Here is a 56,316-nt window from a genome sequence, read left to right on the forward strand (position 1 = left end):
TAAAACGTACCAATAACAAAATTAACATTGTACCAAATCGTGATTTATGGGTTGATGATTTGCTAGCAGCCGCATCATCAAACAGCGTGGCCGAAGTTATGGATGCCGAAGATCCATTGTTTATTTTATATACTTCTGGTTCTACCGGAAAGCCAAAAGGCATGTTACATACAACAGCTGGATATATGGTTTATGTAGGCTACACGTTTAAAAATTTATTTAATTATAAAGAAGATGATATTTTTTGGTGTACTGCCGATATTGGCTGGATTACCGGACATTCGTACAATTTATACGGCCCGTTATTAAACGGAGCAACAACGGTTATTTTTGAAGGCGTACCATCGTACCCAGATTTTGGTAGGTTTTGGCAAGTTATTGAAAAACATAAAATTACCCAATTTTATACCGCACCAACAGCCATTCGTGCCTTAGCAAAAGAAAATTTAAGTTTTGTAGATAATCACGACTTAAGTTCTTTACGCGTTTTAGGTTCGGTTGGAGAACCAATTAATGAAGAAGCTTGGCACTGGTACAACAACCACGTAGGACAAAAAAAATGTCCAATTATTGATACATGGTGGCAAACCGAAACCGGTGGTGTTTTAATTTCTGCTTTACCATTTATTACGCCAACCAAACCAACCTATGCAAGTTTACCTTTACCAGGGGTTTTACCGGTTTTAATGGATGATAAAAGAAATGAGATTGATGACAACCAAGTTGTAGGTAATTTATGTATTAAACAACCATGGCCGGGCATGGCTAGAACCATTTGGGGCGATCACCAACGTTTTATTGATACGTATTTTACTGCTTTTCCAGGTAAATATTTTACTGGAGATGGTGCTTTACGTGATGAAGTTGGTTATTATAGAATTACAGGCCGTGTAGATGATGTTGTAATTGTTTCTGGTCATAATTTAGGAACAGCTCCGATAGAAGATGCAATTAACGAGCATCCGGCGGTTGCAGAATCTGCTATTGTTGGTTATCCGCACGATGTAAAAGGAAATGGATTGTACGGTTTTGTTACTTTAAAAGAAATTGGAGAATACCGCGATCGTAACAACTTAATTAAAGAAATTAACGAACAAATTGCAACCAGCATCGGACCAATTGCAAAATTAGATAAAATTCAGTTTGTTGAAGGTTTACCTAAAACCAGATCGGGTAAAATTATGCGACGCATTTTACGTAAAATTGCCGAAGGAGATTTTTCTAATTTTGGAGATACATCAACCTTATTAGATCCAGAAATTGTTGATAAAATTAAAGACGGTAAAATCTAAATAAAAAAAATCCCAAACATTGTTTGGGATTTTTTTTATTTTTTAAACGCTGTACCAAGTAATTAAATAAATAGCTAATAGCGCTAAAACAATTCCAACTGCGTTTATTTTATTTATTTTTTCTTTAAAAATAAAATAACCTACAATGGTTGATAAAATAATAACTCCCAAATTCATTGTGACAAAAACAATAGTAGGATTATCTTTTAAAACCTGATGTGCTTTTATGTAGGTATAAATATTACCAAAATTTAAAGTTCCTAATAAAAGCCCCCATTTTATAGTATTTAAATTATAAACAACTTTCGGTTTTTTAAGCAAAGCAATTACAGAACTAATTATAAAAGCTAAAGTAAAAATAAATAATAGGGAAGAGGTGTACGAAATGTTTTGAATTAAAGCAATTTGTTTAAACAAAACATCAACCAAACCATAGCCTAATAACACCAAAATAGGCATAAAATAAAACGATGTGTTTTTTGTAATACCTTTTTTGTATAAAATTAAAAATATCGCTAAAAATCCAAGCGCTAACCCAACTATTTTAGATTGATTTAAAACCTGATTCCAAACAAATACCGAAACCAAAATAGGAATAAGTAATGAAAAACGTTGTGCAATATCGGTTTTAATAATACCAACCTGTAAAATTGATTTATTTAATATTAAAAATAAAGTTGGTAATAAAATACCTAATAATGCATAAATAGGTAAATTATCGGCATAGGTTTGTATGGTGTAATAGTTGCTATCAAACAAAAAATAGCAATAAACAATCGCTAATAAATAATTAAAATGAATGATTGAAAAAACAGAAACATTACTATTTTTAGCCCATTTAAACAAAGCTGCAACGCTAACGCTACAAAAAATACTGATAAGTAAATAATACATTTTTAAAAGAGTATTTTAGAAAACGCTTCTGGTGCATTGCTTACATTGGTTGTCCAACTTGATGCAGCATCTTCATCAGCTCCGTCAGAAATAAATTTTAAACATAAAAAATCAATTTCATATTGCTTGGCTACTAATGCTAGGGCGTAAGCTTCCATATCAACAACAGTAAACGGTTTGTTTATTAAATTGGTTTCAAAATTATCGCCTGTGCCACAAATTCCTTGCTCTAAATTAGGTAATTTAATCCCATAATCTAAAATTACAGGTTGATTGGTTAGTGGCGTTTGATACAATTCAAAACCTAATCCGGTAACATCCATATCGCGTTGAATAAATTGCGTACAATTAACAATGGCATATTTTACAAAAGTTGTACTTCCGGCCGTACCTAAATTAATTATAAGTTTAGGTTGATATTTTTGAATGGCTTGAATTACTTTTAAAGTTGCGTTTATTTTACCAATTCCGGTAAATACAAGGTTATAATCATTAAAAAAAGTTCCTGCTTCAGATTCTAAAGCAAAAACAAATAAAATTTCGTTTTTTTCGTATTTTACTGCGTTTATAATCATGGTATAAAATAAAAAAACCGATGAAAAAATCATCGGTTGTTATGCGGAGAAAGAGGGATTCGAACCCCCGGACCTGTTACAGTCAATAGTTTTCAAGACTACCGCAATCGACCACTCTGCCATTTCTCCTTACTTGTAATCGGATGCAAATATAAAACTTTTTTTTAAAATAAAAATTAATTATTCGTAATTACTTTTGGGCTGCTATATTCGCTATTTAAAATTAAAGATAAATCACCGTGTAACTGATTTAAAAAATCGGTAATTAGCTTAATATGACCATTAATTTCTTTAACTACTTCAGCATACGATTTTAGCTCGTAAACATATAAAATTTGAGCTAAATCTTTCTGAATGTTAAGTTTATATTTCTGTGCGAATTCGCTCAAAATATCTTTAATTACCGGTGCATGATCAGAATTGATATAAAAAAATGTTTCGCTTAACTGAATTTTATCTTGTAAATGCGACGGAATATTTTCAGACATTATGTTTACAATACAATCAATAACCGATTTATAGTTTTTAATGGATTTGGATATCAGGCTCTTTTTTTTAAGCCAATCTGTCGATTCTAAGGTTTCAAAATCATCTATTTTTTCTTCAATAAACGAATCTGTTGCGGGAACAATACTCAAAGTTAAGTTGTAATTTTTCATAAGGAATAAAGATTAGATTTTAGGACTCTACAATTTAATTAATTTAATGTTAAAAACAAGAGATTAATTTGAAAAAAACTTATATTTAAGCTCAGCAATTATATTTAATTGAATAATCCCTAAATCTGATGAAAAGAAATTTTATCCTATCTGTTGCAGTATTCGCATTATTTCAGCTTCAAGCCCAAGCTCAAATATTAATTCCACAATCTAGTTCACGCGCTAATAATGAACAAGTTATTGGTTTAACTAAGGTAAAGGTTGATTATGCCCGTCCAAGCATTAAAGGCCGAACCGTTTATGGCGAATTGGTTCCTTACGGAAAAATGTGGAGAACCGGAGCGAATGAAAATACAGTAATTCATTTTTCTACCGATGTACTTTTTGGTGAAGTTCCGGTAAAAAAAGGCAGTTACGCATTATATACATTACCTAAAGCAGATAATTGGGAATTTATTTTATATAAAGATACAAACAATTGGGGGTTACCAGAAAAATGGGATGAAGCCAAAGTTGCAGCCGCGCAACTGCTAAACCAGAAAGCCTTTCTAGAACAGTAGAAAATTTTACAATTGATTTTAATCATATTGATACCAATGGCGCTTCGTTAGAATTAGCTTGGGAAAAAACGATTGTTGCACTAAAAATTTTAGTTCCAACAAATGAAATTGCTATGAAAAGCATAGAAACAACCTTAGCTGGCCCAAATGCAACCGATTATTACGAATCAGCTCAGTACATTTACCAAGCTAATGGCGATTTAAACAAAGCGTTAATATGGGTAAATACAGCTATTGATATGAGCCATAAAGCAAACGAAACTCCGTTTTGGTACTATCGTTTAAAAGCTTTAATACAAGCTAAATTAGGAGATTATCGTGGTGCAGTTGATGCGGCAAACAAATCATTAACAGGTGCAGAAAAAGCAAATAATGCCGAATACATAAAATCTAATACAGATTCTATTAAAGAATGGAGTAAAAAGATATAAAGAAAAAGGAGTTCAAATAGAACTCCTTTTTTATTTAAAATGGTAAATCATTATCATCATTATCCGCATTTGCCTGCGATTCGTTTTGTGGCGCAACCTGATTGTGATTGGTTTCTGTATTTCTTTGTGAATTGGAGTTGGCACTATCTACAAACTCAATTTCACGAACATTACAAATCGGAATTGCAACAGCTTGTCCATCTTTTACATAAGCTTCAGCACCTGCTTTTCCTGTAACCAATAACTTAGTTCCTTTTTTTATATAAGCAGCTAAATTGGGTGATGTGGTATAACGCGTACATCTAAACCATTCGGTGCGCGATTGCTTTACGCCATTAGTATCTTTCCAGCTTTCGGTAACAGCTAAATTAAAACGAATGGCATATCTATTATTTTCAAATTGATGCGTTTCGGCATCGTTTCCTACATTTCCTAACAGAATTAACTGATTCATAAGCTCGAGTATTTTTGGTTTATTTAAAGATACAAAAATTAATACACGGCTTTTAAATTGTTAATAAAATAATTTTCAGGCGAATACGTATATTGCGTTAGTTCAGAAACTAATTCTTTTTTAGGAACATAATCTTTATGCTCGGTTCCGTAATTAATACGAATCATCGCAATAGGCGATTCATACAAATCTTCAAAGTTATTTTTAGCAAATAAAAAATAGTTTGATAAAACGCGCGTATTTAAATGCGTATCCGGATTTACTAACAATTGGCTACAAACATCGTTGGTAGAAATTAACGAAACTATTTTCCCATTTAACAGCTGAATAAAAACTTTAGCATTTTTATCGATGCATTTAGCCGGAATAAAATCGCTATTTGCTTCAATCAATTGCATGTATAAATACAAAACACCACTATCGTTAACCATAGAAAAATTTAGGATTTCTTTGCGGTTGCCAAATATTTTTTCATCCATAATGTATTCTACCGTTTTCTTTACATCAATAGAATCGTTTTTTTCGTGAAAATCAATTTGAGCTTCTTTAAACTTTTCTTGAGCTATGGATTGAAAACCTACAAAAAGTAGAAATAATAAGGCTATTTTTTTCATAATTAAATTTTAGAGCAAATAAGTATTGTTTTTTGTTGATTGCTGGTTGTGGTTGCAAAAGCATAAACCGAACCGCCGTCAGCTATTTTATATTTTTTTCTTAACTCTTCTACCGAAACCGGAAAGTTACGGGTAGTAAGATTCATTTTTTTATTTTTTAAATATTCATTCGCGTTTATCTTCGTAAATTCAAAGCTGTTCTCAACTTTAAAACTTCGTCCCGGAAAATCTGTTACCAAATGATCTGACGTGTACAAATGCGAATGTGCGTGTAATTTAGTTAATTTATATGTATTTGCAATAGCATGAAATAAGCCCGATTTCATTATAGCAGCGTTAGGTTCGTAAACAAATTGTTTAGGTATGCTGTAAACAACTTCAGCATCATCTTGTAAAAGATGCGTAAAAACCTGATTGCCAGATTTACTAATATTTACGGTTTGTACCTCAATAGCGCCATCAAAATTAAGCTCAAGTTCTAATAAAAATTCTTTTACTTCATTTTCTAAAGCAATAATATGTACTTTTTTAACAAACTTTAGTTCAGAAATGGCTAAAGAAATATCTAAAATAGGGGAGTTTTTAATTAAAATAGAATTTGAAAACGTAAAATAATAATCTAAAAGTTCTGGCACGTTTGGCAAGCAATCTTTTAGCATAAAAACTTTACCTTTTATATCGTTTCTGCGCGAAGGATCAACATAAATCCAATCAAAAGTTTCGTTTAAATCTTTTAAAATTTCAGTTGAATCTCCGGTTTTGCAAACCACATGATCTAACCCAAATTCTTTACAATTATGCGCTACAATTTGCGAAAGTTTTTCATTCATTTCACAATGCACCACGCGTTTAAAATATTTTGCAAAATAAAATACATCAACCCCGAAACCGCCCGTTAAATCAATTAACGAATTACCCGAAATAAGTTGTGCTTTATATGCTGCAGTTGCTTCTGACGAAGTTTGCTCGACAGATAATTTACTTGGATAAACAATGGATTGAGCAGCAAACCAAGTAGGTAATTTAGTTTTGCTTTTTTGCTTGGCAACAATCTGATTTAAAACATCGGCCCAAACCAAATCTGGAAACGGATTTTTTGTTAAGGCCAGCTCTGTAATTTGTGCGGTTAGATTTTGGTTTATAAACTTTTGCACCTCGGGGTTTAACAAACGTAAAGGCATTATTTTTTAATTAAATTGGTTAATTGAAACAACATAATGGCTGTTGCCTGAATTACGTTCATGCTGCTGTTTTTACCATACATTTCAATATGTACTTTTTGATTGGCTAAATCTAATAACGATTGCTGAATGCCATTAACTTCGCTACCAATTAATAAATAAATGGGTTGGTTGGTGACTTGTAATTCGGTAAGCAGAATACTATCGTCTGTTATTTCTAAAGCAAGTACCTGTGCCTGATTTTGTTGAATTAATTCGCACACAATCTGTGTGTCTTCAACTAATTCAAAAGGTACAATTCGGTGCGTACTTCTTGATGTTTTATTTATTTTTCGATCAACAAATGGAATGTTTTTTCCGAGTAAAATTATTTTTTCTACGCCATAAGCTTCCGCGATTCGAAACAATGATCCGATATTTTCCTGAAAATACAAATGATCAGAAATAATGGTAATAGGAAAGTTTTGGTGATTAAATTGCGTTTGATTATGTGTTAATTGTTCAGACATATTTAATTGCTAAAAGCGTAATTTATAATATTGGCACCCATTTGCAGCGCAGTTTTACGTACGTTTTCAGGATTGTTATGAATTTCTGGGTTTTCCCAGCCGTCACCCAAATCGGTTTCGTAGGTGTACAAAAGTACAATTCTATTTTTAATTATGATAGCAAATGCTTGGGCAGGTTTGCCATCATGCTCATGAATTTTAGGTAAACCGTTTGGAAACGAAAAGGGCGCTTGAAAAATAGGATGGTTTTTACCCAATTCAACCAACGGTTGATTGGGAAATATTTTGGCAATTTCATTACGAATGTAAACATCCATACCGTAATTATCATCAATATGTAAAAAACCTCCATTTTCTAAATACTTACGTAAATTTTTCATATCTGCATCAGAAAAAGAAACATTTCCATGCCCTGTCATATGCACAAATGGATATGAAAATAGGGCAGTGCTATTTGCCTCAACCGTTGGAATATTTTTTTCAATACGCGTATTAATTTGCGCATTACAAAACTGCACTAAATTAGGTAACGAAGTTGGATTAGCATACCAATCGCCACCGCCATTGTATTTTAACAAAGCAATTTGCTGTGAAAATGCAGTTATAGCTAACATAAAATGCAAGAAAAATAAGGCAAACCTCATAACTATTTTTTTTATAAATATAAAAAAAGGCGAGAAACAACTCGCCTAATTCTTGGTTTATTTTTGATAACTAAATTCTAACGGATTAGAAATGTTTTTTGCTTTATTTTCTGCTTCTTGTGCACGTAATTCTACACGTCTAATTTTTCCGGAAATAGTTTTAGGTAATTCGGTTACAAATTCGATAACGGGGCATTTTATAAGGTGCCAAATGTTCGCGTGAATACGTAAACAATTGATTAGCTAGTTCCTGGTTGGGTTCATACTTTTTATGCGTAGAAAGTACAACAAAAGCTTTAACCTCAAATCCTTTAACCGGATGCGGGGTACCAACAACGGCAGATTCTAGCACGCAATCGTGTTCTAATAAAACCGATTCAACTTCAAACGGACCAATGCGATAATCTGATGCTTTAATTACATCATCATCGCGCCCAATAAACCAAATATATCCATCAGCATCACGATATGCTTTATCTCCGGTATAATATAAGCCGTGTTTAAAAGCTTGTGCTTCACGTTCTTTATCAAACAAATATCCTTTAAAAATGCCGTTAATAGGTTTATCACCATTCATTTTAATACAAATATTTCCTTCTTCGTTATCAGGTAAAATAACACCATTTTCATCAGCAATAACTACATCGTATAAAAACAAAGGTTTACCCATTGATCCGTATTTTAAAGGCGCACCAATTAAATTACCTATAATACAGGTAGATTCGGTTTGTCCAAATCCGTCTCGAATCGTAATTCCGGTTCCTTTTTTCCATTCCTCAATAATTTCAGGATTTAAAGGCTCGCCAGCTGCTACGCATTGTTGCAATGAAAATTGATATTGTTTTAAATCTTCTTGAATAAACAAACGTAAAACGGTTGGTGGCGCACATAAAGTTGTTATTTTATGCTTTTCGATTAATTTTAAGGTAGTTGCTGCATCAAAACGATTTAAGGTATGATATGCAAAAATGGTTGCGCCCATATTCCAAGGAGCAAAAAAACTACTCCAAGCAAATTTAGCCCAACCGGGTTGCGATATGTTATAATGAATATCAGAATTATTTAATCCAATCCACGCTGTGGTGGTTAAATGCCCTAAAGTTAAACTTTGATGTGTATGACAAACAATTTTAGGTAATCCGGTTGTGCCCGAGGTGAAAAATAAAAATAATGTATCATCTGGATTGTTAGCTGCGCCAGATGCATTAGTTGATTCTTTTTCGATATCTGCTAACGAATACCAACCAGGGCAAGTACCTTCGGCAATGATTTTAACAGGAATTTGTTTTCCTAAAATTTGTTCTGCCTCTTCAGTTTTAAATGCGTTTTCCTGATCTGCAAAAACAATCTTTGGAAACGTTTTCTCGAATCGGTAAACCAAGTCTTTTGTTCCTAGAATAGATGCTGCAGGAATCATCTGAAAACCACCTTTAATATTTGCTAAAATAGCAACCCAACTTATGGGCTGTAACATTATTTGGGTTAAAACAACATCACCTTTTTTAATGCCTTTATTGGCTAAAAAGTTAAGTAATTGATTGGTCCAACTGGCTAATTGTAAAAAAGAATATTCTTTTACATCGGTTCCGTCAGTCCATAATAAGGCCGTTTTATTTGGATGATTTTGGGTATGAATTCCTTCAAAAACATCTACAACCCAATTCATTTTATTCGGTTTTGTTAACTTATAATTTTGTAACGCGGAGTATTGTTTGTCTGCTAGCAGTTTGGTAACTTCTGTAAATAACGTTTTCATATTTATTTAATGTTTTCTGAGATTGTTGTTTACACAAGTTAAACAATTTGTATGGGAACTTATTCAATATCAACTATTTTTACGAAAATTTAAGTTGATTAATAAAAAACATATTTTTAAATGCAGTTAAAGCAAATTTTAGTTTATATTTAATATTTAAAATTCAATCATGCGCGTATCAAATATATTTTTAACGGTAGATATTGTTTTATTTAAAAAGCAAAATACAGCTACAAAAGTTTTATTAATTAAACGTAAAAACGAACCTTTTAAAGATTGCTGGGCATTACCTGGTGGATTTGTTGATCAGGATGAAGATTTACATGCAGCAGCTTTACGTGAGTTAGAAGAAGAAACCAGTATAAAACTAACTGCATTAAAGCAATTAGGTGCTTTTGGAACGCCAAAACGAGATCCGCGCAGCCATGTAGTAAGCGTTGCTTATTTTGCGTATGTTGCTACAGATACAACCGCGGTTGCTCAAGATGATGCTAAAGATGTAGCTTGGTTTGATTTAGAAAATTTACCCGAAATTGCTTTTGATCATGCCGATATTTTAAAATTAGCTTGCAGCCGATATTTATAAACAAAAAGGAGAACTTAAAGTTCTCCTTTTCTTGATGTATTGATTTATCGTTAAACATTGTATTTATTGAAAAACATCAATAAATATAGGATGTTAAGTGATTTTTAAACAGTTTGTTTTTGCAATAAATATCACTAAATAACATTAGATATTAATTCACCGTACAATAATCATACAAATTGTTTGTAATTTGTATTTTTGTATAAACAACAATATTTATGGCTACGGTTAACTTCTTATATCGATCTAAGTTAGATTCGGCTAATCTTACTGCACGCTTACTATTCAGGCACGAAGGTAAGGATTATACTTTTGATGCTTTAATTAGAAAAAAAGTCACTTTAGAATTTTGGAAAAAACGAAACAAAAAAATTAGAGATGTAAACTTTAATAATCTTCAAAATGAAATAAACAATGAACTAAGTGAGGTTAGAACTCATGTTTTAAAAGAATTCGATAGTGTTTTTTATTCTAATCAAGAATTGCTGACAAGTATTATTAACAAACAGTGGTTGATAAATGTTGTATCATCATACTATAGTGTAGGCTCAAACCTTAATGATAAGCTAGTGCCAAATAGAGTTGTCGATTTTTTTGATTATTTAAGAGAAACAAGGAAAGATGAATTGGCTCCCAGGTCTCTTATTAAATATACTACTTACAAAAAAATTGTTGAGAGATTTGAAATTGAAACTGACAAAATAATTTTACTTAAAGACCTTGGTAATAACCTCAAGTTTGAGCTAGTTGATTATATGAAGAAAGAGAAATATTCTGTCTCATCTATAAAATCAACAATAAAGTATTTACGAGTTATATGGGGGCTGGCTAATAAATTAGGTATTGAGACAAATAAACTTTTTGATCCGCTAAAAATGGAGAAAGACCCAGAGTTCAAAATATACTTAACTTTAGATGATTTAGCAAAAATAGAGCAAATGGGCAATACTGATCTCATTGATGCTCGGGACTGGCTAATAATAAGTTGTTATACTGGCCAAAGGATATCTGACTTCATGAGATTTGAATCTAGTATGATTAGAGTTGAAAATGATGTAAAGTATATTGAGTTTTCTCAGCAAAAAACATCTAAGAAAATGACACTCCCGTTACATCCAAAAGTTATTGAAATACTAGATAGGAGAAAAGGAGAGTTCCCTAAGAAAATACCAGAAAATAGATACAATGAAGAAATAAAAACGATCTGCAGAATTGCAGGCTTAGAGGATTTGATTATGGGTAAAAAATTCATGCCTTTCGGTGAAAGTCAAAGAAGATATGAAGGTGAATATCCAAAATGGGAATTGGTATCTTCACATATTGGTAGACGGTCATTTGCAACAAACTTTTATGGTAAAATACCAACTACATATTTGATTTACGCAACTGGACATGGAACAGAAGCACAATTCTTAAACTACATTGGGAAAAGTAACAAGGATCTTGCTAAAGAACTATTTAACTATTTTAAATAGAAAAGGAAGCTGTATTAGCTTCCTTTCTTATTTTTTATAAAACATATTATCTTCTATTCCGAAAATGTAATTAGCATTAACTTTATATAAATCGCAAGTTTTCTGAATCTGTACGGTTGTGAAATGATTAATGCCTTTTAAAATTTTGTAATAAGTTTCTGGAGTCATGTCTATACTTAAACAAAACCACCTTTTATTTTTAACTTTTTTTTGAGCAATTAAATACTCAATTACTTCAATCATACGTTTATCGCAATCGTACATTAAGAAAATTATTTATATTGATTCTAAATAATATTTGTATATTTGTTTGTAAACCTAAAATCCTTTGAATTATGTCTATAAGCGAATCAAATCAATCAGCACCAATAGCAAGGCATGATATTATTAGTGAAGATGCTTTAAATTGGAGTGACGAGTATTCTAAAAAAATTAAAAAAGCAATAAAGCTTAACAATCAGTTTTTGAAATCACTAAAACAAATAAGAAAAGAGCTAAGTAAATCAGCTTAGTAAAAAAAACTTTTGTTTTTCTTTAATGTATTTACCTATAAATCCTGAATCAGCAATACTTTTTGCTTGTTCAGGATGTTTAGTGTTTAAAAAATCAATGCATTTATCTAACGATGTCTCAGAAAGCTCTTCTATTTTTTTAGATTTATTTAGTTGATCTTGTAGTTTATTACCAGTAACCTTAATTTTAAAATCAAATACTTCGTCAATAATTTTTGATATTTCTTTTTCTAATTCTCTCATAATTAATATACATCACTTAATAATACTCAAACTCAACAACATTTTCTCCGTATTGTGATTTCTCAACTTGTTTTATTGGGAAGCTTTGTGCATTGTTCGTCAGAAATAAGGTTGTTTTAGTTATTGTTCGATGGTTAAATCTTTATAGTTTATTGTGCCGTCTTTCATAACAATAGTAACTGAGAAGTTCGAGCGAATCATTGCTCCAAAGCTATTTTGACTGTCAACCCATGAATTTACCTTGTACTCTCCATCTCCTATATAGCTAACATGACTGTATTTTTCATTTCTTCCTGGAAATTCAGCTGTTGCAGGGGATTTTAATTTACTTTTTACAGCATCTTCAGCGTATCTATATGCTTGAAATGAATCGGAATAAGAATTTGTAGAAGTATTGGATGTATCTTTGGTAGAAACCTCAATTACATAGCCAATAAATATTAGTACTAATATTGCAAGTCCCCAACCTAAGCAACCGCTATTTTTTTTAATCTTAACTCCACAACTTGGGCAGTTTTTAGCCTTGCTACTTACTTCATTATTACATTCTTTACATTTTATTAATGCCATAATATATAAATTGCTTAATCAGTTAAATATTTACAAATGCTTACGCTGAATTTTTCCTTTAATAACAAATAATCTTAGAATATCTTTTTTATTTATTACGGTATCTCCTTTATAATTTGGATTTGAAGAACGTAAAATAACTTTAGATTCATCTTCGTGCTGAAACAAAAGCTTGGCAGCTCTAATATCGTTAGCGTTAGAATTTGTTACAACAAAATAGGCTTCGCCCCAAAAAATAACATCTAAGTTAAAAACCTGCTTAATGGCTATTATTTCTCCAGAACAAAAAGCTGGGTACATACTATCTCCAAATATAGGCACATAAGCCGTACAGTCATTAAAATGTTCGTAATTAATATAAAAGGTAGGCACTTCTTTAAAATCACTAAAACTCGATGTTATACTTGCTGTAGCTTCAATATCTTCATAATATGGTACGCCTGGAGTTGGGGTGTTTTCTTTTTTTGCAACAACTTCGTTATTCACAATATTGTTATTTATAAATTCACGCAACATATTTTCTTTAGATGCTGGAATAACTTCTCCTTTTTCCCAATTAGATATTGTATTGTGTGAAACACCAAGAATAATAGCTAACTCCTTCTGTGTTAAGCCTAATTCTTTCCTTTTATTTCTTATTTCTGTTCCAATCATAATTTAGAATAATTATAAATTACATAATATTTGTAATATTGTGAATTCAATGTTTGTTTTTCATAATATTGTGAATTACATTTGTATCACAATGTAACAGAATGATACACAAATATTGATTGTAAAATCAAAGTTACATTTTTTAAAAACACGCTCATTGACATATTGGATAATTTAGAAACGGTATAAATAAGCCGAGGGTAGTTATACCTCCTGAGGATCGGCTGAAAGGGGAAAAATAACAGCCTTTGCAAAGAAATGGTAAACGGAGCGATACCGACAAAGGCTCTATAATCACTAATAAATTTGGTTAAGATCATGAATAAAAACAATGAAATCAGGGTAGTAACTATAAAGGGCTTATGTGATATTCTAAAATGCAACAGAGTAGATTATTACAGAAAGTACAAAGATAGATTACAAAGATACCCAACAGGAACTAGGTATGTTTATTTTTTAGAAGAAGATGTATTGAATCTTAAAAAAGAGATTGAATCAGTAAATCTAAAAGTAGTATGCTAATGGATTTCCTTTTACTAGCAAGTTTATTTGGGCTTGTAATTATTGGATTAGCACTTTTTTTTAAATGGCTAATAAAGAAGGTTAATTGGTTGAATCGAAAATTTAACCAATAAAAAAGCCAGTGCTCGAACACTGACTTTAATAAAGTATAACACAATTAAAAAAATAATTATGTCAAAATTCTCTAAGACAAAGGTACTAAACTATTCTTCAAAAAACCTACTGGTTAATATCATTATAAAAGAGATTGATAAAAGAATAGAAAAAGGAGGTTCGGTTATCGAACAAATATTAATCGCTAAACAACTTGATTTGCCGGCTTGTCATCTTATTGCGCAACGAGTTTTAGAAAATCAAAAAAACTAAAGATTATGAAAACATTTATAATTATCGGTAAAGTGCAAGGCGTATTTGTCGAATACACAAAACAAGCAGTAAGTGAACCGGCAGCCAAAATGATTGCTAAACAATTAGGTTTGAAATCAGTAAGAGTAAAGGAGGTAAGTAATGATTAACGCATTTATAGAATACTTAAAAAACAGAAATGTTTTTGAGGGTAGAGTTGGGAATTTTAATTCCTTCTACACCGAAATACTTTTTCAGGATCATTACTTCCAACTGGACTTTGACTTCATAAAAAACAAGGTTAAAGTAGCTGTTTGGGTAGAAATTGACGATGAAGATTTTATACAGGTTGGTTTAGATAAAAAAGAAATGAGTAATCTAATCAATTACTTAGAAAACCTACAGCCTAAAAAAGAAGAAGAACCAATAAAAGATTTATATAGCTATTACGGCGTACAACCTCAAAACTTTATATAATTATGACTAATCAAGTAACTACACAACAACAAAATAAACCTATCACAGTGAAAGGTTTATTCAACGCGGAATCAACTAAAAAGAGATTCGAAGAATTATTAGGTAAAAAAGCACAAGGATTTATTTCGAGTGTTATTCAGATAACAAATAATAACAAGCTACTTGCAAACGCAAATCCAACAACAATATTAAACTCTGCAGTAATGGCTGCTGCTTTAGACTTACCTATAAATCAAAACTTGGGATTTGCTTGGATTATTCCTTTTAAAGGAGAAGCTCAATTCCAAATGGGATGGAAGGGCTATATACAATTAGCTATTAGAACCGGTCAGTATAAATCAATAAATGTAATTGAAGTTTACGAGAATCAATACAAGAAATGGAATGCTTTAACCGAAGAATTGGATGCAGATTTCGATATTGATGGGGCTGGAGAGGTAATTGGTTATGTGGCTTATTTTAAGTTAATAACTGGATTTGAGAAAACAATCTATTGGAGTAAAGATAAAGTGAAAAAACACGCTTCAAAATATTCTCAAACCTACGGCAAAAAAACTTCTCAAGGTAAGTTGATGCATTCTCCATGGAATGATGCAGACCAGTTTGACGAAATGGCAAAGAAAACATTAGTTAAGCAACTTATCTCAAAGTGGGGTATCATGAGTATTGAGCTAAATAAGGCCGTTGAATCCGATCAGGCTGTTATTGAGGATGATGGAAACTACAAATATGTAGATAATGAAACGGTTGATATTCAGGTAAACGAAGAAGTTTCAAGAGCTTTAGAATTTATGAATAATATAAATACAGCTGAAGATTTAAAAAGCTTTAAAGAAAGTATTTCACAAGATTTATTTGTTCAAATTGAGTCAGATATCACTGAAAAAGAAAATCAATTATTGTTTAACCAAGCAACTGCTGAATAATGAATTTCAATAACTACTTATTCAGGTGCTCAAGTTTGGGTAGGATAATGGTGGGGATTAACCCACCACTTACCTCAAACCAAGAAGCTGAACTACAACGGCTTTCTGAAAAGCACCAATCAGGTAAATTGACTGAAAAGCAGATAATCACATTGGGCGATTTACTAAACAAAAAATCAAACCCAAGGGATTTGACTATCGGAGTTAAGAATTATCTGCAAGAACTTCACGTAGAAACTTTGTTTGCACGATCTAAACACATCACAAACAAAAACTGCGAAAAAGGTATTAATGTAGAAGAGCAGTCTTTAACGCTTTATACATTAAGCCAAAACAAATTTCTTCAAAAAAACAAAGAACGTTTTAATAATGATTTTATAACCGGAGAACCAGACAACAAGCAAGGGATTATCCGGGATATAAAATCAAGTTGGGATTTTTCAACTTTTCCTTTTCATGACATTGACCTAAAAAACAAAACTTACTATTGGCAAATGCAAGGTTACATGTGGCTTACTGGGCTAAAGAAAGCGGAAATAGCTTACTGCTTAGTTGATACGCCATTCAAGAATATTGATGATGAATTAAGACGTTTGGATTGGAAGTTTGAATTGTTTGATGGTGACGGAAATATCAATGAAGATCGTATTGAATTGGTTGTTGAAACGGTATCTAACTTAATCTACACTAAAAAAGGTTTAGATGAATACTGCAACCAATCACCAAACATCCGTATTGAATGGTTTACAGATTTTAAAGAGGTTGATTCTAAGTATAGAATTAAAATATTTGAGATTGACTACAACGAAGCTGATGTTGAGCTTATGAAAGTTCAAATTACAAAATGCAGAGAGTACATGAATGAACTGCAAAAATCTATTAATTAACATTTTTACAACCAAAAAACATGAAAAATATCGATTTTACTAAGCTAAAGCATAACGAGAATACTATTGAAAATCAAAAGCATTTTGATGCGAATCAACCCAAGTTTTCAAACCAATGCAAGATCGTCTACGATGCCCTTTTACGAGGAGAAAGATTAACTACTGCATATGCATTAATTCATTACGGAATAGGGGATTTAAGACGTAGAGTTAAAGATTTGAAAGACAACTTTAATATTCCTGTTGAAAGTAGAGAAATTAAAGGCCGGTTTAAAGAATATTACTTACCAATCAACACTAATTAATTATGAATCAAATACAGATCATACAAGTAACTCCTGAGCAGCTTAAACAAGTTGTTCAGGATGCTGTAAAAATCGAACTGGAGCAGTATTTAAAAAATCCGGAACCACAAAAAGAAGATGAATTGCTGACACGAGAAGAAACGGCAGAACTTTTAAAAGTGAGTTTGGCAACACTTGATCGTTGGTCCAAGAATGGTAAGATGCAGCCTTTAAAAATTCAGCATAAAGTGTACTTCAAGAAGTCTGATATAGAAAAGGCGTTGAAGCCTGTTTTAAGGTAGTTTGGAGGTTAGATATGAGCAAGGATAATACATTTTATTTTAGCCATGATTATAACGCAAGAAGCGATATAAAAATACGAAATTTAATACTTAAACATGGCGCATTGGGCTATGGTGTTTACTGGATGCTCATTGAGGATTTGTATAATAATACGAACGTATTACCATTGAATTACGACCTTATTGCGTTCGATTTACGAGTTGATAAAAACGTAATACAATCAATTATTAATGATTTTGATTTATTCATTATCGACGGCGATTATTTTGGCTCTTTAAGCGTGCAAAGAAGACTTGATGAACGTAATGAAAAATCTAGGAAGGCAAGAGAATCAATAGCTAAGCGTTGGGAAAAAACAAAAACAGATACGAACGTATTACGACCTCAAAACAATCGTAATACTATAAAGGAAAGTAAAGTAAAGGAAAGTAAAGTAAAGGAAATAAAAGAATCTACTACTGACGTAGTAGATAATACCGACGACGACTTTTCAAAAATTTCAAATTCAAAATCTTCTATTAAAAAAACAGAACCTGAAAAAAGAAAAAAAAGTTGCGCCAAAAAAAAGAAATGAAGATTTCGCTTTGGATACTAAAACAGATTTGCATTGGAAAGAACAAGTTTGCATGATTTACCAAATCAAGCTTCCAGAAGTTGATTCTCTTCTAGATCAATTTGTTTTGTTTTTAGCTGTTCAGCAAAAAGTTCACTCTTCCAAAAAAGAGTTTGTGAGCCATTTTAACAACTGGTCAAGAAAAGAAATCCAAAACAAAGTGAAAAACGCAACAAGGCCTACAACAACTTTTTCAATGAACAGATAAGCTATGGCAGAAAGCATAAAAGACATCATTCAAAAACCTGTCTCGAGAAAGCGATATGAGTTTTTAAAGCGGTTTAATAATTTAACCGAAGATGAAAAAACAGAAATAAGCCGTTTTGAGCAAGAAAACAAACCCAAACAAGTATTTACTCTAAAAGAAGTTAAAAGTCGCCCAAATGGCAAAATTCTAAACAAAGAAACGCTATGGAAAGCCTTTTTGAAAGAGTACTTTGAACAAAACAAAGTTAATTTCCAAAAAACGCATGATTCTGTTATAAATGTTTCTAGCGTTATGAAGTACTTTTTGCGTGATGAAACTTTTTTTGATTCACTGAATTTGGTAACGAGTTTTGATAAAGGCAAATTAACTCCAAGTTTTGACAAAGGCTTGCTAATCATCGGTAATTATGGCAATGGTAAATCTTCTATGTTAAGAGCATTGTCTGGCGCAATTAATAATATGTATTTACAAGCCTATAATGAGAATTGGCAGACACTTCCACAATGGCAAAGCGTAAGATTTTCTTATCACAATGTGCATGATGTTGTTACTGATTTTGAGTGCATTGATAACAATGAATCAAGAGCGAATTTTTACAAAAAATACTCAGGGTTTAGACATTGTTACGATGACATCAAAAAAGAAAAAATCGCATCGAATTTTGGTAAAACAAATTTGATGAAAGAGATCATTGAGAAACGCTACGATAACAAGGCAAAAACCTTTGCGATATGTAACTATGACGATGCTTTTCCAAACAATTTAGAACATGCAGTTTTAGAATTTGGTGCTAAATATGGGGGCCATGTTTTAGACAGGATATTTGAAATGTTTAACATCCTTGAATTCAAGGGCAAATCATTTAGAAAATGAGTGAAATTTTAGAACAAATTAAGGAGTCGAATTATGCAGTAACTATGGTAGTTGATGCTCCTGAAAAAGTTTTTAATCCTGAAAAACATTATATCAATGACAAAGGCTCTCTGTTTAAAATAAGTCATGAAATATTGGGGCTAAACGAATGGGAATTTGACATTTTCAAACGCTTGGTAAGATGTCGTAAAAAAGGGCAATTCAATCAAGATTTACAAAAAATGCGTAATACACTAGACTTGTATGAGCAGGAATATGAAGGAATTGAAAACACTAAAACTTCCCGATAGTAGCAATCGGTTAAACGAAATGAAAAACGCAGAAATAGAAAAATACGCGATTGAGTTTACAGAGTGGTTAATACTTAATTGCGACTTAAAAAGTCATGGTGTTTTTGCCTATCGAGGTGACGAGATGACACAGAAAGAGCTTGTTAAAATCTTTAATAAAACCAGAAAATAATTGAATCTAATTAACTACAAAAAACCATAAAAAAATGAAAAATTTTAAAAAATACTTGAGACAAACAGCGGTTATTTACGCTAGTGTATTTTTTGTTTGTACGCTTACATTTATTGTAATCGACTACCAAACTCCGAAGCACCCACTTTTATTTTTAAAATTAATTGTTACGGCAATAGTTGGGTGGGAGTGCTTTAAAAAACTTTGTAAAAACTAAAACTTCCCACTTGTAGTAAGTTAAAATCAAATAAATAACCATGTCAAGAGAAAAAAAGCCACTTGAAAACAAACGTACTGATGGCGGTTCTATTGGTACAATACAAGAAAAATACATTGAGCGATTAAACGCACTTTCTAACCTTGCCAAAGCTAAAGAAATTGAAGAAAGAAAAAAGATTAGCAAAGGTTATGTATGGATGCGAAATTCAGCAATAAGAACCACTAAACTTGTTATCCCAGAAAATAAAGATAAGGCAATTAAAGAAGGGTATTATGAATTGTAAAACAAGCAGATTGAGTAAAAAACAACATCAAGCTTTGTATGATAAAGTAATAGACTCATTTTTAACGCTTGAAGAAAACACAGTGCCTGCCTTGGCTAAAAAACACAAACTTCCAGAATCAAGAATTCATAAAATATTAGACCAATATTTTAGAGCAAAACAAAAATCTAACCAATAACCAAAAACTAAAAATGAATAGTGAAATTGTCAATGACCTTGTTGGTTTAAAAACCCAACTAAAAGAAATTTCAAACAAAGTTTCTAAGTCAAGCAAAAGCATTGAAGAAGCCCAAATAAGATTAAAACCTTTTTGCAGTCTTGAAATTGAAATCGAAAAAACTATTAAAAAAATAAAACAATAGTTAGCCTACTAAGGGCAAAATAAAATGTTTGTCAAAAACAACCTTCATAGGCATTGATCCTGATGTAACTAAATCAGGAGTAGCCTTAAAAAATGGTAAAGAGTTCGAGTTGTTTAACAAAACCTTCTTTGAGCTTTTCGAGTTCCTGAAACTTCAAAAACAAGAAGCTGAGATTATCAACAAAAAACTAATAGTTGTAATCGAATGTGGCTTCTTAAACAAATCCAACTGGCATAAAAAAGTAAATGGTTCTGCATCTATGAACTCTAAAATAGGAGAGAGAACAGGCGCCAATTTTGAAACTGCCAAGAAAATCTGTGAAATGTGCGAGTACCTGCAAATAGACTTTAGGCAAATAAGGCCAACAAAGTCTAAGGTAAATGCTGCCTTTTTTTCACAAATAACTGGATATAAAAAACGAAGTAATCAAGAACAACGAGATGCTTATATGCTGATCCACGGATTGTAAAAAATGGATCAGCTTTAAAAAAAAATTTATAAAAACAGCTTAATTATGGAAATATCAGGCAATATCCGACACATCGGACAAACAATAGCAGTGACACAATCATTCAATAAACGTGAATTAGTTGTTACCACGGAAGAACAATACCCGCAATCAATTTTAATTGAATTTCATCAAGACAAATGCAGCCTTTTAGATGGTTTAATTTTAGGAACAGCAGTTAAGGTTGGTATTAATTTACGAGGTCGTGAATGGGCCAATCCACAAGGCGAAACAAAGTATTTTAATACAATTGTTGGCTGGAGAGTTGAAAAGCTGAATAACCAATCAGCAGTTGATAATTATCAAGCTAGACCACAGCAAACAGTCCATGAGCAAGCAGCAATGGATTTGAATGGGGACACTAGTGATGACTTACCCTTTTAATCGATTAAACAAAATTAACAACTCACTTCAGCTCTTAGTTAAAACCTTTGAATTGGAGTGAGTTATTTTAAGCTGTATAGTAATAAAAAGAAAAAATATTACATTTTCTCCTTTCAAACCGCAATCGAAATAATATTATGTTGCAGAAAATATTTTTTCAACAATTTTAGAATTCTCAACAGTGCATAGTAAAAAGTTATAAGAAGAGCTTTTAGAAAGGGTTGTGACTTTGGAAACACCATTTTTTTCATCAATATTATAAAAAACATATCCAAGCTTATTAACCAAAGCCTCTATGCCTTTAGCAATTTCTTCGTTTAATATTTCAACAAGAATAGTTGGCATATTCTGCTCAATAGTTTCCATAGCTCCTTCAAAAACCTGAACTTCAAAAGTTTCAACATCAATTTTTATTAAATCAACTTTTGGGATATTATTGTTCTTAACAAATGTATCTAACCTTATTGTAGGCACAGCGCTTTCTATAATTTTATGATTAGATTTAGCTTTTTTGGGCTGAATTAAACTAGCGGTAGTACTATGAATACTGTCAAAATCATAAAATGTAGCTATTCCGTTCTTATTAGAGATAGCATTATTTGAAGCAACAATATTATAATTATTCCTTTTTATATTATCAGACAATTTTAAATTAATTCTATCAACAGGTTCAAAGGCATATACATTTGCCTTTTCATTGATACATTTTGCCAGAAGCGAATATACACCTGTATTAGCACCAATGTCAATAATATAATTAGAACTCCTAGCAAATTCAGACCAAATCTTCAAAGAGTTTTTTTCCCATTCTCCATAAATGCCAGTCCAAAAAATACATTTTTCAATATATGAGTCATTAAAGTTTCTCAATAAAAAACTTTTGTTAGGCTCAACCTGAACTTTAAACACACCTTCAAAATATAGGTTTCTATAGATACGTTTATTAAAATTAAAAAGGAAATTTAACAAAAAACAAATACTTTTCTTAAATGGTAGTTTTTTGTAAATGTATAATATTGGTTTTTTCATACTTTATATTGTTCTAATCATAGAAATCAAAAGTACTCAATTTTAACATATATCTAATAAAATGTTAAAAAAAATCTATAATCAAGCTTATGTATTAGTTAAATTGAGTAATATAAGATTGCGTATTTAACACACATAGATATCATATAGCTAAGTGAACAAAATATATAAAACGATAAATAAACTCAGAATAAACAAATTTTGCGTTTATTAGAAATTAAAAAATAGTTTCTGAGTTATCTGATATGTGATTGAGTGTTATTTTAAAAAACTAAGTTATATCCCGTTAAAAAAATGGATAATATTTAGGTATATGATTACAATTTTAAAAATTAATGCAATTATGACAAAAGAAGACAAAATAAAAGAGGCTTGGGGGTGTTTAATGCCAGAACACGGAGTAAAAGAAAACGGCTGGACAGCAGAGCAGATATTAAACAAAGATTTAGAAAAATACAGATATGGTAAATTTGACTTAGTGTACTCTAAAACGGGTGCATTTGCTAGACCAAAATCACTACAAGGAATTGAAACTAATAACGGTTGGGTTAAAATAGAAAGTGAAGCGGATTTGCCTAAAGAAAACGGTAAATATTTAACTTATAGAAAAAATGGAATAATTATAGAAGAATATTTTTATTTAAGTCATCCTTATTCATGGCAAAAATTCTATAACGTCACCCACTACCAACCAATAGAAAAACCAAAACCACCAATTTATTAAAATGACATTTCATAATATTTACGATTTAATGAACATTAAGTTGTATCAAAAAAGCCAATTTTAAGTAATTGGCTTTTTGTTTTTATGCTATTTTTTAAAATGTTAAAGTTTAATTTTATTTAAAAATATTCACCTAAAAAGTTTGTGTATCGCAAACTATTTTGTATATTTGAATATCAAAATAAAGCAAGGGTTCTTTGAAATAGTGTTAACATTAAAACAGTTATAAAATGGAAAAGTTAATCAGACGAGTTTGGGATTACTCACAAAACAACCCATACGGTTTTACATTAGATTTAGAAACAATGAAACCAATAAAATTCGGAATTTCAGTTGCTTACTTAGAAACACAAAACAGCTTCGGTAAACAATCACTTGAACAAGTTATAAACCACGCTCTAAAACATAACAAAATAGTGGGTGGGTGGTTAAATGATGAAAACAATCAATATTACTTTGATTCAATAAAAATCTTTAAAAATTCAGACTTAAAAAAAGCAATAGAATTTGCAAAGCAAAACGAACAAATAGCAATATTTGATATTACAAACTTAAAAGAAATAAAAATTAAATAGGGAGGGTAAAACCTCCCGCCCTTGCTTATTTATTATTAATAAATATTAGGTATTATGAAACAGTTAACAAAAGAGCAAAAGCAATCAATTGCCAACTATAAAAAAGCAGGCATTGAAATTACTATATCAGAAAATGGAACAATCGTTATTGAACAAAAAAGATTGATTAATGGGTATATTCTTAATCAAAAAGAATTACACCAAAGGGCAAGAGATATTTTTCCTGAAGGAATAATTAAAACAATTGTATTTTCTTTAAATGTAGATAGTATTACCGTAGAATGGATTAATGCTAAAATGGAAGAATTTGGCATCAAAAGAAATGATCTAATCAAACAATTAGCCTTTGATAAATCTACATTGTCGCTTTTACTTTCTGGTGGTAGAGGTCTAACAAAATCAGTTAAAGCAACTTTCTTTTATTACTTTTTGACGTATGAATTAAATAGGGATTTTAGAGAGCATCTTAATTCTAATTAATGCATAATATGCCGATTTTTATGTATATTTGTCTAAATGATAATTAATAAGCAATATCATTATGGCAAAAGAAACTACAAAGAAAATACCGGCAAAGAAAACTACTACTAAGGCAAAACCTAAAGTGGAAAAAGCTGCTACAAGAAAGATAGGCAAGCCAGTACAATGGACCGTAGATAAAAAAGCTAAAGCTATTGAAATTATACTTCATGAGATTGCTGAAAATGGGAAGAGTACACGTGCTATACTAACAAATGCAGACAGAAATATCTTACCTAGTAATGTTACCTTTTGTGAATGGTTAGCGAATGATGAAGATTTAGCTAAGCAATACGCGCGCGCCTGTGAATTAAGGGCAGAGTTCTTACTTGATGAGGCTTTAGATATAGTTGATGATACATCGAACGATTTTGTCAAAACTGACCTTGGCGATGGTGTTGTAGTTGAAAAGCTTAACCCTGAAAATATCCAAAGAAGTAGATTAAGGTTTGACGCGCGAAAGTGGATGATCGGAAAGCTTAATCCTAAAAAATACGGTGATAAAATTTCTCACACAATTGACTCGAAGTCAGAGGTGCTTATAGAAACTCCGGAAGAAAGGGAAAAACGAATACAGGAACTGCTTGTTAAAATGGGAAAATAAAATGCGGCCAATCTAATTAGCCGCATTTTTTACTTAAAACAATGCTTTATTGTTTTTTTTTACTACATTTATCGGCATAATGTGCTGTTAAAATGAATATCGAAATAAAAAATAAAAGAGTTTACATTGATGGTAAGGTTTGTACCTGTGCTGAGAAGATAGGCTATTACATGCTTGATGCTGCTGAGATAGTGACCTCAAATATTTTGATATCTAACAGTAATGTTTCAGTAACTAAAAATTAAAGATCTTTTCGATTGTTCCTGGCGTGGGTTCCAGTACTTGCAATTGTTTCGTTTTCCGTCTTTCATAATTATTTTGTTTGTTGTTTAGAATTAGTTATTAAACCCACAGAAAGCATCAGATTAAGTTCTGGTGCTTTTTCCAATTGAATTTTTAATTAAACTTCCCACTTGAATTTGTAAGTGGTTAATCAAAATGAAAACAATCTATTACATAGCTTTAGTACTAATTTTTGCAGTCGGAGTTTTTGCAAAATGGAAATGGAATTCCGATAATGGCATGTGGCTATTTGTTACCGCTGCTGCTGCACTTTTGGTTTACATAATTATTAACGCTTTAAATAAAAAGGGGAAATGAAACCTGTATCAATGTGAATTTTTTGTAATTTAATCCCGTAACTAATAAATTTTGGGAAATGAAAAAAAGAGATAAGGGCAAGAAAATTCGAAATGATAAGAATGATATGGAAAGAATTTATTGATATGTATTTTCTAGATAAAGAGTACATTGAAAGTAAAGTTGTAATTAAAGACGGTGAAAACTATTTATATAAAAACTTTATTTTAAATGATGTTTATTTCTCTTTCGAATATGGTTTTATGACACTTCATTTTCCAAACAATGAGATGCTCTTTTTTTTTCTCTGAAATATTTGCAAAAAAATATTTAAGTGAACCTAGTATAAAAAAGGCAAAAAAAATATCAGATTCAGTGAATAATTTTATTCTTTCAGAAGTTAACGTCAGAAGCATAAGACCATTCAGTGCTCGTATGTGTACAGCTAAGAAATCTACGTTTCCAGGTCATTATTTACTTCCTTTTTATTCTGAGCGCGAAATAAAAGACATTGATAAAGTACTTGAGACTAGAAATAGAATTTTTTTCGAGGTTGTTGATGCTCTCAATGAAATGAAAAAACTAGACCAATTTAAAACTAATTAAATTGGTCTAGCTTTGCTAGTCTCCAGGCTTATGTTTGTGAGGTTTTAAACCAGGATGCTTTGGTCTTGTTTCTGGATTGACTCTTCTTCTTTTGTCAGGGGTCCCATCTTCTTTTTTAGGTTTGGGACCTGGTTTAATACATTCGGTGTACAGCATAATTATAATTTTATATTGGTTCATATAAAGATACTATAAACAAAATAGTTTTGTTAAAATATTAAATAGCAAAAAAAGAATAATACATAAATCATTGAAGGACAACGAAGTCCAACAATAATAATTGATAAATAAACAAATAAAATCTTCTTCAGGAACTCACTTACGAGATTCCGAATACAAAGGCGTTAAATGGGACAGTCATAACAACCAGTGGAACGCCATATTAAAACACAAAGGCATTATATATAATTGCGGTTACTTCGATAACAGCCGTGATGCAGCCAAAGCAAGAGACAAAAAAATTATTGAAGTTGGAGCCAATACCCAGCTTCAAGTACTAAAACCTTCTAAATAAATGGCACTAACTGAGCAAGAATACGCTGAGTTAGAAATGCTTTTAATTCAGCAAAGAGCCGACCAACTTCGCGCATCTTTATTTGAATTTATGAAAGAGTTTTGGAACGTTATCTATTCCAACGAATACGAGCACAATTGGCACATGGAATACCTTTGTGACGAATACCAATTGGTAGTAGATAAATACGTTTTAGGATTTGAAACACCACGTTTACCACTTGATAAATGGTACCCAGGCTTTGGTAGAAACATAAAGAAGAACCTTGTTTGTAGCATTTCTCCCGGAACAGGGAAAAGTACCGTTATTAGTCGTGTATCAACTGGGTGGCTTTGGGCAAATGATCCGGGAAAAACAGAAATAAACAACACCATTTCAGATTCAAATAGTAACGGATTTAGTAAGGATTCTAAAGATATTGTAGAATCAAATAAATACAAAATGTACTTTACAAATGTTGCTATTCGTAAAGACGTATCTGCCAAAACATTTTTTGAAACCACCAAGCGCGGCATTCGTTATTCATCTACAACAAACAGTAATCAGAAAACAGGTAAACACGCTGACTTATTAAAGGATGATGACCAAATGGACTACAACACAGCACAAAGCCCAACAGAAGCTAAAAGATGTATTGAAGGTTTTAAAGCAATGCAGTCGCGTAAAAAGGACAAACGCAGAACGCCTTATATTTTATTCATGCAGCGATTATCAACAAATGATACAGTTAAACACGCGCTTAAAGTTTTTGGCGATGATGTAAATTACATTTGTTTGCCAGCTGAAAATAAACACAACAACGTACTGCCAAAAGAATTAAACCAGTACTATGTTGATGGGTTGCTCGATCCTAACAGATTAAGCCTTTCTGTTTTAGAAAAGGAGAAAAAGGGCTTGAGTGATGATTCTAAGCCAATGTCTGAAATGGCGTATGAAATACAATACAATCAATTAGAAGTTTCAGCAGAAGGATTAATGTATGGTAAATTAAAAAAAGTGCCTGCATTACCTGATAATAGAAATGATATTATTCGATTAAGCTTTACTGACGTTGCAGACACCGGAGCAGATTATTTATGTACATGGTTTTTTGAGATTAACCAGGGGAAAATATATGTATTTGATGCCATATATACGCAAGCAGGTTCTAACATTACCATTCCGCTTTTAAAACAGAAAATCGAGTTAAACGATTCTATGATTAACAAAATAGAAGTAAACAATCAAGGCAGCGTGTTTGTTTCGGTATTGCGTAGTCAAGGGGCTAACGTTTCTGGATATTCTAACACCGGTAATAAAGAAGCGAGAATTAATGCGCATTCGTCTTTTATTGAGTTTTTACATTTTGTAGAGAACAACCCAAGCCCAGAGTACCAGGCGGCAGTAAAACATTTAGAAGCTTTCCCAAAAACAGGAAAGGCAGAAGATGGCCATGACGATGCAGAAGATGCTTTAACAGAAGGAATAAGATACATTTATACCAACTTTAGGCAGTTATTTATAAGAAATGATTAAAAATGCTATTTAGAATTATTCTAAATAACAAAATAAATGTTATATTTGTTAAGTTATTTGTATTAAAGCAATTATAAAAATATGGTAGCAGATAAAATATCATTAAGTGTTGAGATTAAATGCCCTAACTGCGGTAGGCACTTAGATAAATTTAATGTTATTGGAGAAATGGCAACATCAAGAAAGTGTAAGAATTGTAAAAACAATATCTTCACTCAAATTGTTGACAATAAAATTGTTATAAATGCAATTGACACAAAAGAAAACGCCAAAGACTTATTAACTCCTTATAGATTCAGTAGCTCACAAAGAGCAAAAACAAGACCATAGCTTTATTCGATTTCTTTAAGCGTGGCAAGTTCTCTATCAAGGATGAGTCTGTAAAGTTTGATGCTTTTGATATTTCCGGAGATAAAGAAGTTTGCTATCCTGACGGCACAAAATATGTTGCTGTACAAGAAGATTCCTTCATTGTAAATACAATCATCAACCAAATTGCTAAACGCGCATCTAACGTGAAATTCACAAGTGAAGATGATAAACAGCAACAATTAGTTGATAAAATAAATAATCCAAACGAACACCAAACAAAAGTAGAATTCTTAAAAGAGTTCTGTATTTACTTGCTTTCAAGTGGTTATACTGTTGTATGGAAAAAATATAAATCATTTGGAGTTTGGGATAGCTTAGAGCTTATTAATATTAACCCAGATACCATTACTGAGGGTAAAACCTCATTAACCTTTGAGTATAACGGAAAAACAGAAACTGTTACTTACGATCAAGTGGTTTACTTCTATGATATTAGACAGCATTCAGAACATAAAGCTGGTGTATCTCGATTAAAGCCTTTAAAATCTCAAGTAGAAAACACTAAAAACGCACAAATAGCAAAAGGTATTCAAATTGCTAATGCTGGAACTACTATTGTAAGTCCAAAATCATATTCAAACAGCAATAACATGGATGAGGGGCTTGATGGATTAGTTCCTGATAAAATAGGTAATCAGAAAACCCAAAAAGAAGCAATGGAGGAAAAATTAACCTCACGTGGTTTAAGAAACCGAATTATTGTTTCTTCTAAAGGCCTTGATGCTGTAAATCTATCTGCGCAATTAAATAATGTAAAATTCCATGAAATTGTTGAGAATGATATTCTTGCTATTTGTGATGCTTATACTTTCCCTCCAGAATTAACACCATACGGTAAAAATGCAAAGTTTGATAATAAAGAGTTAGCAGAAATTTCATTAATGGAGAGCGAGATTATTCCACTTGTAGAAAATCTTATCAATTCTTTAAATAGTGAGTTCCCAGAGCGCGGAGAAATACAAATGAGTTTTAATCACATAAACGCAATGTCATTAATTGAAGAACGCATACAAAAAACAAACGGAACAACTATAGATCAATTAAGTGTTTTGCTGGATAAGGGAATTATAACACAAGACGAGTTCCGAAAAGAATTAATCAATAAAAAGATTTTAAGCGATGAGTAAACTAAATAAAAAACTCCCAAAAGATAATATCGAAGAATTAAAGAAAATAGCAGAAACTACCGATAATTTTCAAATGAAAAGAAGTATTGAAGAAAAGCTAAAGAGAATGTCACACGATGACAAACTAATAACTAAATGATAGTAAAGTACCCAGAATTTAAAAGCGATGCACAAAAGTTTGATTGGTTAATAAAAAACGAATCAATGTTAATTGACCAATTAAAGTCAACTAACAAAACAAGTGATGTGTTTTTCGCTGTGATGCCAGTAGAGCATAAAGACAATGCCAATAAAGCCGAAGGAGATAATCAAGAAACCAATGCTGTTTCAAACAAAATAAAAGTAAAGGTTATAATCAACACAACCGGACTACTTGATTCTCATTCTGACGTACATATTCCTGGTATTTGGAAAAAGTATTTAAAAGAAGCTAAAAAGCATTATTTAGTTAATCAGCACCGATTCAATTTTGAAGGCATTTTATCTGATGAAGTAAAAGCATATACAGAAGAATTTACTTGGAAAGAATTAGGTTATGATTACGAAGGTACTACAGAAGCATTAGTTTATGAAACCGTTTTAGATTTAGACAGCGTATGGATTGATTCTCCTGAAAATAAAAAGCTTTATAATCTATACAAATCTGGCAAAGTAAACAATCATTCAGTAGGTATGCGATACATGAAATTATACATGTGCATCAATTCAACGGATGCGGACTACGCTGAAAAGAAAGATAATTGGGATAAATACTTCCCTTATGTAGCAAACAAAGAAGATGCGTTGCAAAACAAGTTCTTTTGGGCTGTAACAGAAGCTAAAGCAATAGAAGGATCTGCAGTTTTACGAGGTTCAAACTTTGCTACAAACACAATTAGTGTTGAAGAAATTAAAAACGAAGAAGCCGAGGTAATCACTTCTGATACAAATAAAAATGAGCCGTCTCACGACACTCAAACTGATGAACCAAAATTATTTATCAATCCTAATCTTATTTAAAGATGGAATTTAAGTACAAAACACAGTCGGAGTTGGCAAAGATGACTCCAGAAGAATTAGATCAGTATGCTACTGACAAATCTGAATTTGAGCAAAAACAATCAGATGAAAAAATCAAAACTGCATTAGATCAGTTCAAAAAAGATTTAGAAGCTGAAGCTAAAACAGGAAAAGAAGCTGCAGAAAAAGAAATTAACCAATTAAAAGCTGACTTGGAAGCGCAAGGAAAGCAAATTAACAAACTTATGGAAAGAGGACCAGAAGGAAATGTAAACGAAAGCATTGATAAATCTTTCTTAGATGTTTACAAACAACACACTAACGAGGGCGAAGATTTACAATCTAACAAGCAGTTAAAAATCACTGTTAAAGATGTTGCTTCATCAGATGTTATGTCTGTTAACACCGTTTCAAGTTCAGATTTTCCTGCAGATGGAACTACTGGTGTTGTAACATCAGGAATGTATGGTATGTGGGCTAAATTTTTAGGTTTCTTTGGTATTTTGCCAAACAAATCTAAAATCATGGATTTAATCAGCATTGAGCCATTAACAGAAGCAAGTATTTATGCAATTAATACTACTGTTATTGGTACTGCTGAAATTACTACAGAGTGTAAATTAAAGCCTGTAGTTAAATTGGAGTTTGAAGATCAAAAAGCAGATGCAGAGCCAGTAGCTGCAATGTGGTTTACAACTACTAAATTAAGACGTTTCTTTAAAAACTTAGCGTTCAAATTCCGTGAAACATTTGGAATGTTAGTAACCAACAAGATTCCTGAAGCTGCTTTAACAGCTATTAGAAATGGTGCTTCTGCATTTACTCCAAACCCATTATTTAATATTAATGCTAATCCAGATAATTACGAAGCATTAGGAGCTGCAATTGCTTCTATTCAAATGGCTGGAGGTTCTGTTAATGGAATTATCCTAAGCCCTATCGCTTACCGTAATATGAAGCAGTCTAAAAATGCTAACGGAACTTACAACCTTTCAAATGGTGGTTCTATTACTATTGTAGATGGCGGTATTGGATGGAATGGAGTTAATCTTCCAGTTGTTTTAGATGAAACATTAGGAGCAGATGAATTTATTGTTGGTGACTTCTCAATCGTAAAAGGTGGTGTTGATACCGAGCTAATCTATATGGAAACTGATGGTAGAGTTGATGCTGGAACTTCTGCAACAACTGGCTTAGGTAGAAATATTAGAACCCACGTAATTGAGCAATTCTGTGCGTTCTTAGTTCCTAAAGCAGTTAAATCACACTTAGTACGTGATACGTTTGCTAACGTTAAAACTTTAATCACTCCAGGAGAGTAATTAAACGAAAAGAATAAATAAAAAAAAGCCTTGTCTTAATGAGGTAAGGCTTTTTTAAAAAACAAAAACAAAATTCATTTTAATACAAAACAAAAATGGCTGAAAAAAAGAAATTGCAGTAGATGCATCAAAAGTAGATGTAACTGTTAAGGAAGTTTTACAAGACAAAGCGGAGCAATCAAAAAAGAATATTGCTAACGGCGGTAAGGCAGAAGAAATCTCTTTAACCGACACAATAAAAGTTGAATTTATTAAAGATTACGGCCACATGAGAAAAGGCGATGTAGTTACTATCTCTCCTTTGGCTTATGATATTTACGATCGTAACAAAGCAGTTAAAAAATTAAGCTAAATAACTTATTTATTAAATTATGTTTACAAGGCTATCGAATTTTGTTTATGGAAACTATATGATTCCGAATATAACAGAAACCCAAAACTCAAATAAAACAGAAGTTTTAATTCATATTCAAAAGTATGAAAAACAAATCCTTGAATTTATTCTTGGTCCAGTTCTGTATGTTGAGTTACTTGATAACCTTGAAACAGATGATGAAGGTTATTACAAACTTAAAGAAACCGCAGAGGATAAATGGAAGTGGCTTGTTAACGGTCAAATCTATGGCAGCTGTAACAAATTAAGATGGGAGGGGCTTGTGTTTGAAGTAGCGAAAGTAAACAAACAACCATTACTTGAAACAGTTATGGCTCCATACATATTTTATCAGTGGTTATTAAAAGAAAGAAGTATCTCAACAGGTGTTGGTGAAATAAAAGGAGAGCCACAAGGTGGAGTTTCCGTAACATCAAAACACAAACGCACTGATGCCTGGAATACTTTTGTCGGTCATGCTTATTCACTGAATAGATTTATGCAATTCTATTGCGATTTGTTTCCAAATTTCAAATGTGTCGAATTAAACCCACAAAACTACTATGATCTTTAGCCTGAACACTGCCTTAAAGCTTCCGGCTTCGAAAATGAAAGTTGACGAATGTCCAGTGGCTTTTAGTTATGGGAATTATGATGCATTGATGAAATGGTTGGTTGCTAAAAATAAAAACCAGATCGAGCACTTTCTACCTAATCCAAAAGCTAGCGAAAAAAAGTATCCTTTAATTTGGTTAACTGACGAGTGGCAAGGCAATGAGCATGTTCCCGGATACCGATTTAGCAACGTAACCTTTTACCTTGCTTGTAACTCAAAAATTGAATTATTAAACGAAAACAGGGAAGGTAATTTTGAAGGGCTTTACACCTTAGCGAACCAATTTATAAAAGAATTACGCAAATACGGTAGAATAGAAGGAGAGTCTATTTCTTATCAAGAAAGGGCAAATCTAACTGTAGCATCAGGAAAAAAAACAGAAGCGATTGACATTTGGGATGCTTTAATTGTAAAAATGGATTATCTAATATTTACCAACTGTATAAAAAAACTATGTAGCCAATAAATGGCAAAAAAAATTAAATGTCTGTATATGTAGAATGCAAAGGCAACGAAACAGCACTTAAAAACACAGGTGCAAAAGAACAATGCTTAGAGGGGTTATTCATTAAACCATTCTTAGCACATCCGGGCTTTTCTTTTGAAACATTTGAGGATGCAAAAAATAAAGAAAAGTGGGTACAAGCAATTGCTGACAAAAAAATCATTCCGTTATTCGATGTAGAAGAATTAGCATCTGCTAATACGGAAGATACTTTATTTGAAGGCAGAAGAAAACAATATGTAACTGCAAAGGGCAAGAAGGTTTCGACTTTCAGTTCATTCTTATCATTATGTTCATTCAACGCATTAAAGTCTTACAATGGTAAGGATATGCAATTATTTGAATTTACTGAAGATGGAGCAATTAAAGCAGTTCATACTGATTCAAAAGGAGTAAAAGGACAAGGAGTTGTTCTTAATATTGGTAAGCGTTTAGATGCAACTGCAGATAGACCACCAAGTGTACTTGTAACAATTAACTACAAAGACTTCAATGAGTTTGAAGATCATGGAGTTATTTTATATCCTGATTTTGTTGCAGATGATTTGTTCGGAATTTTCGATGTTCATTTATCTCAAGTTTCAGCAAGCGCAACAGAAATTATTGTAAAAGCTTCAACCGGTTGTGGTAATGGTGGTGCAGCAGTTTCTGATTTAAAATCTGCTGACTTTGTTGTGAAAGATGCTTCTGGCCAAGTACAAACGGTTTCTTTTGCAGAAAATAAAGGAGAGTATGTATTAACCGGAACTGACTTCGCAGATGGTTTCACTGTGTCGTTAAACGATGTAATTACCATTGAAGATTTGTCTTATGAAGCTGTTGAACCTTTAGTTGTTAAGCTTACATAATGGCAAGCTATAAAGGAATTGAATTTGCAGAGGGCTTAAACGTGCCCTTTGCAAAATTTAAAGAAATGTTTGCATCGCATCCAGTCTTTAAAAAAATTCCAACCAAAGAGTTAGATGCAGAATTTAAAAAGGCTTATAAAATAGCAAATCCAAAACATGGCAACTTTACAAAGTCAGCTGAAAAAAGCAAAAAAACTGACGTATCAGAATCAATCGAAACTGATATTTCAAATAGTGAAGCAGCTCCAAAAGGACATTCTAACCTTAAATAAAGAGCAATTATTTGAAGGTAAGGATATAAATAACAAACCTATTGGATTTTACTCTTATGCTACAGAAGTAATTACTAAGGGTAGAAAGAAAAAAGGAGAACCTTTTGATGCTAAAGATACCGGAGCCTTTTTTGATGGATTTTATTTAGAGCTTTTTGAAAATGGTTTCAGATTATTTTCTACGGATCCAAAAACACATTTAATTCTTGATAGTCACAACTGGCTTTCTGATGAGTTATTTGGACTTACTGATAAAGACTTAAAGGGTGTAATTGAAGAAAAATTACTCCCTTTTTTTATAAAAAACAATCGCCAATTTTTAGGAATATGATATACGATGAATTAGATGTATTGCCATTAAAACTTTACTATAAGATTTGTAAAACAAAAGACGTGACTTTACTTTCAACCGAGCCAGCTGATGAAGTAAAACTTCTTGAAATTTGGCAACGTTTAACAGCTGAATATGAAGAACTTGAAAGCTCTGAATCTTCAAAGCGTGAGTTTCGTTTAAATAAACAAATCTCCTTGTTAGAATGTGCTTATAACATGGTTCATTTATGTTGTGTAGAACTGGAGGTAAATATTGACAACGAAACAATTCAAATGTTAAATGACTTAGGTTTTATGGTAGATACCACATCTAATGAATTGTATTATGCTTCAATCAGTAAAATCAGAAAACGCATTGAAACCAACCAAATCAAAATAGCTGCTTTAAAAAATCAACTTCCAAAAGAAGAAATCAAAGGCAATGAAAGAAAAGTAAATTTAGATGAAGTGATGGCTTCATTTTGTGCAATTTTAGGCATTGACTTCGATTACAATACTATATCTGTTACCAAGTTTAATGCGATCAAAAAACAAGTTGATAATAAAATGAAATCTTACGAAAAGATGAGCAACAAAATAAATGGCAAATGATGGAATAATCACACGTAAAGACATAATTCAAGATGAAGCTTTAAGATGGGGCGAAGAATATGCAAAGAATGTTGAAAAGGCAATAAAAGCAAACGACCAAATGGTTCTTCTTACTAAAGAACTAAAAAGATTATATGAAGAACTGAAAAAAGTTCAAAACAACTCTGAATTGACAAAAAAGCAAGAGGAGTTTAATAAAGTAATGAGAGAAGCTACTCAAGAAGCCAAAAAGATACATCAAGCTGAAATTGCAAACGAAAAAATAAAGCAAGAGAAAATAAAAACCTTGCGTGAAGAAGCAATTGCAGAGCAAAAACTTGCGCAAGAAAAGCAAAAAACAATAGCAGCAACGGTTAGAGCCGAAGAAGTTGAGAGAAAAGCAAATGTAGCTAAAGAAAAAGGCACTAAACTAACTATAGAAGAGCGCGTTCAGAACGAACAAAACAATCGTATTCTTAAACAGCAAGCTATGGAAAAGCTTGGTTTAATTGGTGCTTACCAAAAACTAAACAAAGAGCGTACTGAAGCTAAGCGCAAGGTTATGGACCTTATAGCTTCGGAAAGTGCTTCTACTGCCGAAATAAAAAAAGCTCAAAAAGAATTTGATGTGCTTGATAAAAAAGTACGTAAAGCAGATAAAGCTGTTGGCGATTTTACTAAAAACGTTGGTAACTATCCGTTTAGAAGTATTGCTTCCAATATTCGTGATTTGGTAGGTGCGTTTGGAGTTACTTTAGGAATTGCAGCCTTCGCGAATGCGGTTAAAAATGCTTGGAAAACCGTAAAAGAATTTGACACTGCAATTACTGAATTATCTGCAGTTACTGAAATACCTAAAAAGCAATTAGGCTCGTTAAAAAATACTATTATCGATGTTTCAAAGACATCTGTAAATTCCGCTACTGACGTGGCTAAATTAGCAGTTGAGCTTTCTAAATTGGGAGCAAGTGTGCCTCAAATTGAAGCTATGATTGAAACCGTTGACCGTTTTTCTGTTGCCATGGAAGCCAGTGGAGAAGATTCTGCAAGATTTCTTTTAGGGGTAATGAATTCTTTTGGTGCAAGCGCAGAAGAATCTGAAAGATACGGAGATGTTATGGCTCAAGCAGCTAACATATCCGCACTTGGATTTGAAGAACTTAAAAACACATTAAAGACATTTGCTCCGGTAGCCAACGCAGCTAATTTATCAATAGAAAGAGCTTCTGCATTAGCTGGGGTATTAGTTGATAATAACATTGAAGCAACAACAGCGGGTACTTCTTTACGTTCAATCTTCATTCGTTTAGCCAGCTCTGGGCTGTCTTATAGTGAAGCAATGGCTAAAATCAATAACTCTACAGATAAACTATCTACAGCTACGCAATTATTTGGTAGAGAATCAGCAACATCGGCACTTATTTTAGCACAAAACAATGAAAAGCTTGCAGAATATGAAGAAAAATTAAATGATTCTACAGGTGCTTTAGAAGCATTGAACGAAACTAAAATGGACTCTTTAGAGAATCAAGTAAAAGCATTAAGCTCTGCTTGGGACGGTCTTATTCTTTCTATAGAAAATGGAGATGGAGCGATTTCGAAGTTTGTGAAAGGAACATTATCATTATTTATTGAAGGAATAAACGGACTGTCAGAGGCTATAAAAAGCAATGAAAAACAATTAGAAGGGCTTAGAGAAAGAAGTTATAAAACAGGGTTTGAAGATCAAACAAAGCAAATAGATGATTTAGTAGAACATAATGTTTTACTAGAAAAAGCTAATGATCTAAGAGGAAAATATGGTATTAGTCAGGATGAAGCATATAAAATGGCTATTGATTATTATAAAAATGAGAAGGATGAAATCAATAATTTAATATTACTCGAAAAGGAAAGGATAAAAAACTCTAGTTTATTTACAAAAGAGCGTAATGATTTAATAGAAAAAATTCAAAAATCAACAAATGAAATAGATAAGCAGAAAAAGAAAGTAGATGATCTAAATAAAAGTGTAGAAGAAGGCGGCCTTATAGGTAATGTTTTTTTAAGAAGATATGAGGTATTAGACAAAGAAACTAAAAAACTTGAGAGAGATATTAGCGTTCTAAATTCATATCAAGCTAAACTAGATGCTTTAAATAAGTATAACACCAACAATGATACGGTAACTACTACTACAGAAACTGATTCAGAGAAAGCCGAAAACGCGCGCAAAGCTCGTGAGGAAGCAGAAAAAAAACGTTTAGCAATGCTTAAAAAAGCATTTGAGGAAGAGCACCAATTAAATATATGGCGTTTAAATCGCACTAAAGAATTAAACCAAGAGGTAGTAGATGATGAAAATACTACCATAGACGAGCGCATTGAAGCCTACTTACGCATTCAGGAATTAGACCAAGCGATTGCAAGGGAAACAGCAGAATATAAATTACGTCAACTTACTGAATTTACTGAAGGAGCAAGAAAGTTAAGTAAATCTGAAATTGATGCACTATTAGATAATGCATCAACAAGAAAAGACTTAACAGATGCAGAGCAATTAATATTAGATGAGTTGCAGGCAAAGCGTGATGATATTAACAAACGCCAGGAGAAAAACATTCAAAAATTAATTGATTTAGAAGCCAAACGAATTACTGATGGTGTTGAAAAGGAACTAGGAGGTTTTAAAAACGAGGAGAACCAAGAGCTAACTTCTGAAAATAATGCTTACCAACAACAATTAGAACTTTACGGATATACAGAACAAGCGGAAGAAGAACACCAAAAAAGGCTTTTAGAAATTAAAAACAGATACCTAAAACAAGGGCTTCAAGCCGAAATTGATGCCTATGATCAGATTGTAGCTAATGCAGACCTGTCTCAAGATGCTAAAGAAAAAGCAGCAGAAAAATCTTTAGAGCTTAAACGCCAATTATCTGAATTAGAGCTTGAGGTTGTAAGAAGTGCTGGAGAAAAAGAATTACAATTAGAGTTACAAAAAGAGGAATTTATTAAGGAACTAAGAGAGAATGCTAAACAAGCCACTATAGAGTTGATAAATACCATTTTTGAAGCTAAAATTCAAAAGATAGACGACGAGATTAGAAAAAATGAAGAATACTATGCACGTCAAATTGAATTAGCAGGAGAAGATAAAGTTCAAAGAGAGTTACTTGAAGCTGAAGCAGAGAAAAAACGGCAGGATTTAGAAAAGAAAAAGCGTCAAGAGCAAACCAAACAAGCGATTTTCAACAAAAGTGTGAAGTTAATAGAGATAGGCTGGGCTACTGCACTTGGTATTATGAATGCTGTTTCTTTGTTCCCACTAACAGGTGGTATGCCATGGAGTGCAATTGTTGCTGGTATAGGTGCCGCTCAAGCAGCATCTGTAATTGCTTCTCCCATTCCTAAATATAAGACTGGGCGTAAAGGTGGACCAAAAGAAAAAGCAATCCTTGGAGATGGAGGTGTTCCTGAAGTTCTTGAGCGTAAGCGAGGTGGATTTGAAATTACACCAGCTTACGATACGCTTTATCAATTAGAGCAAGGAGATATTGTACACAAGTCAGTAGATGATTTCTTTAAATCTAAATTAAACACAATTAATAGAAACCTTTGGGATTCTCAGTCTAAAATGGATAAATACCAAGAGTCGGTTGTATTGAATTTCACAAACGATCCTGAATTATTACAAGAAATGAAAAGAGTTACCGAGGCTGTGAGAAAAAGCAAACCAACTATTGTTCAGTCAGGAAATTTTGACATCAACTACGAATTATGGCGCATGAATCAAACTAAATGGAATAACTAATGGAAAACTACCCACAATATACAGATCGTGTTCAGTATGAACTCTATAATGATTTGACAGGAGCAATTATCATTCAAGAGCCAGAGGGTTGGCAAAATGATGAGAAAGAGTATGCTAGAAATGAAGAATACTTCGGTGTATTCGCGAAGTTTTCCAATTCATTAAAATTTTACGGTGAATCGAAAGATTTAATACAATTCATTTATGATGTTCAAGGTATTGATGCTGAAGTTCGTTTGGTAAAAATGCAAAAGCATCCTAAAACCGATGAATGGAAAGCAATTTATAACGGCTACTTAGACCTTTCTACTTGGGAGAAAACAGAAGATGGTTCGGTATCTGTAAAATTCAATAACGGAGGTTTAGAAAAACTTATAAAGAACAGAGAAAAAACTAATGTAGAAATTGATCGTGCAGATACTCTAGACGGAAAAGATTTACCTCCATTAAAAACCATTGAAGTAATGCTTGATGGTAGAGAAGTGTTTTTGCATTCAAAATGGAAAACTACTGAAACCGAAAACAGGGTTACGGCTGGTGTTCGTTCAGATGATGGTAATACAAGAGATATGACAACCGGGATACCAATTTCGCTTGATGTTAGAAGTCACGAACAATCTCATAGTGTTTTGCATGGAAGCGAAGGAAGTGAATTTAGAGGTAGTGCCGGAATGATGATGCTTGCTGTTTTTGATAGAGATAGAACGATTAATATTCAGTGTCCAGAATTTAAATTCATCCCTAAAGTAACTGATGGATATTATGGTGTAACTGAGTTTAGTTGGGCTGTAATTTATATTTGCTTGTCGGTTTATAAATATGAAAACAGCGAATATGTATTAAAGGAAAGAAGGCCAATTTGGAAAGCAAGAGGTGGTGATTCTTTCCCTGGTGACATTCCTTTTGATTTGGTTTTAAATAAGCAAAATTCAATAAGTTTTAACGAAGCCTTCGATGTTAAGCAGGGTGACTGTATTTCGTTTGAGATGTTTATTAAGGCTGACTTAAGAAATTTTGGAGGAAGAAGAGCTAGATTTAATGTAGAGTTGTCCGAAATAAATGGCTTTATGGAAGTTAAAGAAGAATCTCAATTTCCTCAAACAAAAACAAAGGCAATTTTAGCACATGAGTTATTTGAAAGGCTTTCTTTAATTGCTACAAATCAAAACAATGCTTTTTACTCTGAGTTTTTTGGCCGTCAGAACATAGGTTATTTAAAAAATGGAGCAGGAGCCGAAACAGCTGTTACACATGGATTTTGGATTCGCGGTTTTGATAAAGAACCTATTCCACAAGATGGCCCTCCAAAAATTGAAAACCTTTTTAAGCCATTAACAACAAGTTTTAAAGATGCATTAGATTCTATGTCTGCTATTTGGGGTGTTGGATTAGGAATTGAAACTATCGGAAGAAAAGAGCGTATTCGAATTGAAGATAAAAAGTATTTCTTCAATAATAATGTCACTATAAAATTACCATACCAGGTTAAAAAAGTAAAGCGTTCGGTTGCTACATCATATTATTACTCAAAGCTACAGCATGGATTCCAAAAAGGTGGTGCTTATGAAGAGGCCTATGGGCTTGATGAATACAATACAATCTTGGAGCATCAAACGCCAATCACTAGGCTTGAAAAAACGTTTGTAAATACATCATCTTATCGCGCTGATTCATACGGAATGGAATTTTGCCGCAGAAAACAAAGGGAACAGAACGACACTATTGATACCAATTACGATGATAATATTTGGGTAATGGATTTAAAACGTTACAATGATCAGATTTACTTGCAGCGTAAGTGGCAAGATGATTTTGAAGCAGCACCAACCGGAATTTATAGTCCAAATACAGCTACAAATTTGCGTTTTTCTCCAGCTAATTCCATGCAAAGACATTCGTGGTTCTTTGGCGGTTCATTTTGGAAAAGCAAAGAGAAGTTTGTGAAATACACATCATCAACTGCAAATAGTGGCATGACAACGCAAATGGTTGGTAAGTCCCCAATAAAAGAAAATCAAGACTTTTTATGTAATGACTTTGACCGAAATAGATTTGTACCTGAATGGATTGAATTTGATCATATCTGTGATTTTGAAATCATGGAGCAGATTGAAGGAACAACCGTAATAAATGGAGTTGAGATTCCAAATGTTTACGGATTAGTAGAATTTACGAATGAAGATAACCAACTAGAAAAAGGATATTTATTTTCTTTAAAACCAAACAAGGAGGGCAAATGGAAGCTCCTAAAATCAAGTAGATAATGGCAACGTATAACACTTTAAAAATTCGTTTTTTATCAAGGGCATCATTAAATCAATCGTTTACTTTTAGCTTCCGTGAAGTTGGCGGAGTTAGACGAATACCATATACTATAGTGGGCCAGCGAATAAGATCTAATCAAGTTACAAAAGGTAATGATGTATCCGGACTGTGGGTTTCTAAAGAAACTACATTAAATTTTATATCAGCTTTTAATGCAGATTATGCTGCTTTAGGATTTAAAGCATCGCTTACGCCATTTTACAATCCATTAGATGTTTATGATGTACTAATAAAAGCACCTACTGAATTTGAGAACCCAAATTTTATTTCTTTTATAGATGAATTTGGCTTAAATCCAAATGATGGCGCAATTGAGTTTACTTTGGGATATGAAAAGCCTTTGGAAATTTTAAAAATAAACAACATTGAATTTGTTGCTGATCCAAGTGATAACTGTAATAAAATAAAAGCGTTAGTAACAACAAACTATCAAGCTACCGCTATTACAAGCCCTTATAATGCATCTGTAAATTCAAATCCTTTTGAGGTTAATTTATTTAGAAATAGTAATTATGTTATTACTGCAACAAATGAACAAACAACAGATAGTATAGGAATATCAACTCCGCCATTACTAGATATTGCCGCTATTAACGTAAATATAAACGCAACTCCTTATAGTAATAGTGTGAATATTACCTATAACGGAATGATAGGCTTGCAGCTTGAATTTTCGCTTGATAATCAAGAATGGCAAACCGATACCACATTTCAAGGGCTATTAACTGGTGAATTTAATTTGTATGTACGCGATCAATACGGTTGTAAAAAAAGTAAAACATTTATAATAGAGCCAAGTTTTACAAAAATATACACGCCGTATTTTTATTACAGCAAATCAAATTCAATCCGTTTTGCATATCGTATTAATTTTGGAGATGCAGCAAACTATAAAAATGATGAAAATACATTAAGTTGTGAAGCTGATGTTTTATTGCCTTATATGCAAGAGCAGTTCTTTCAGAGCGCTGATGTTATTACAACTCAAATAAAATCTAATTACTCAAACAATAGAGCTTGGGTTTTAAGTAATGGATTTGAAATTGAAGTTCCGGTTGTTAAAAAAACCAATAACTTAAACAGAACAGATGCGAGAGAAGCTAAAATTATTGGCTTAAACAATCAACAATCTGGAGTATTCTTTTTATCTGGAAATACTTATGATTACACAACCAACCAAGTAAATGGCAGCTATTCTTTAAACGGATTACTACCGGTTTATGGTAGGGTTGGTAATTGGGTTCAATTAGATGGAGTGTACTATGAAATTAAAAATGTGTATTTCGACGAAAATCACAATGCAGATATGCTTGTTTTTGATAAGGTTTATAATGGACCAATGGCATCTATAATTATTAAAAGTGAATTCAATATTGAAGAATTTGAGGTTTATGAATTCACTATTGACATGGTTGATTATATTAATCAAAAAATACAAGTAAAATTTGAAGCCACAGACAGTAATTTTAAAGATATAAAGATGCTGTCAGAAGTTTTAGATATTAAAGTTAGACATATCGATACTCTTGAAATCATTTACTTTAATAATGGTAATAATGACGTATTTTACGAAACTGGTATTCGTCATTTATTAAGGATTCCGTTTATTTCTGTTGGAGGTAAAGACGAACAGAGCAGTGAAAATTACAAAACAGACACAACTGCTGTAGTTATTAGTTCAGAGATATACGAAACCAATGTTTTTAAATTTGAACCGGTTTCTAAAGAAATTTGGAGAAAATTAAAAATAGCTTTATCTAGTGATAATGTTATTATTGACGGAGTAGGCTATATAAAAAACAATGACTTTGAAACAGAGGGACCACTAGGGCAAACGAATCTTTATGTGCTGACTGCTGAAATGCTTAAAACCGGAAATGTTCAATCAAACAGAAAATCTAACTACAATTTTGATTCTAGTAATATTGAAGTCCCAGGATTAGTTCAAGCAACAAGTGATTATTTAAAGTATAATTAAAAACAAAACCACTCAATTATGAGTGGTTTTTTTATAGAAAAGATCTGTAATTTTTTTATTATATTTCCCTTAACCCGCCATTGAGCCAAACGCCTGTTGGTGGCTGGTGTTCTATTGTCTTGATATAATTTTTCCAATCGTCTCACTCGGCATTGTTGGTGAAGAATCATCTTTCAAAAGTCCTGTTTCTGCTCTGCTAAAAAGTGATTGCATTATTAATTGTCTATCCTTTTCGTCAACTTTTGAGTCTTTGAGCAAGGACAAATAAAAATATGTCAAAGTATGTCTTTCTTCACAGTCACGAGATAAATGAAATGAGCTAAACATAAATTTTGTCAAAGCACGAATAGCATAGGCAATAAACGAAATCAAAGTTATATAGATAATTGACCATCTTATTGCTGCACTTCTATCATTACCAAACCAAGATTCATAGATTTGTTCTGGAGCTGTCCAAAGTATTTCTGCCAAAGACCAACAGGTGATACCAACAAGGACAATTATAAGTGTAAGTGCTATCCATCCTTGTGTTTTCAATTTACTTGCTCTGTCGTTCCAATATTTAGCTGGTTCTTCAAGTTTCAGTTTTTCACGATAAGTTTCTTCTAGTTCTTTTACTCTTTGTGTTGTTGGGTCATACCAATTTTGCCATTTCGTTGTTTTAATATCGTCAAACCAAGTGCTGAATTGCGAGTCTTTTTCAGCCTTTAGTTCGTCAATTTTCTTTATAAACTCTTCATATTTATCATTTGCGTTTTTGATATGGTCAACAACGACTTTTTCGGATTCAGATAAATACTTTTGAAAGTCGTTACGGATTTTTGAAATTGATGATTTTTCAGCATTTCTTCTTTCAACAATTTCAGAAGTATCTTTTTGGCTAAATTCATAGGCCAACAATGCTCCAAAAAATGAATCTTTATTATTGATATTAAAATTATTACCAATGAGAAAAATATATGCACCTTGAAAATATCGTGGGCTTTCCTTATGAACCTTTATTAAGAATTCTGTCTCAGGAATATTGTATGGTAATGGGAAATTATTTGTGCTAGTAAAAAGTCTTTGCACATTTCTCCAATAACTTGTCAAATTGCTGCCAGCTTGATTGTGATAATTATTAAGAAATTGAATTATAGAAGTTTTTAATTGGTTGAAATATGTCTTAGAATTTTCCAGTTCTCTTGGTAAAGACGTTTCAATTTTATTCCAGCCGTCAATTTGTTGATTTATATATTCATAAATTGCAGTCAAGCCAACTACTTTTTGATTCACACCAACGTAATTAAAATTGAAAGTCACAGAAATGTTCTTAAACCAATCTGGGTCTGTAGTCTCTGCTATTTTCTTCTTAAATTCTGTATTAGTCATTACGTTATTTTGTATATGTTTCGTTCGTTTTACACTTGCCACCAACGGTCTCGTATAACCGTCAGTTACGGGGTTAAAGATAATGATTTTCGGTTAAGAACTGATGTTAGCAATTCCGAGTGGATTCGGACGTAGTCGAATCCGCCGTAATTGCGGTTATACATTGTTGTAACACGTTTTTTATATGTCTTCATTTATAGCAATCAGCATTAATCCTTCCAATGTGTATCGACGATAGAACTTCATAAATGCCATAAAAAAAGTATAGTTGATAAGACCAATTAAAATCAATGTCCATATGTTAAGTTCCAAATAATCAGTAAAAATCATAATTCCAGATACAAACCAAAAAGCTACAGTTGTTATTAAGCAAAGAACTCTTAAAAAGCCATAAAGTGACACATAATTAACCATTTTGAACTGATGGTTTTTAGAATGTTCAAAGGTGTAATGAGCAAAAATCCTGAAAAAATCATAACCTCTGATTTTCTTTACCTCTTGATTACCAGTTTTGTTTTTAAATAATTTATTTACAAGAGTTATTCCTTTTTCTTTGATTACCTCAATTAAAAATGGGTCAAGCTTTCTCGTATAAAAGTTCTTAAATTTAAATAAGTCTCCAAGTATCAAATCAAAAACTGTAGTCGGTAATAATATAATTGGTAATAGAACTCTCCATAAGTTTGCTATACCTTTTGTCCAATATTTTTTCTTTTCAAATCCGAGTAAGTATTTTGAAGGATAGTCATATTTCCAATTTGCATACTTTTCGACTGTTATTGAGGAAATAAAGTTTATTAGATGTCCAATAGCATAGCTGATTATTACGAAAAAAAGGAATTGTTCAAGTTTTAAGTCAGAAGTGCTCGCTAGGAATTCAGATATTTTAAAAGTCCCACTATTGGTTTTTATATAATCTACAATTAAATAGAGATAAATCATTAGTGCACCTGGAACGAAATATCCGAGGAAATCGTAAAGTGAAAAAGGGTTTTGTTTTATCATCTCAATTTTTTTCCAAATGTGTTACAACGTTTTGCGTATTGGCGATAGTGGCGGATTAGAAGGCCAAAACTTTCAATTTTGCACTAAGCTAAGCAACAGCCTTTTATTATTTTCTAAATTTATGAAAAAAGGAAATATAAAAGGCTGTTGCGACAAAAAAAGGAGAAACTTTCAATTTCTCCCTTAAACCGCCATTTCGCCAATACGGTGTTGAACTAAACCTTCGGTAGCTTTTCCGTTAGAAACCATATATTTAGGGTGTTAAAAAATCAAAATTATGGTAACTAAAAAAAATCTCCGGAGCAGTTAAGAGCAAACAAATACCTGAATCGCGCTTGTAGTGAAATTAATGGTTTCTCTGAACTTTTGCAACGATTCGAACGAAATATTTCTATTTTAGGTCGAAGTAAACGCACGTTCGATAATTATTCACGCCATGTAGCTGCCATGGCACTTCATTTTGGCTGTTTACCTACCGAATTAGATCCCGAACAGGTTAAAGATTATCTTTTTGAACTACAACAACGTTCCAATTCTCCTTCTCAATCGTATTTTAAACACACGGTTTACGGTCTTCGATTCCTTTTAAAAACTGAAAATCTACCGTACGATTATCTTCATTTGCCATCTATTCCTAAAGAGAAAAAACTTCCTGTTATTTTAAGTCGGGAAGAAATTTGGAAGCTGCTTCAACATGCGGATTTACTTAAACATCGCCTTTTAATTGGATTGATTTACAGTTGTGGACTTCGTTGTATGGAAGTTCGAAATATTGAACTCAAACATCTCGATTTCGATAGAAAACTCCTTCATATCGTTCAAAGTAAAGGGAAGAAGGATCGTTATGTTCCACTTTCTGATCATATCATTCGAGGAATTAAAAAATATATTTCAGTTGAACATCCTACTACATTTTTATTTACAGGAAACACTAAAGATTCCAAAGGATTTGATTCGCGTTATAGCCAACGTGGCGTTCAATGGGCGATTCAATCGGTTTGTAAAAAGGCTGGAATTTTAAAAGATGTACACACGCATACCTTGCGCCACAGTTATGCTACCCATTTGTTGGAAGATGGTGTAAATATTCTTCAGGTTCAGAAACTGATGGGGCACGAGCGCATCGAAACTACGATGGAATACTTGCATGTTTGTCAATTGGAGCAACAAAAAGTACACAGTCCGCTTGATACCGTTTTTGCGCTATGCAGCCGCAATGGGAAGTAGCTGATGTGCTGAGAAAAGTTGATTTATCCCATCAAAACTTCACAGTTCATCAAGAGAAAACACTTCGCGCATTAACGCTTTGTCGAACTGCTGCTTTGGGCGGACATGTAGATGCTTGTGATGCTTGCGGAACTATCAGCATCAGTTACAACAGTTGTCGCAATCGGCACTGTCCAAAATGTCAAGGTCATAAACGCGAAGAATGGATTCAAGCTCGCGAACATGATTTATTGCCCTGTTCGTATTATCATGTAGTTTTCACTTTGCCCGATACGCTTAATGGATTAGCGATTCATCAACCACAATTGATTTATAAAATTTTGTTTGAATCGGTTTGGGCAACGCTTTCTCAGTTCGGAAGAACCGAAAATATGTATTTAGGAATGATTGCTATTCTACATACTTGGGGACAAAATTTGAGTTTGCATCCGCATTTACATTGTATTGTTCCTGGTGGTGGAATTGATAGAAATGGAAAATGGAAACGCAAAATAAAAACTGATAAATATTTATTTTGTGTAAAAGCATTGAGCAAGGTTTTTCGAGCCAAATATGTCGCACTGTTGCGTAAAGAAAGGTTAGCTAATCAGCAATTATATGATGAGCTGTTTACTAAAAATTGGGTGGTTTATGCCAAACGTCCTTTTGGTGGACCAAAGCAAGTAATCGAATATTTAGGACGATATACGCACAAAGTGGCAATTAGTAACCATCGTATTAAAAACGTAAGCCAACAAGAAGTTACTATTAGTTACAAAGATTATAAAGATAACAGCAAAACCAAAGAGCTCACACTTAAGAATGAAGAATTTACTCGTCGATTTAGTTTACATATTCTGCCTAAACGCTTTGTTCGAATCAGGCATTACGGCATTTTAAGTAGTAGTTGGAAACGCGGTAAACTACAACAACTACAAGAAGATTTAAATATCATCCGACCGATAGTTGAACCGAAAACCCAACATAGAAAATGTTCTTGTTGCAAGGTCGGCAATCTAGTTACGTTACATGTTTTTGGACAAAGAGGACCGCCAAAAGCGTATCTTATCGGAAATACACTTGCGCCTGTGAATTAACTTTTACGGGTAAGGGAACTTGTGTTTGGTTGAATCGAAAAACAACAAAAAACGATTGAAACAGCACAATTTCAACCACAAAAAAAGCAGTAATCCTAAAATTACTGCTCGTATATCTTAAAGTCATACTTCGACAACTCCATAATACTTTATTAGCTTCCTACGGTTCCGTTCAACGGGCTTTCATCTCGTGCCCTCCGGGCAAGACGAAAGCTTAGTTATTATCGGTAGTGGCTTTATCAGTTGCTTTATTGAGTGGGGGATTGTTAGATCTTTTGCATTTTTGTTTGGCTTTTGTGTCGTTGGAAAAATGCAAATGTGCTAACAATTGATTGGAAAGTTTATATTAAGTTTTCTGTCAATTCTATACTTTCAATTTTTTGTTGTACTAATAATTTTGTCAAAGCATTTACTACATTCCACATCAAAACAGGTGGCACAGCATTCCCAATTGCTCGATATTTTCTGTTATCAGAAACGCTGTCTAATTTAAATGACAATGGAAACGATTGAATACAAGCAGCTTCTCGTGGTGTAAAACGTCTGTAACGTTCGCCAACCATTAGAACAGGGTCGGTTCCGTTTAGGCTGACTTTTGCTAAATGTGAAGTTATTGTATTACAAGGTTCATTTAAGTCTTGAACTCTCCCTTTATTCATTTTTTCTCTAACTCGCAACATTCCTTCAACTGCTCTTTGGCTGAAAAACCATTTTTCATCTTTGTCCGCCTTTTTATCAATGACTTGTTTCAAAACAATTTTCGAACCGTTTAAGGTGTTTGGTTGTGGAAATTTAAAATTGGAATAGTCGTTAAAATCTCTAAAACCTATGATAAATATACGTTCACGTTTTTGTGGCACTCCAAATTCCGAAGCATTTAAAAGTTTGTAATGAATGTGATAACCTGCTTTTTCAAATTCTTTTATAATTAATGGGAATGCTTTACCCTTGTTAGCTGAAAGCAATCCTTTAACATTTTCTCCTACGAAAAAACGTGGCTGTTTTTCTTTCAAAACCTTTACCATCTCAAAAAATAGTTGTCCTCTTTCATCTTTATATCCCAATCTTGGTGGATTTTGGGCACTGATAGAAAATGATTGACAAGGAAAACCACCCAACAAAATATCGTGGTCTGGAACTTCGCTCGGTACAATATCCCGAACATCTTTTGTTTCGCATTTATGCGAAAAATTGTCATTGTAAATTTTTGTTGCATACGGATCATTATCAACTGCGTAAACAACTTCAAAAGGCAATTCAGCATAATGCTTGTCAAGGAAATTAAAACCTCCTTGAATGCCTAAATCCATTCCTCCGCAACCGCAGAAAAGCGAAGCAACCTTTAATTTGTTATCTCCAGAAGTCTGTGCCATTGTCCTGACGTTTTAGAAAATTCAACAACTAAATTTTTATCAATTTTCAGATTGCCTGAATTGAATTGTTTAACTGGATTTTGAATAACGAAGATATTTTTGCCCTCGTCGTTAATTACCAAATAATACACAAAATATCTATCTCCCAACGTTTCTGCTGTGTCCCATTCGTTAGGTGTAAGTTTGAAGCGATTATTGTTAATTGCCTTTCTCGATTTGGTGGTTTTTACTTCAATGTATCGTTTGTTTTTCTCAATTTCGATACTTTGTAAATCGTAACCCACTCCAAGCGGTGTAGGAATTTTATTAATTAAATGCTGACGGTTTGAACCCTCTTTTGTTCTCAAATATTCGTGTGCCAAAATCAATGTTTCGCCATAATCGCCAAATATTTTTGTAGGAACTTTTCTATCATCTCTCATTCGTGAGTAATACTCTTGAATAAGTGCAGATATGTTTTCGGCTTCTCGTTCTTCTAAATGTGGTGCAAATGCTTCGATATTGTCAAAACTGTTTACAAAGTCAAACCAAACTTCTTCTAAAGCTCCAATTTCTGGATTTGTAATTACGTCTGTATTGTAGAATTTGTCGTATTCATCAAACCAAACATCATTTAATAAATGATAATTGATTGCTTCTTTATTTTCGTCATTCAAATAGTAATAGTAACCTGTTCCCTTGTGTTGCAAAAGGTTGGCTAAAACCATATAATCCAAAATATCGCCTGCATAACGATTGATGTCGCCTTTTGATGGAAATTCGCCTGTACGCTCGTTTCTTAATGCTTCGTAATCGTATTCATATTCGACTTTTTCTTTTCTGTTTTCCAGAATAAGTTTTGCGACTTCTTTTGCTTGTCTTTTACCTGTTGTAACACGCAAATCAAAATAAGCACATTGGGTTAGTTCTTCTGCTGTTACGCTAAAAGGTTTTCCTAAAAGTTTTTCGCCCTCAATTAGCAAATTGAGAATAAATTGACAAGGTTTGAATTTTATACCTGCTTCAATTTGCTTAATTACATTTTGGGATTTAATATGTCCGCCCGGATATTGGAACGAAAACAAAAAGTAATTAAAAAACTCGTCTAAATATTGATTGTTAGCAAGTCGTTTTGCCATTATACTTGGTTGAGAATATCCGTTTGTTTCTTGAATGAAACCAAACAATGCTGAAATTTCAGTCCGCCAATTATCTATTGTTTTTTGTGTTGATGTTGCATTTTTTTTGAATCCAAATAAAACTCTGTTCAGTTCGTTTTTAAAGTCATTATTTGGTAAAACAGCTATTTCAGAAATAGAGGTTGCTACATACAACAAAACTTCCTCCACATCATTTTTAAAACGTGGTCTGACGTGGTGCAAACGGAAAAAATATTCGTCTGGTATTCTGTATGTTTTTATTTCGCTCATAGATATTTCTTAATTTCTTTTGCTAATACCTTTGCCAAAATTGGTGGAACAGCATTGCCAACTTGTTTATACTGGCTCGTTTTACTTCCTAAAAACACAAATGTGTCGGGGAAAGATTGTATCCTGGCACTTTCTCTGACAGTTGGTACACGGTTGTATTTATAATGAAAATGATGTCTGTGTCCTGTATCAATCGTGAAGCTAGGTTTTTTGCTGTTTAATCTCGTCCATGCAATATTTACGTTTCTTGTTTTTCGTAATTCTTCGGGTAAATCTTTATAATTTCCACCATCTGGAACTAACGAAATAATACTTGTCGTTTGTTCGCTGTGGTTTGTGATTTCGTGGTTGTAAATACCTTCGGATTCTCCTCTTATTAGTTTTTGATATTCAGATTTTGGTTCTGTTTTGTATTTCGTTCCGTCAATCAAAGACTTTTCAGGTAAATCAGAAATTGCATCTTTTGCACTTACTGGATTTTCGATTGTTGGTTCGGGAAAAATAAATTCTTTATTGTTTTTTGTGCCGACAAAAAACGCTCTTCTTCTGTTTTGTGGAACACCAAATTCAGAAGCTAATAAAACTTTATAAACCACAGTATAACCAAGTTTTTCAAAGTCGTCTATGATACTATCTTTCACAACACCTTTTCCCATTGAAACAATGTTAGGTACATTTTCCATTAGAAAAACTTTGGGTTGATAGAATTTCACAAAACTTACAAACGATTTATAAAGTTGATTACGTTCATCATCAATAATTCTTTTTCCTGCAATGGAAAATCCTTGACAAGGTGGTCCACCAATAATTACATCAATGGCTTTAATTCCTGTCTGTTTTGAAATTTCTCTTGGTGTTTCTGTAAATAAATCAGCAACAATTCCTTTTGCGTTTTTATGTGTATTTTCAAAAGTTCTAATAGCATCTTGCCAATGGTCAATACCCAAAAGCACATCATATCCTGCTTCGATGAACCCATAAGAAAGCCCACCGCAACCGCAAAATAAGTCTATTACTGTTGGTTTATTTTTCATTGTCAAAATTGATTTCTCCTTGTTTTGTGTTTATGTTCTTCAAATAATTTACTTTTTCTTCGGCAACCATTAACGTTTCAGTTGGACAATTATAAGCATACATTTTTTTTGCGAATTGGTCGCCAAAATATTCGATTTTCAATTGGTCAATGTCAAGATTGAAAGCGTTTGCTAATTTCTCTAATCGCTTTTCGTCAAATTCTCTTTTTCCGTTTTCTATTTTACTCAAATTTGCAGAGTCAAGGTCGAGTTGAAATGCAAGTTGAGTTAAGGTCAAACCGTTGTTTGTCCTTAGTTGTTTTATGTATTCTCCAAATGTTGCTTTCATATACTTGCAAATTAAAACTTGTCAATTTATGACAAATTTAGCTAATTATTTTAGTTCTACAAGTTTTTGAATCAATTTTTCGGAATATGGGTGGTGGTTGGCTTGGGTGCGGTTGGGAAAAATTAAATGTGGTGCAAAAGCGTTGGATTGTGCGGTGGCTTTCACCTCTTTTAATTTTTGCGAAGTGTTGGCAAATTTCGTTTTTTTAGTTGATTGATTTTGTGTCGGTGCGTTCAAATGCCATTACCGATAACTTTATTATACACGAAAGTAATCAATTATTTTCAAATCTCAATAAAATGTTAAATATTTCATGCAAAGCATTACAATAACAAGAAATGAGGTTATAAAAAATATTGCGCATTTTATATAATCGTAAATTCTATATTACGCAAGTATTATATAAAATACGCATATAATTAATTTTTGTAAATAAGATTTTATAAAAAAACTTAGTATAGAAAATAAAAATTTAATATGTAATTGCGGATAACGGAACAATTAGGTATATATAAAAAGCGAGATATATCAATTATCTCGCTTTTTATTTTTTAAAACATTCTCATGTGTTTCTTCATCAATAACAGTAATGTTTTTATCAATGTAGGTTACCTTCTTTTCACCGTATTCGTGATTGTGTGTATGATAATGCACTGATCTATCTATATTAAAAAACGGCTTTTTATCTTCTTTATAGTAGTCTTTGCCATAATTTCTTCCAAAGAACAAATCAAAAAGGCCAGTGAATAAGTAATACCCACCAGCTACACATATTATAAAGAAAACAATTAAAAATATAAATGCCATAACCAAATGTACATAAAAAAATAATGCATAATATGCATATTTATTATTTAGAATGATTATAAATAACTATATTTGTTATGATATTAATATATGATTATGAGTGGGTTAAATAGTAATGATAGAGAATTACTTAGAAGATTAACCGAAAGGTTAAATCTAATTGAATCAAACGCTAAACGCATTGATGAGTTGCCTTATAAATCCAAGATAGGTAACTCGGACAAATTGCATATTTCTGAAAATGGCATCTCAAAATATATTACGGTTCAAGAGCTTTTATCAGCTATTGAAACAAGAAAGTACGACCATATACTTTATATAAACGGATTGCGAATATCTGGAAACGAATTACAAATTGATGGAGCAGGGTGGACAATATTAGAGCTTGTTTACAATTTAACAGAACCCTTTATAAAAAATGTTCCGTATGCAGCTCAAGGATTTGTACGTACAGACATCGTTATAGCAAACACGGAAAACAACCTTGAAGTTATTTTTGGAGATGAAAACGAAGGTATTTCATTCGCACCGCCAATTCCACCAAATACTGTTTTGGTTACCACTTTAGATGTAACGGATAATTCTATAAACAACACACCAGCTCCAATTGGTGGCGATGATTATAAATCAAAAATAGAAAACCGCTCAGTTGTTGTTTCAACTCCAAATACTATCAATTCTTTATTACTTGACACGGAAGCATCACACATTATTATAACTGCAGCTTCAAAAGTTGAGAGTTTAAATATCTCACAAAACAACAATGCATATCCAGGTAAAATATACAAGATAACTAATGAGCAAAGTAAATACTTAACGCTTGTTAATTCATCAACAGCTGTCGAAATTGGAAATACAAAATTTAAGTTTGTTTCAAATAGAGATTATTACTTATTACCAGGAGAAACAGTAGAATTTTATTTATCCGAAAATTTAAATACACTTGTTTTTTTAGGGACTAATAGACCGATTGAAAACAGCATAACAATTAACGCAAATACTACACTAACAAACGCACATCATGGTGCTACGTTATACGTTTTAGCGAATGTTAATTTAACGTTTTCAGCACCTTCGGTTTTAGTACCCGATTTTGAGGTAGCAATTAAAACACATACAGCTGGAGTAGCAAATATAATTACAACGGGTTGGGTGGTTTCTGCACCAGATGGAAAAAAATTAGATGTTAATACAATGGGATTTATTGGACGTATTCCTAATACGGATACACTTAGCTTCGGAGGGGCATTTTCACAATGAATTTAATTAAAAAAGTAATTTTCAGCACACCAAATTTAAAACCAAACACCTTTATTGGTGGTGTGGCGTCTGTAATTAATTCAAAAACAGAGCTATCTAATCGCTTAAATATTTCAGAAAATAATATTAAAGGTTTTAAAGTAATTAACAACGACATTCAATTTAATATCGTCGGAAATTTAGATTTTAGTTTATCTGCGTTTGCTAATATAACAACAGCGACTTACCTGCGCTCAAATGCTAATATTATAAATGTAAGGTCGGTGGGAAATAGTAGTTTTTTGTATTTTAATGAAGTTGTGTTAAACTCAAGTTTAATAACTGAATTTAGATCAAGTGCTTTCGTTAATTTAATAAACTTAAATAATTTTAATCTAATAGATTTTAAAGGCAACCTGCAAGGTTACACATTTGAAAATTCAGGAGCAATCGGTTCTGATATAACCGTAGAATGTAAGCACATGAGTTTTAATAACTTTGTAAATGCTAAATTTAAGAAAATAAGATTACCTCAATTAGAGTCAATGGGTAGGTCTAATAGGACTTTTTATTCTCAAAACTTTTCAGGGTGCCAATATGTAGAATTGATTTCAATGCGAAAGCTAAAGTTAATGTACGGTAATGAGAATACCGCAGCGCAGGGTACTTATTCAAACTTCGCAGCTGTTAAATTAGGGTGTACAATAGAAGTAAATATAGCTTTAGCAACTTCATGGAATGGAGGTATGCCACCAGATTTAACATTTGCGAAAACAAATCGACAAGCAATCGTTAAATTTTACGACGATGCAGGAAATTACGTATCAACTTTATAACCAAATAATCTATATAAAAATGGCAATATTACGATCAACCACCCCATTACCGTATGATGCTCAAAAAAGCGCACGTACTGCAATTATTCAAACAGTAATTGGAGAAATGATAAAAGATAGCAATCAAAAAACATATCGAGTAGATGTTCAGAATTTTAGAATTGAAACTGATGATACAGGTTTTGAAACACCAACTCCAATTGACAGCAAACAACCTTATTTTTTGACTTATGAAGAAGTCGATGCAGCAAGAATGAGCTATAAACAAGGTGCTCAATTAACATCTGAAGAAGAAGATGAGTTAACAGAACAAGTTGCTCTTAAAATTCAGCAACAACATCCACCATTCTTTAGTACAGCTGAAGATTGGGTAATTGTAAAACAAGATAAACCAACTGAGTAATGGAAAAACGCATTTTAAAATTAGAACTCATTTTGGCCTTATTTCTGTTTTTTATACCGGTTGTTTTAATTGGAGTAACTAACGAAATAAGACCATCAATAAGTGATTATGCTTACTCCAAATCAAATGATGTTTTCACTGCATTACTAACCATTGCTGGAGCTTTGTTTATTTACAACGGAGTTATTAATCGTGAAAAATGGTACAACATTGTTTTAGGTTGCTCTCTAATCGGAATTGGAGTTACACCACATTTAGATTATGCTGTTTTACATTATTCATTTGCAGCTTTATTTTTTATCGGTTCTATAGCGGTAATGATTATTTATTCAAGCCAACAGCAACGGTTTTTAAAAGTAATGTTGGCCCTGATCGTGTTAACTGCTTTAATTGGGTGTTTTGCTTTTAAATGGTATTCATTATTAGTTGCAGAATGGATAGGACTAATACCAATTGCTGTTCATTTTATTGGTGAAAGCACACAGAAATTAGATTAAAAGAACCGCTAAATCACCAAAAAAAAAATATAAGTAATGAAAATATTAGAAGTAATTAAAGTGTTACCAGGAGTTTTTGATTGGTACTTTAAACTAACTCCGTTAAAACGCATTCAACTAAATTATATAGTATTAATAGCAGTACTCTTAACACTATTTTATTACAATGATTCAAATCATAGAGAAAATAATATGGCTCTTACCAATAGAATTGATTCTGTCAACATTAATCGTGCTATTGAGCAAGAAAAATATACAAAGCAACTGGAGTATTATACTGAAAAATTCAATTCATTACTTGAAAGGCTTATTCACCAAAGAAACGAATCAGAAACTAAAAAAGTAGA

The 56,316-nt window shown here is 32.4% G+C and carries 70 protein-coding genes, 1 tRNA gene and 1 pseudogene (2 of these 72 only partly in view); 50 read left to right on the top strand and 22 right to left on the bottom strand.

The annotated features are described in order from the left end of the window. A protein-coding gene (acs, locus tag K5I29_RS03960) for an acetate--CoA ligase (RefSeq protein ID WP_264434549.1) crosses the window boundary here: on the top strand, nt 1–1,292 show its 3' portion. Its footprint begins 616 nt before the window's first position; only the last 1,292 of its 1,908 coding nucleotides appear in the window; the start codon falls outside the window, past its left edge; it ends in the stop codon at nt 1,290–1,292. Between the two features lie 42 nt (nt 1,293–1,334). Here acs and K5I29_RS03965 read toward each other — a convergent pair whose 3' ends face one another. The 4 genes from K5I29_RS03965 to K5I29_RS03980 all read right to left on the bottom strand — a co-directional run bounded on the left by K5I29_RS03965 (nt 1,335) and on the right by K5I29_RS03980 (nt 3,399). Continuing rightward, a complete protein-coding gene (locus K5I29_RS03965) occupies nt 1,335–2,186 on the bottom strand; it encodes an EamA family transporter (protein ID WP_264434550.1) in 852 nt (283 codons plus the stop codon). 2 nt (nt 2,187–2,188) lie between these two features. Then, nucleotides 2,189–2,794, bottom strand: a complete 606-nt coding sequence (locus tag K5I29_RS03970; protein ID WP_264434551.1) for a 5'-methylthioadenosine/S-adenosylhomocysteine nucleosidase family protein — start codon at nt 2,792–2,794, stop codon at nt 2,189–2,191. 11 nt (nt 2,795–2,805) lie between these two features. Continuing rightward, nucleotides 2,806–2,890 (bottom strand) — tRNA-Ser (locus K5I29_RS03975). 47 nt (nt 2,891–2,937) lie between these two features. Further along, a complete protein-coding gene (locus K5I29_RS03980; RefSeq protein WP_264434552.1) occupies nt 2,938–3,399 on the bottom strand; it encodes a hypothetical protein in 462 nt (153 codons plus the stop codon). 149 nt (nt 3,400–3,548) lie between these two features. Between K5I29_RS03980 and K5I29_RS13395 the strand changes: the two are divergent. Next, nucleotides 3,549–4,009, top strand: a pseudogene (locus tag K5I29_RS13395) (DUF2911 domain-containing protein); the annotation flags it as partial. Between the two features lie 84 nt (nt 4,010–4,093). Further along, nucleotides 4,094–4,411 (top strand): hypothetical protein, encoded by a 318-nt coding sequence (locus K5I29_RS13400; protein ID WP_317134318.1) that lies wholly within the window; start codon nt 4,094–4,096, stop codon nt 4,409–4,411. 34 nt (nt 4,412–4,445) lie between these two features. Here K5I29_RS13400 and K5I29_RS03990 read toward each other — a convergent pair whose 3' ends face one another. The 6 genes from K5I29_RS03990 to K5I29_RS04015 form a co-directional block, all read right to left on the bottom strand. Next, nucleotides 4,446–4,865 (bottom strand): single-stranded DNA-binding protein, encoded by a 420-nt coding sequence (locus K5I29_RS03990; protein WP_264434553.1) that lies wholly within the window; start codon nt 4,863–4,865, stop codon nt 4,446–4,448. Nucleotides 4,866–4,903: 38 nt separating this feature from the next. Next, complete coding sequence (locus tag K5I29_RS03995) at nt 4,904–5,479, bottom strand: hypothetical protein (protein ID WP_264434554.1); 576 nt, start codon at nt 5,477–5,479, stop codon at nt 4,904–4,906. Between the two features lie 2 nt (nt 5,480–5,481). Beyond that, on the bottom strand, nt 5,482–6,660 hold the full coding sequence (locus K5I29_RS04000) for a class I SAM-dependent methyltransferase (RefSeq protein ID WP_264434556.1): 1,179 nt from the start codon (nt 6,658–6,660) through the stop codon (nt 5,482–5,484). Next, the gene (locus K5I29_RS04005) at nt 6,660–7,169 is read right to left on the bottom strand and encodes a TrmH family RNA methyltransferase (protein ID WP_264434557.1); all 510 of its coding nucleotides are present in this window, start codon (nt 7,167–7,169) and stop codon (nt 6,660–6,662) included. Before K5I29_RS04005 ends, K5I29_RS04000 begins: the two co-directional genes overlap by 1 nt. Nucleotides 7,170–7,171: 2 nt before the next feature. Continuing rightward, nucleotides 7,172–7,813 carry a DUF4159 domain-containing protein gene (locus K5I29_RS04010; RefSeq protein WP_264434558.1) on the bottom strand — a complete coding sequence of 214 codons (642 nt, stop codon included), beginning with the start codon at nt 7,811–7,813 and terminating at the stop codon, nt 7,172–7,174. Between the two features lie 160 nt (nt 7,814–7,973). Beyond that, on the bottom strand, nt 7,974–9,569 hold the full coding sequence (locus K5I29_RS04015) for an acyl-CoA synthetase (RefSeq protein WP_264434559.1): 1,596 nt from the start codon (nt 9,567–9,569) through the stop codon (nt 7,974–7,976). A gap of 169 nt (nt 9,570–9,738) precedes the next feature. Between K5I29_RS04015 and K5I29_RS04020 the strand changes: the two genes are divergently transcribed. Both K5I29_RS04020 and K5I29_RS04025 read left to right on the top strand, forming a co-directional pair. Beyond that, nucleotides 9,739–10,155, top strand: coding sequence for an NUDIX hydrolase (locus K5I29_RS04020; protein WP_317134296.1), 417 nt, complete (start codon nt 9,739–9,741; stop codon nt 10,153–10,155). A gap of 218 nt (nt 10,156–10,373) precedes the next feature. Continuing rightward, nucleotides 10,374–11,630 carry a phage integrase SAM-like domain-containing protein gene (locus K5I29_RS04025; protein WP_264434560.1) on the top strand — a complete coding sequence of 419 codons (1,257 nt, stop codon included), beginning with the start codon at nt 10,374–10,376 and terminating at the stop codon, nt 11,628–11,630. 27 nt (nt 11,631–11,657) lie between these two features. On the opposite strand, the gene K5I29_RS04030 is transcribed toward K5I29_RS04025, so the two are convergent. Further along, nucleotides 11,658–11,894 carry a hypothetical protein gene (locus K5I29_RS04030; protein WP_264434561.1) on the bottom strand — a complete coding sequence of 79 codons (237 nt, stop codon included), beginning with the start codon at nt 11,892–11,894 and terminating at the stop codon, nt 11,658–11,660. Between the two features lie 71 nt (nt 11,895–11,965). On the opposite strand from K5I29_RS04030, the gene K5I29_RS04035 reads away from it, so the two are divergent. Then, the gene (locus K5I29_RS04035; protein WP_264434562.1) at nt 11,966–12,142 is read left to right on the top strand and encodes a hypothetical protein; all 177 of its coding nucleotides are present in this window, start codon (nt 11,966–11,968) and stop codon (nt 12,140–12,142) included. On the opposite strand, the gene K5I29_RS04040 is transcribed toward K5I29_RS04035, so the two are convergent. The 3 genes from K5I29_RS04040 to K5I29_RS04050 all read right to left on the bottom strand — a co-directional run bounded on the left by K5I29_RS04040 (nt 12,134) and on the right by K5I29_RS04050 (nt 13,609). After that, nucleotides 12,134–12,385, bottom strand: a complete 252-nt coding sequence (locus K5I29_RS04040; RefSeq protein ID WP_264434563.1) for a hypothetical protein — start codon at nt 12,383–12,385, stop codon at nt 12,134–12,136. The genes K5I29_RS04035 and K5I29_RS04040 overlap by 9 nt on opposite strands. A 120-nt stretch (nt 12,386–12,505) precedes the next feature. Next, on the bottom strand, nt 12,506–12,955 hold the full coding sequence (locus tag K5I29_RS04045) for a hypothetical protein (RefSeq protein ID WP_264434564.1): 450 nt from the start codon (nt 12,953–12,955) through the stop codon (nt 12,506–12,508). 30 nt (nt 12,956–12,985) lie between these two features. Next, complete coding sequence (locus K5I29_RS04050; protein WP_264434565.1) at nt 12,986–13,609, bottom strand: helix-turn-helix domain-containing protein; 624 nt, start codon at nt 13,607–13,609, stop codon at nt 12,986–12,988. 693 nt (nt 13,610–14,302) lie between these two features. Here K5I29_RS04050 and K5I29_RS04055 point away from each other — a divergent pair. The 17 genes from K5I29_RS04055 (at nt 14,303) to K5I29_RS04135 (ending at nt 21,266) form a co-directional block, all read left to right on the top strand. Continuing rightward, nucleotides 14,303–14,497, top strand: coding sequence for a hypothetical protein (locus tag K5I29_RS04055; protein WP_264434566.1), 195 nt, complete (start codon nt 14,303–14,305; stop codon nt 14,495–14,497). 5 nt (nt 14,498–14,502) lie between these two features. Next, entirely contained in the window at nt 14,503–14,646 is a 144-nt protein-coding gene (locus tag K5I29_RS04060) for a hypothetical protein (protein ID WP_264434567.1), read from the top strand. Beyond that, the gene (locus tag K5I29_RS04065) at nt 14,639–14,953 is read left to right on the top strand and encodes a hypothetical protein (RefSeq protein ID WP_264434568.1); all 315 of its coding nucleotides are present in this window, start codon (nt 14,639–14,641) and stop codon (nt 14,951–14,953) included. Before K5I29_RS04060 ends, K5I29_RS04065 begins: the two co-directional genes overlap by 8 nt. 2 nt (nt 14,954–14,955) lie before the next feature. Beyond that, the gene (locus tag K5I29_RS04070) at nt 14,956–15,879 is read left to right on the top strand and encodes a recombinase RecT (protein ID WP_264434569.1); all 924 of its coding nucleotides are present in this window, start codon (nt 14,956–14,958) and stop codon (nt 15,877–15,879) included. A 35-nt stretch (nt 15,880–15,914) separates the two neighbouring features. Then, nucleotides 15,915–16,766 (top strand): hypothetical protein, encoded by an 852-nt coding sequence (locus tag K5I29_RS04075; RefSeq protein ID WP_264434570.1) that lies wholly within the window; start codon nt 15,915–15,917, stop codon nt 16,764–16,766. A 20-nt stretch (nt 16,767–16,786) separates the two neighbouring features. Then, entirely contained in the window at nt 16,787–17,071 is a 285-nt protein-coding gene (locus tag K5I29_RS04080; protein WP_264434571.1) for a helix-turn-helix domain-containing protein, read from the top strand. A gap of 2 nt (nt 17,072–17,073) precedes the next feature. Continuing rightward, nucleotides 17,074–17,352, top strand: coding sequence for a helix-turn-helix domain-containing protein (locus K5I29_RS04085; RefSeq protein WP_264434572.1), 279 nt, complete (start codon nt 17,074–17,076; stop codon nt 17,350–17,352). A gap of 14 nt (nt 17,353–17,366) precedes the next feature. Further along, the gene (locus tag K5I29_RS04090; protein ID WP_264434573.1) at nt 17,367–17,927 is read left to right on the top strand and encodes a DUF4373 domain-containing protein; all 561 of its coding nucleotides are present in this window, start codon (nt 17,367–17,369) and stop codon (nt 17,925–17,927) included. Nucleotides 17,928–17,937: 10 nt separating this feature from the next. After that, a complete protein-coding gene (locus tag K5I29_RS04095; RefSeq protein WP_264434575.1) occupies nt 17,938–18,174 on the top strand; it encodes a DUF7833 domain-containing protein in 237 nt (78 codons plus the stop codon). 3 nt (nt 18,175–18,177) lie between these two features. Further along, the gene (locus tag K5I29_RS04100; protein WP_264434576.1) at nt 18,178–19,047 is read left to right on the top strand and encodes a hypothetical protein; all 870 of its coding nucleotides are present in this window, start codon (nt 18,178–18,180) and stop codon (nt 19,045–19,047) included. Next, entirely contained in the window at nt 19,044–19,337 is a 294-nt protein-coding gene (locus K5I29_RS04105; protein WP_264434577.1) for a hypothetical protein, read from the top strand. The genes K5I29_RS04100 and K5I29_RS04105 overlap by 4 nt, the downstream gene beginning before the upstream one ends. Nucleotides 19,338–19,356: 19 nt before the next feature. Continuing rightward, nucleotides 19,357–19,509 carry a hypothetical protein gene (locus tag K5I29_RS04110; protein ID WP_264434578.1) on the top strand — a complete coding sequence of 51 codons (153 nt, stop codon included), beginning with the start codon at nt 19,357–19,359 and terminating at the stop codon, nt 19,507–19,509. Between the two features lie 257 nt (nt 19,510–19,766). Further along, nucleotides 19,767–20,012: a hypothetical protein gene (locus K5I29_RS04115; RefSeq protein WP_264434579.1), complete on the top strand. Its 246-nt coding sequence runs from the start codon at nt 19,767–19,769 to the stop codon at nt 20,010–20,012. Next, nucleotides 20,002–20,190 carry a hypothetical protein gene (locus K5I29_RS04120; RefSeq protein WP_264434580.1) on the top strand — a complete coding sequence of 63 codons (189 nt, stop codon included), beginning with the start codon at nt 20,002–20,004 and terminating at the stop codon, nt 20,188–20,190. Before K5I29_RS04115 ends, K5I29_RS04120 begins: the two co-directional genes overlap by 11 nt. 13 nt (nt 20,191–20,203) lie before the next feature. Beyond that, on the top strand, nt 20,204–20,374 hold the full coding sequence (locus K5I29_RS04125; RefSeq protein WP_264434581.1) for a hypothetical protein: 171 nt from the start codon (nt 20,204–20,206) through the stop codon (nt 20,372–20,374). Between the two features lie 28 nt (nt 20,375–20,402). After that, nucleotides 20,403–20,843: a hypothetical protein gene (locus tag K5I29_RS04130; RefSeq protein ID WP_264434582.1), complete on the top strand. Its 441-nt coding sequence runs from the start codon at nt 20,403–20,405 to the stop codon at nt 20,841–20,843. A 45-nt stretch (nt 20,844–20,888) separates the two neighbouring features. Next, nucleotides 20,889–21,266: a DUF3127 domain-containing protein gene (locus tag K5I29_RS04135; RefSeq protein ID WP_264434583.1), complete on the top strand. Its 378-nt coding sequence runs from the start codon at nt 20,889–20,891 to the stop codon at nt 21,264–21,266. A gap of 135 nt (nt 21,267–21,401) precedes the next feature. On the opposite strand, the gene K5I29_RS04140 is transcribed toward K5I29_RS04135, so the two are convergent. Beyond that, nucleotides 21,402–22,295 carry an FkbM family methyltransferase gene (locus tag K5I29_RS04140; RefSeq protein WP_264434584.1) on the bottom strand — a complete coding sequence of 298 codons (894 nt, stop codon included), beginning with the start codon at nt 22,293–22,295 and terminating at the stop codon, nt 21,402–21,404. 343 nt (nt 22,296–22,638) lie between these two features. Between K5I29_RS04140 and K5I29_RS04145 the strand changes: the two genes are divergently transcribed. From K5I29_RS04145 to K5I29_RS04240, 20 genes are all read left to right on the top strand, one after another. Beyond that, nucleotides 22,639–23,019, top strand: coding sequence for a hypothetical protein (locus K5I29_RS04145; protein ID WP_264434585.1), 381 nt, complete (start codon nt 22,639–22,641; stop codon nt 23,017–23,019). A gap of 230 nt (nt 23,020–23,249) precedes the next feature. Next, entirely contained in the window at nt 23,250–23,594 is a 345-nt protein-coding gene (locus K5I29_RS04150; protein WP_264434586.1) for a hypothetical protein, read from the top strand. 54 nt (nt 23,595–23,648) lie between these two features. Next, nucleotides 23,649–24,074 (top strand): hypothetical protein, encoded by a 426-nt coding sequence (locus K5I29_RS04155; RefSeq protein WP_264434587.1) that lies wholly within the window; start codon nt 23,649–23,651, stop codon nt 24,072–24,074. Nucleotides 24,075–24,135: 61 nt separating this feature from the next. Beyond that, nucleotides 24,136–24,717, top strand: a complete 582-nt coding sequence (locus K5I29_RS04160) for a terminase small subunit-like protein (protein WP_264434589.1) — start codon at nt 24,136–24,138, stop codon at nt 24,715–24,717. Nucleotides 24,718–25,581: 864 nt separating this feature from the next. Next, nucleotides 25,582–25,902 (top strand): hypothetical protein, encoded by a 321-nt coding sequence (locus K5I29_RS04165; protein ID WP_264434591.1) that lies wholly within the window; start codon nt 25,582–25,584, stop codon nt 25,900–25,902. A 280-nt stretch (nt 25,903–26,182) separates the two neighbouring features. Beyond that, the gene (locus K5I29_RS04170; protein WP_264434592.1) at nt 26,183–26,416 is read left to right on the top strand and encodes a hypothetical protein; all 234 of its coding nucleotides are present in this window, start codon (nt 26,183–26,185) and stop codon (nt 26,414–26,416) included. Beyond that, nucleotides 26,417–27,931: a phage terminase large subunit gene (gene terL / locus K5I29_RS04175; protein ID WP_264434594.1), complete on the top strand. Its 1,515-nt coding sequence runs from the start codon at nt 26,417–26,419 to the stop codon at nt 27,929–27,931. It begins immediately after the preceding gene. Between the two features lie 81 nt (nt 27,932–28,012). Then, a complete protein-coding gene (locus K5I29_RS04180; RefSeq protein ID WP_264434596.1) occupies nt 28,013–28,261 on the top strand; it encodes a hypothetical protein in 249 nt (82 codons plus the stop codon). A gap of 155 nt (nt 28,262–28,416) precedes the next feature. Further along, entirely contained in the window at nt 28,417–29,430 is a 1,014-nt protein-coding gene (locus K5I29_RS04185; RefSeq protein ID WP_264435160.1) for a phage portal protein, read from the top strand. A 135-nt stretch (nt 29,431–29,565) separates the two neighbouring features. Further along, nucleotides 29,566–30,429, top strand: a complete 864-nt coding sequence (locus K5I29_RS04190) for a hypothetical protein (RefSeq protein ID WP_264434597.1) — start codon at nt 29,566–29,568, stop codon at nt 30,427–30,429. 2 nt (nt 30,430–30,431) lie between these two features. Next, complete coding sequence (locus K5I29_RS04195; RefSeq protein WP_264434598.1) at nt 30,432–31,751, top strand: hypothetical protein; 1,320 nt, start codon at nt 30,432–30,434, stop codon at nt 31,749–31,751. A gap of 410 nt (nt 31,752–32,161) precedes the next feature. After that, nucleotides 32,162–32,698, top strand: coding sequence for a hypothetical protein (locus tag K5I29_RS04200; RefSeq protein WP_264434600.1), 537 nt, complete (start codon nt 32,162–32,164; stop codon nt 32,696–32,698). A 34-nt stretch (nt 32,699–32,732) separates the two neighbouring features. Beyond that, nucleotides 32,733–33,206, top strand: a complete 474-nt coding sequence (locus K5I29_RS04205) for a hypothetical protein (protein ID WP_264434601.1) — start codon at nt 32,733–32,735, stop codon at nt 33,204–33,206. Nucleotides 33,207–33,223: 17 nt separating this feature from the next. Then, nucleotides 33,224–34,093, top strand: coding sequence for a hypothetical protein (locus tag K5I29_RS04210; RefSeq protein WP_264434602.1), 870 nt, complete (start codon nt 33,224–33,226; stop codon nt 34,091–34,093). Then, nucleotides 34,093–34,365 (top strand): hypothetical protein, encoded by a 273-nt coding sequence (locus K5I29_RS04215; RefSeq protein WP_264434603.1) that lies wholly within the window; start codon nt 34,093–34,095, stop codon nt 34,363–34,365. The genes K5I29_RS04210 and K5I29_RS04215 overlap by 1 nt, the downstream gene beginning before the upstream one ends. Then, the gene (locus tag K5I29_RS04220) at nt 34,328–34,696 is read left to right on the top strand and encodes a hypothetical protein (protein ID WP_264434604.1); all 369 of its coding nucleotides are present in this window, start codon (nt 34,328–34,330) and stop codon (nt 34,694–34,696) included. Before K5I29_RS04215 ends, K5I29_RS04220 begins: the two co-directional genes overlap by 38 nt. Then, complete coding sequence (locus K5I29_RS04225) at nt 34,693–35,289, top strand: hypothetical protein (protein ID WP_264434606.1); 597 nt, start codon at nt 34,693–34,695, stop codon at nt 35,287–35,289. Before K5I29_RS04220 ends, K5I29_RS04225 begins: the two co-directional genes overlap by 4 nt. Next, entirely contained in the window at nt 35,279–39,061 is a 3,783-nt protein-coding gene (locus tag K5I29_RS04230) for a phage tail tape measure protein (RefSeq protein ID WP_264434607.1), read from the top strand. Before K5I29_RS04225 ends, K5I29_RS04230 begins: the two co-directional genes overlap by 11 nt. After that, nucleotides 39,061–41,325 carry a hypothetical protein gene (locus tag K5I29_RS04235; protein WP_264434608.1) on the top strand — a complete coding sequence of 755 codons (2,265 nt, stop codon included), beginning with the start codon at nt 39,061–39,063 and terminating at the stop codon, nt 41,323–41,325. Before K5I29_RS04230 ends, K5I29_RS04235 begins: the two co-directional genes overlap by 1 nt. Beyond that, nucleotides 41,325–43,364 (top strand): hypothetical protein, encoded by a 2,040-nt coding sequence (locus tag K5I29_RS04240; protein ID WP_264434609.1) that lies wholly within the window; start codon nt 41,325–41,327, stop codon nt 43,362–43,364. The genes K5I29_RS04235 and K5I29_RS04240 overlap by 1 nt, the downstream gene beginning before the upstream one ends. Before the next feature lie 111 nt (nt 43,365–43,475). On the opposite strand, the gene K5I29_RS04245 is transcribed toward K5I29_RS04240, so the two are convergent. Together K5I29_RS04245 and K5I29_RS04250 are read right to left on the bottom strand one after the other, a co-directional pair. Next, nucleotides 43,476–44,735 carry a DUF6161 domain-containing protein gene (locus K5I29_RS04245; protein ID WP_264434610.1) on the bottom strand — a complete coding sequence of 420 codons (1,260 nt, stop codon included), beginning with the start codon at nt 44,733–44,735 and terminating at the stop codon, nt 43,476–43,478. Between the two features lie 180 nt (nt 44,736–44,915). Next, entirely contained in the window at nt 44,916–45,740 is an 825-nt protein-coding gene (locus K5I29_RS04250; RefSeq protein ID WP_264434611.1) for a hypothetical protein, read from the bottom strand. 366 nt (nt 45,741–46,106) lie between these two features. On the opposite strand from K5I29_RS04250, the gene K5I29_RS04255 reads away from it, so the two are divergent. Together K5I29_RS04255 and K5I29_RS04260 are read left to right on the top strand one after the other, a co-directional pair. Then, a complete protein-coding gene (locus K5I29_RS04255; protein ID WP_258204743.1) occupies nt 46,107–46,967 on the top strand; it encodes a tyrosine-type recombinase/integrase in 861 nt (286 codons plus the stop codon). Next, nucleotides 46,946–48,043, top strand: a complete 1,098-nt coding sequence (locus K5I29_RS04260; RefSeq protein ID WP_264434279.1) for an IS91 family transposase — start codon at nt 46,946–46,948, stop codon at nt 48,041–48,043. Before K5I29_RS04255 ends, K5I29_RS04260 begins: the two co-directional genes overlap by 22 nt. Before the next feature lie 341 nt (nt 48,044–48,384). Here K5I29_RS04260 and dcm read toward each other — a convergent pair whose 3' ends face one another. The 5 genes from dcm to K5I29_RS04285 form a co-directional block, all read right to left on the bottom strand. After that, nucleotides 48,385–49,416 carry a DNA cytosine methyltransferase gene (dcm, locus tag K5I29_RS04265; protein ID WP_264434613.1) on the bottom strand — a complete coding sequence of 344 codons (1,032 nt, stop codon included), beginning with the start codon at nt 49,414–49,416 and terminating at the stop codon, nt 48,385–48,387. Next, entirely contained in the window at nt 49,386–50,825 is a 1,440-nt protein-coding gene (locus tag K5I29_RS04270) for a protein NO VEIN domain-containing protein (protein WP_264434614.1), read from the bottom strand. Before K5I29_RS04270 ends, dcm begins: the two co-directional genes overlap by 31 nt. Then, nucleotides 50,822–51,859, bottom strand: a complete 1,038-nt coding sequence (locus K5I29_RS04275; protein WP_264434615.1) for a DNA cytosine methyltransferase — start codon at nt 51,857–51,859, stop codon at nt 50,822–50,824. The genes K5I29_RS04270 and K5I29_RS04275 overlap by 4 nt, the downstream gene beginning before the upstream one ends. After that, complete coding sequence (locus tag K5I29_RS04280; RefSeq protein WP_264434616.1) at nt 51,849–52,187, bottom strand: helix-turn-helix domain-containing protein; 339 nt, start codon at nt 52,185–52,187, stop codon at nt 51,849–51,851. Before K5I29_RS04280 ends, K5I29_RS04275 begins: the two co-directional genes overlap by 11 nt. Before the next feature lie 528 nt (nt 52,188–52,715). Further along, nucleotides 52,716–52,994, bottom strand: coding sequence for a hypothetical protein (locus tag K5I29_RS04285; protein ID WP_264434617.1), 279 nt, complete (start codon nt 52,992–52,994; stop codon nt 52,716–52,718). 96 nt (nt 52,995–53,090) lie between these two features. On the opposite strand from K5I29_RS04285, the gene K5I29_RS04290 reads away from it, so the two are divergent. The 5 genes in view from K5I29_RS04290 to K5I29_RS04310 are tightly spaced (at most 36 nt apart) and all read left to right on the top strand, a layout consistent with a single transcriptional unit that may run on beyond the window. Next, nucleotides 53,091–54,254 carry a gp58-like family protein gene (locus K5I29_RS04290; RefSeq protein WP_264434618.1) on the top strand — a complete coding sequence of 388 codons (1,164 nt, stop codon included), beginning with the start codon at nt 53,091–53,093 and terminating at the stop codon, nt 54,252–54,254. Beyond that, the gene (locus K5I29_RS04295; RefSeq protein ID WP_264434619.1) at nt 54,251–55,069 is read left to right on the top strand and encodes a hypothetical protein; all 819 of its coding nucleotides are present in this window, start codon (nt 54,251–54,253) and stop codon (nt 55,067–55,069) included. The genes K5I29_RS04290 and K5I29_RS04295 overlap by 4 nt, the downstream gene beginning before the upstream one ends. 19 nt (nt 55,070–55,088) lie before the next feature. Then, nucleotides 55,089–55,472 (top strand): hypothetical protein, encoded by a 384-nt coding sequence (locus K5I29_RS04300; RefSeq protein ID WP_264434621.1) that lies wholly within the window; start codon nt 55,089–55,091, stop codon nt 55,470–55,472. Beyond that, complete coding sequence (locus K5I29_RS04305; RefSeq protein WP_264434622.1) at nt 55,472–55,969, top strand: DUF7103 family protein; 498 nt, start codon at nt 55,472–55,474, stop codon at nt 55,967–55,969. The genes K5I29_RS04300 and K5I29_RS04305 overlap by 1 nt, the downstream gene beginning before the upstream one ends. 36 nt (nt 55,970–56,005) lie before the next feature. Beyond that, nucleotides 56,006–56,316 carry the 5' portion of a hypothetical protein gene (locus K5I29_RS04310; RefSeq protein ID WP_264434623.1) on the top strand. It continues 7 nt past the right edge of the window, so 311 of the gene's 318 nt are visible here — the first part of the coding sequence; it begins with the start codon at nt 56,006–56,008; the stop codon falls past the right edge of the window.

It is taken from the genome of Flavobacterium agricola (assembly GCF_025919725.1).
Taxonomy (GTDB): domain Bacteria; phylum Bacteroidota; class Bacteroidia; order Flavobacteriales; family Flavobacteriaceae; genus Flavobacterium; species Flavobacterium agricola.

Coding starts and splice junctions, on each gene's coding strand:
- K5I29_RS03965 (WP_264434550.1), bottom strand. CDS start 2,186: ATGTATTATTTACTTATCAGTATTTTTTGTAGCGTTAGCGTTGCAGCT.
- K5I29_RS03970 (WP_264434551.1), bottom strand. CDS start 2,794: ATGATTTTTTCATCGGTTTTTTTATTTTATACCATGATTATAAACGCA.
- K5I29_RS13400 (WP_317134318.1), top strand. CDS start 4,094: ATGAAAAGCATAGAAACAACCTTAGCTGGCCCAAATGCAACCGATTAT.
- K5I29_RS03990 (WP_264434553.1), bottom strand. CDS start 4,865: ATGAATCAGTTAATTCTGTTAGGAAATGTAGGAAACGATGCCGAAACG.
- K5I29_RS03995 (WP_264434554.1), bottom strand. CDS start 5,479: ATGAAAAAAATAGCCTTATTATTTCTACTTTTTGTAGGTTTTCAATCC.
- K5I29_RS04000 (WP_264434556.1), bottom strand. CDS start 6,660: ATGCCTTTACGTTTGTTAAACCCCGAGGTGCAAAAGTTTATAAACCAA.
- K5I29_RS04005 (WP_264434557.1), bottom strand. CDS start 7,169: ATGTCTGAACAATTAACACATAATCAAACGCAATTTAATCACCAAAAC.
- K5I29_RS04010 (WP_264434558.1), bottom strand. CDS start 7,813: ATGAGGTTTGCCTTATTTTTCTTGCATTTTATGTTAGCTATAACTGCA.
- K5I29_RS04015 (WP_264434559.1), bottom strand. CDS start 9,569: ATGAAAACGTTATTTACAGAAGTTACCAAACTGCTAGCAGACAAACAA.
- K5I29_RS04020 (WP_317134296.1), top strand. CDS start 9,739: ATGCGCGTATCAAATATATTTTTAACGGTAGATATTGTTTTATTTAAA.
- K5I29_RS04025 (WP_264434560.1), top strand. CDS start 10,374: ATGGCTACGGTTAACTTCTTATATCGATCTAAGTTAGATTCGGCTAAT.
- K5I29_RS04030 (WP_264434561.1), bottom strand. CDS start 11,894: ATGTACGATTGCGATAAACGTATGATTGAAGTAATTGAGTATTTAATT.
- K5I29_RS04035 (WP_264434562.1), top strand. CDS start 11,966: ATGTCTATAAGCGAATCAAATCAATCAGCACCAATAGCAAGGCATGAT.
- K5I29_RS04040 (WP_264434563.1), bottom strand. CDS start 12,385: ATGAGAGAATTAGAAAAAGAAATATCAAAAATTATTGACGAAGTATTT.
- K5I29_RS04045 (WP_264434564.1), bottom strand. CDS start 12,955: ATGGCATTAATAAAATGTAAAGAATGTAATAATGAAGTAAGTAGCAAG.
- K5I29_RS04050 (WP_264434565.1), bottom strand. CDS start 13,609: ATGATTGGAACAGAAATAAGAAATAAAAGGAAAGAATTAGGCTTAACA.
- K5I29_RS04055 (WP_264434566.1), top strand. CDS start 14,303: ATGTCAAAATTCTCTAAGACAAAGGTACTAAACTATTCTTCAAAAAAC.
- K5I29_RS04060 (WP_264434567.1), top strand. CDS start 14,503: ATGAAAACATTTATAATTATCGGTAAAGTGCAAGGCGTATTTGTCGAA.
- K5I29_RS04065 (WP_264434568.1), top strand. CDS start 14,639: ATGATTAACGCATTTATAGAATACTTAAAAAACAGAAATGTTTTTGAG.
- K5I29_RS04070 (WP_264434569.1), top strand. CDS start 14,956: ATGACTAATCAAGTAACTACACAACAACAAAATAAACCTATCACAGTG.
- K5I29_RS04080 (WP_264434571.1), top strand. CDS start 16,787: ATGAAAAATATCGATTTTACTAAGCTAAAGCATAACGAGAATACTATT.
- K5I29_RS04085 (WP_264434572.1), top strand. CDS start 17,074: ATGAATCAAATACAGATCATACAAGTAACTCCTGAGCAGCTTAAACAA.
- K5I29_RS04090 (WP_264434573.1), top strand. CDS start 17,367: ATGAGCAAGGATAATACATTTTATTTTAGCCATGATTATAACGCAAGA.
- K5I29_RS04100 (WP_264434576.1), top strand. CDS start 18,178: ATGGCAGAAAGCATAAAAGACATCATTCAAAAACCTGTCTCGAGAAAG.
- K5I29_RS04105 (WP_264434577.1), top strand. CDS start 19,044: ATGAGTGAAATTTTAGAACAAATTAAGGAGTCGAATTATGCAGTAACT.
- K5I29_RS04110 (WP_264434578.1), top strand. CDS start 19,357: ATGAAAAACGCAGAAATAGAAAAATACGCGATTGAGTTTACAGAGTGG.
- K5I29_RS04115 (WP_264434579.1), top strand. CDS start 19,767: ATGTCAAGAGAAAAAAAGCCACTTGAAAACAAACGTACTGATGGCGGT.
- K5I29_RS04120 (WP_264434580.1), top strand. CDS start 20,002: ATGAATTGTAAAACAAGCAGATTGAGTAAAAAACAACATCAAGCTTTG.
- K5I29_RS04125 (WP_264434581.1), top strand. CDS start 20,204: ATGAATAGTGAAATTGTCAATGACCTTGTTGGTTTAAAAACCCAACTA.
- K5I29_RS04135 (WP_264434583.1), top strand. CDS start 20,889: ATGGAAATATCAGGCAATATCCGACACATCGGACAAACAATAGCAGTG.
- K5I29_RS04140 (WP_264434584.1), bottom strand. CDS start 22,295: ATGAAAAAACCAATATTATACATTTACAAAAAACTACCATTTAAGAAA.
- K5I29_RS04145 (WP_264434585.1), top strand. CDS start 22,639: ATGACAAAAGAAGACAAAATAAAAGAGGCTTGGGGGTGTTTAATGCCA.
- K5I29_RS04150 (WP_264434586.1), top strand. CDS start 23,250: ATGGAAAAGTTAATCAGACGAGTTTGGGATTACTCACAAAACAACCCA.
- K5I29_RS04155 (WP_264434587.1), top strand. CDS start 23,649: ATGAAACAGTTAACAAAAGAGCAAAAGCAATCAATTGCCAACTATAAA.
- K5I29_RS04160 (WP_264434589.1), top strand. CDS start 24,136: ATGGCAAAAGAAACTACAAAGAAAATACCGGCAAAGAAAACTACTACT.
- K5I29_RS04165 (WP_264434591.1), top strand. CDS start 25,582: ATGAGATGCTCTTTTTTTTTCTCTGAAATATTTGCAAAAAAATATTTA.
- terL (WP_264434594.1), top strand. CDS start 26,417: ATGGCACTAACTGAGCAAGAATACGCTGAGTTAGAAATGCTTTTAATT.
- K5I29_RS04180 (WP_264434596.1), top strand. CDS start 28,013: ATGGTAGCAGATAAAATATCATTAAGTGTTGAGATTAAATGCCCTAAC.
- K5I29_RS04190 (WP_264434597.1), top strand. CDS start 29,566: ATGATAGTAAAGTACCCAGAATTTAAAAGCGATGCACAAAAGTTTGAT.
- K5I29_RS04195 (WP_264434598.1), top strand. CDS start 30,432: ATGGAATTTAAGTACAAAACACAGTCGGAGTTGGCAAAGATGACTCCA.
- K5I29_RS04200 (WP_264434600.1), top strand. CDS start 32,162: ATGATTCCGAATATAACAGAAACCCAAAACTCAAATAAAACAGAAGTT.
- K5I29_RS04205 (WP_264434601.1), top strand. CDS start 32,733: ATGAAAGTTGACGAATGTCCAGTGGCTTTTAGTTATGGGAATTATGAT.
- K5I29_RS04210 (WP_264434602.1), top strand. CDS start 33,224: ATGTCTGTATATGTAGAATGCAAAGGCAACGAAACAGCACTTAAAAAC.
- K5I29_RS04215 (WP_264434603.1), top strand. CDS start 34,093: ATGGCAAGCTATAAAGGAATTGAATTTGCAGAGGGCTTAAACGTGCCC.
- K5I29_RS04225 (WP_264434606.1), top strand. CDS start 34,693: ATGATATACGATGAATTAGATGTATTGCCATTAAAACTTTACTATAAG.
- K5I29_RS04230 (WP_264434607.1), top strand. CDS start 35,279: ATGGCAAATGATGGAATAATCACACGTAAAGACATAATTCAAGATGAA.
- K5I29_RS04235 (WP_264434608.1), top strand. CDS start 39,061: ATGGAAAACTACCCACAATATACAGATCGTGTTCAGTATGAACTCTAT.
- K5I29_RS04240 (WP_264434609.1), top strand. CDS start 41,325: ATGGCAACGTATAACACTTTAAAAATTCGTTTTTTATCAAGGGCATCA.
- K5I29_RS04245 (WP_264434610.1), bottom strand. CDS start 44,735: ATGACTAATACAGAATTTAAGAAGAAAATAGCAGAGACTACAGACCCA.
- K5I29_RS04250 (WP_264434611.1), bottom strand. CDS start 45,740: ATGATAAAACAAAACCCTTTTTCACTTTACGATTTCCTCGGATATTTC.
- K5I29_RS04260 (WP_264434279.1), top strand. CDS start 46,946: ATGCAGCCGCAATGGGAAGTAGCTGATGTGCTGAGAAAAGTTGATTTA.
- dcm (WP_264434613.1), bottom strand. CDS start 49,416: ATGGCACAGACTTCTGGAGATAACAAATTAAAGGTTGCTTCGCTTTTC.
- K5I29_RS04270 (WP_264434614.1), bottom strand. CDS start 50,825: ATGAGCGAAATAAAAACATACAGAATACCAGACGAATATTTTTTCCGT.
- K5I29_RS04275 (WP_264434615.1), bottom strand. CDS start 51,859: ATGAAAAATAAACCAACAGTAATAGACTTATTTTGCGGTTGCGGTGGG.
- K5I29_RS04280 (WP_264434616.1), bottom strand. CDS start 52,187: ATGAAAGCAACATTTGGAGAATACATAAAACAACTAAGGACAAACAAC.
- K5I29_RS04285 (WP_264434617.1), bottom strand. CDS start 52,994: ATGGCATTTATATTTTTAATTGTTTTCTTTATAATATGTGTAGCTGGT.
- K5I29_RS04290 (WP_264434618.1), top strand. CDS start 53,091: ATGAGTGGGTTAAATAGTAATGATAGAGAATTACTTAGAAGATTAACC.
- K5I29_RS04295 (WP_264434619.1), top strand. CDS start 54,251: ATGAATTTAATTAAAAAAGTAATTTTCAGCACACCAAATTTAAAACCA.
- K5I29_RS04300 (WP_264434621.1), top strand. CDS start 55,089: ATGGCAATATTACGATCAACCACCCCATTACCGTATGATGCTCAAAAA.
- K5I29_RS04305 (WP_264434622.1), top strand. CDS start 55,472: ATGGAAAAACGCATTTTAAAATTAGAACTCATTTTGGCCTTATTTCTG.